Source organism: Paenibacillus cookii, from assembly GCF_018333375.1.
Lineage (GTDB): Bacteria > Bacillota > Bacilli > Paenibacillales > Paenibacillaceae > Paenibacillus_AQ > Paenibacillus_AQ cookii.
In genome coordinates this window covers 1-57671 of record NZ_BORW01000020.1, presented here as the reverse complement: position 1 = coordinate 57671, position 57671 = coordinate 1, and the positions used below count along the sequence as shown (strand labels likewise).

The following is a 57671-nucleotide window of genomic DNA, read 5'->3' as shown; positions in this document are numbered from 1 at the left end:
TTTTGGAGATGAAGCTGCTGATGGACGGCCGCAGGGTGCCGACGCTCATCCAGAAATCCTCCAAAACGGCCGACCCTGACAATCAGTCCAACCAATTTATCAAGTCGCTGTGGATTTACGTCGTCATCAGCGTCGTGCTGGTACCGTTTGTCGTCATGAAGACGAACTACATGTTTCAGATGAGCCTGGTGTTCGGCATCCTCATGTTTATGATTACGACCTCCATGATCTCCGACTTTTCCTCGGTGATGCTCGATGTGCGCGACAGGAACATTTTGTTTTCCAAACCGGTGCAGCGCCGAACGATCAGTATGGCCAAGCTGCTGCATGTGTTGATTTACCTGCTGCTGCTGACCGGATCGCTGACCGTGGTGCCGCTTGTGGTCGGTTTGTTCCGGCATGGCGTCCTGTTTTTCCTGCTCTTTCTCGTAGAAGTCATCCTGATGGATTTCTTTATCGTGGTCCTGACGGCCGTGCTCTATTGGCTTGTGCTGCGGTTTTTCGACGGGGAGAAGCTGAAAGACATCATCAATTACGTCCAGATCGGACTGACCATCGTGATGACGGTAGGTTATCAGTTTATTTCCAGATTATTCAACTTCGTGGATTTAAAGGTCGCATTCAGGCCGCAATGGTGGGAAATTTTCATTTTTCCCGCTTGGTTCGCTTCTCCGTTCGAATGGCTGCTTGGCGAAGGGAAATCGCCGCTGATCGTCATCTTTTCGGTGCTGTCCGTTGTCGGGCCGCTGGTAGCATGGTGGGTGTATTCCTTGCTGATGCCTTCCTTTGAACGCAATTTGCAAAAGCTCGCCAGCCATCACGGGCGGGGCAAGTCGGGAGGTTTCCGCCTGCAGGAAGGGCTGGGCAAGCTCTTTTGCCGGGGGAAGCTCGAAAGGCTCTTTTTCCGTTTTTCCTGGGACATGATGGGCCGGGAGAGGGACTTCAAGCTCAAGGTGTATCCGCAGCTTGGCTTTTCGATCATCTTTCCGTTCATTTTCATGTTCAACACGCTGCGTTCGGAAGGCGGTTTTGCCGCCATGAGGACGGGCAAAGGGTTCCTGTTCCTGTACTTCTGCGCGCTGATGATCCCGAGCATCATCATGATGCTCAAATATTCGGGCAACTATAAAGGGGCCTGGATCTACCAAACCGCGCCGCTGACGGATACCGCGCCCGTCTACAAAGGCGCGCTGAAAGCCATGGTCGTCCGGCTGTTTGCTCCGGTGTTTCTTTTGCAGGCCGTCATCTTTCTGATCATTTTCGGAGCAAGGATCGTGCCGGATCTGGTCGTCATTTTACTCGGGGTGCTATTGTACGTGGTCGTCAGCTTTATGGCGCTGGAGAAGGGACTGCCGTTTTCGCAGCCGTTTCAAGGCTCGCAATCCGGCAGCGGGTTCGTCATTTTTGGGCTTTTAGTGCTGCTCGGCGTCTTCGCGGGTGCGCATTTTGGCTTTACATTTTTACCTTACGGCGAGTATTTATATATGCTGCTTCTGCTCGTTCTGAATCTCCTGGCTTGGAAGCTGGCTTTCCGCGAGCTGCCTGCGTCTTAAGTACCTGAATAGGTAAAATTACCCGTTCTTGCACCGGCGAAAAAAATTTGCACTTTCCTGCCTATATTTCACACTTTGATTATGGTACAAAGAAGTAGTACATTAATAGATGAAATCATAAGGAGGTTTCTGAATTAATGTTCTATGAAGACAATGAGAACCTGACCATCATGACCTACACCTTGAATAGTGGCATTAAAGGAACTGTACCTTTATCGAATAAGCAAATTCAGGAATGGATCGAGTGCTATCGCACCGATGCGAAATTCATTACAGCTATTGGCAAGGAGTTTTTCGGCCTTAATCCAGAGCTGGTCGCGGATTTCAAAGTGCACAACCGTTTCTCCAACTACGCCGAAGTCATCAAGCCCGTAGGCAACCGCCCAACGGAATCGGATAATACCGATCAGCTGTCCAAAGCGTATGAAGAGAACCGCGTGTACTTCAAAGTCGACTGCAAATGCGGCACGACTTACACGACCTATTCCCAGTACTACACGACCAAATGGTATTGTTCCAAATGCAACGAGATCGTGTTTTTGGACAAGAAGAAGGGCAAAGTGGCTACGGACAAAGGCGATGCCTGGTACATGACGAACAAGTATTACGTAGCAAGAGACTAGCAGGAATTTGCGCGAAACGCCCCCGTCCGGGCGAGAAGATATAGAGGAAATCCGAACCATTAAGGGACTGCTTTCGGGCCGCGTGCGGCTTGGATCGGTCCCTTTTGTTTGGGGCGATGCCTAAAATTTTTAATATTTTGTGACATAATTCACATAAGTGGGCTTTTGGACCTAAGATTGTGACATTTATCACATTTAGAATCCCGATGCTCTGCCAGAATACAGGAAGAAGGGGATTTTGCAGCCCGGGAGCGCGAAAGCCGGGTTTTGCAAAATGCCGAGAAAAACAAAAGGATGGGGTATTCAAATCCATCGCCCAAGGGTTCTAACTTGAAAACTATGAGAAAGAGGGAAGAACAATGGACGTAATTATGCTGTCGCGGATTCAGTTTGCGGCGACGACGATTTTTCACTTTTTCTTCGTGCCCGTGTCCATCGGCCTGGCGTTTACGATCGCCATCATGGAGACGATGTACGTCGTCAAAGGCAAAGAAGAGTACAAACGGATGGCGAAGTTCTGGGGCAAGCTGTTCCTGATCAACTTCGCGATCGGCGTCGTGACGGGCATTCTGCAGGAATTCCAGTTCGGCATGAACTGGTCGGCGTATTCCCGGTTCGTCGGCGACGTATTTGGCGCTCCACTGGCGGTAGAGGCGCTGCTTGCCTTTTTTATGGAATCGACGTTTATCGGACTTTGGATTTTCGGCTGGGAACGGCTTTCGAAAAAAGTGCATGCGCTGTGCATCTGGCTGGTTGCCATCGGGACGATCCTGTCCGCGTTTTGGATTTTGGCGGCAAACTCTTTCATGCAGCGTCCCGTCGGTTTTACGATCAACAACGGCCGGGCCGAAATGAACGACTTTTTGGCGCTGATCACGAACGGCCAGCTGCTGCTGGAGTTCCCGCATACGATATTGGCCGCGTTCATGACGGGCGCATTCCTCATTGCCGGGGTCAGCGCGTATAAGCTGCTCAAGAAACAAGACGTGCCGTTCTTCAAAAAATCGTTTGTGATCGCCACCGTCATCGGGCTTGTTTCCTCGATCGGCGTGGCGCTTGTCGGTCACCAGCAGGCCCAATATCTGGTCAAAACCCAACCGATGAAAATGGCAGCAACCGAAGCGCTTTGGGAAAACAGCGGCGACCCGGCGTCTTGGACGGTAACGGCGTTCATCGATACGGAAAATCAGAGAAACACCGGGGAGTTTCAAATCCCTTATCTGCTCAGCTTCTTGTCGTACAGCAAATTTTCCGGCGAAGTGCAGGGCATGAAGGAACTGCAGGCTCAATATGAGCAGCAGTACGGCCCGGGCGATTACATTCCTCCGGTGCGCACGACCTTCTGGAGCTTCCGGATCATGGTGGCGAGCGGCACGCTGCTCATTCTGCTCAGCATGTACGGGGTATACTTGGCGGCCCGCAAAAAGCTGGAAAACGGCAACAAGTGGTTTATGCGCCTGATGGTTTTTGCGATTTCGCTGCCGATCATCGCCAATACGTCGGGCTGGATCATGACGGAAATCGGGCGCCAGCCATGGACGGTGTTCGGACTGATGACGACCGCCGACGGCGTGTCCCCGAGCGTTACCGCGGGCCAAGTGCTGTTTTCGTTGATCGCCTTCGTAGCCATTTATGCCATACTGGCCGTCGTGATGGCCTACCTGTTTATCCGCGTCATCCAAAAAGGACCGTATGCCGCCGAAACGCAGGCGGAAACGTCCAGCGATCCATTCGATAAGGAGGAATACCGCCATGCTATCTCTTAATGAGCTGTGGTTCGTGCTCGTCGCGGTGCTGTTTACGGGGTTCTTTTTCCTCGAAGGTTTTGATTTCGGCATCGGGATGTCGACGGGCATTTTGGCGAAAACCGATACCGAACGCCGGGTGCTGATCAACTCCATCGGCCCGTTCTGGGATGCCAACGAGGTATGGCTGCTGACGGCCGGAGGCGCGATGTTCGCGGCATTTCCGAACTGGTACGCCACGTTGTTCAGCGGGTTCTACACGCCGCTGGTACTGCTGTTGCTGGCGCTCATCGGGCGGGGGGTGGCCTTTGAATACCGGGGCAAGGTGGAAAAGGCGTCCTGGAAAAAAACATGGGATATCGTCATCCTGCTCGGCAGCTTGCTGCCGCCGCTTCTGCTGGGCGTCGTGTTCGCCGATTTGATTCAAGGCCTGCCGATCGACCGGGCGATGGAAATGAAAGCTTCGTTTTTCGGCGATATCGTCAACTTCTATTCCGTGGTCGGCGGATTGACGATGGTGGTGCTTTGCCTTGTGCACGGCCTGCTGTTCGCAACGCTGCGGGTGACGGGCGACCTTCAGGCCCGCGCGCGCCGCATGGCCCGCAGCCTGATGGTTCCGCTTGCGGTACTCGTTGTCGCGTTCTTTACGCTGACCTATTTCAACACCGGCATTTTTGAAGCCCATGGCGGTATCTTGGTGGGCGTGCTTGCGGCTTTGGCTATCGCGTTCGTGCTCGCGGTCGTGTTTTCCGGCAAGCAAAAAGACGGCTGGGCGTTTGGCATGACCGGCGCGGTGATCGCCATGACGATCGCGACGTTTTTCATCGGATTGTTCCCGAACGTCATGATCAGTTCGATCGACGCCGCCTTCAACCTGACGGTGGACAACGCGGCTTCCGGACATTATTCGCTGAAAGTGATGACGATCGTGGCTTTATCCCTGCTGCCGTTCGTGCTTGGTTACCAGATCTGGAGTTATTTTGTCTTCCATAAGCGGGTTCACGAGAAAGGGCATCTGGAATATTAATGGATCGGAATTTGCTCGGCTATAAAGGGATAAAGCCAATTCTTGCCGCCTCACTCGCATTAACGCTTGCGCAAAGCCTGTCGATCATCCTGCTGGCAAGATGGCTGGCGGAGGCGCTCTCCGCCCTTTTTGCCGGCGAACCGCTTCACAGCCAGTACCTGAAGTTGTCGATGTTTTTCGGAGCGTTTCTGGTCCGGCATCTCATAGGCTTCGTTCAGCAAAAAGTGAGCCATGCCTTCGCCGAACGGACCGGAGCCGGCCTGCGGCGGCAAGTGATGGAGAAGCTGTTTCAGCTCGGGCCAAGATTCGCGAAGCAGGAGGGCACGGGCAACCTGGTCACGCTCATACTGGAAGGAACGGCGAAATTCCGGAACTACCTGGAGCTGATCGTGCCGCGGATGGCCGGAATGGCGCTCATTCCATGGGTCGTCCTCGCGTATATTTTCATACGGGACATCACGTCGGGGATTATTCTGATCCTGTCGATGCCGATCTTGATCGCGTTTTTGATCCTGGTCGGGCTGGCTGCGCGCAAAACGACGGAAAAGCAGCTGGATACGTACCGCACGCTCTCCAACCACTTCGTCGATTCGCTCCGCGGACTGGAGACGCTGAAGCTGCTTGGGCAGAGCCGGGAGCATATCGGCAGCGTCGCCAGGGTCAGCGATCGATACCGGTCGGCGACGATGCGCACGCTGCGGGTGGCGTTTTTGTCTTCCTTTGCGCTTGACTTTTTTACGATGCTGTCGGTCGCCGTCGTTGCCGTCGGACTGGGCTTGCGGCTGATCAGCGGCGATCTGGCGCTGGTGACCGGATTGACGGTGCTCATTCTGGCGCCGGAGTATTTTTTGCCCGTGCGGATGGTGGGCGCCGATTTCCATGCCACGCTGGACGGCAAGGAAGCCGGGGCCGCCATGCGGAGCATCATCGAGGAGCCGCTTCCCGGGACCGCGGATGAGCCGAAGGACGGTCAGGAAAAAAGAGAACTGAACTGGACGGCCCAAAGCCGCCTGTCCTTGTCGGAAGTGGCCGTACGGCATGAGCAGGAAGGGCCTTATTCGCTGAGGGACCTTTCGCTGGAACTGCGGGGGACGGGCAAAATCGGTATCATCGGCGCCAGCGGCGCGGGCAAATCCACGTTCATCGACGTGCTTGGCGGATTTTTGCAGCCGTCCGAAGGGTTCATGGCAGTGGATGGACGGCGTTTGGATGCCCCGGCGCTGGGGGAATGGAGAAAGCTGATGGCGTATATTCCGCAGCATCCGTTTATTTTCAGCAGCACGCTTGCGGATAACATTCGTTTTTATGCGCCTGAAGCATCCAGCTCAGACGTGGAGCGCGCCGTCGCTGCGGCCGGGCTCACGGAACTCGTTCGGGGCCTGCCGCACGGCGTGGAGGAGCCGATCGGCGGTGGCGGCCGCCAGCTGAGCGGAGGCCAGGCGCAGCGCGTGGCGCTGGCCCGGGCTTTTCTCAGCGATCGGCCCGTTATTCTTTTGGATGAACCGACGGCGCATCTGGATATCGAGACGGAATATGAACTGAAGCAGACGATGCTGCCGCTGTTCGAAGGGAAGCTGGTATTGCTCGCGACGCACCGGCTGCACTGGATGCCGGACATGGACCTGATTGTCGTGCTGGAACACGGACGTGTCGCCGAAGTCGGCACGCACGAGGAGCTGATCTCCCGCAAGGGAGCTTATTATGACCTGATCCGGTCGCAAAGGGAGGGAATCGCATGAGGGAAGAAAGCTGGTTTCGGCCTTATGTACGGGCGTATCTCGGCCGTTTTCTCGTCATTATTGCCCTTGGCTGCCTGACGCTCCTGACCGCGGCGATGCTGATGTTTACCTCGGGTTTCCTTATTTCCAAGGCGGCGATGCGGCCGGAAAATATTTTGATGGTGTACGTGCCGATCGTGCTTGTGCGCACGTTCGGGATCGGGCGCGCGGTCGTCCATTACGTGGAGCGCCTGGTCAGCCATGACGCCGTGCTGCGGATCGTCTCCCGGATGCGGACCCGATTGTATCGCGTCCTGGAACCGCAAGCGTTGTTCATTTCATCCCGGTTCCGAACCGGAGACGTGCTGGGTGTGCTCGCGGACGATATCGAATATTTGCAGGACGTATACTTGCGGACGGTATTCCCGAGCGTAGCGGCGTTGGTGCTTTATATAGGATCGATCGCGGCATTGGGGCGGTTCGATCTTCGTTTTGCTTTGGTGATGGCGCTGTACATTTTGGTGCTGATCGTCGTCCTGCCGTGGGCATCGCTGCTCGTCACCAAGGCGAAAAGCCGTTTGGCGAAAAAACAGCGCAGCGGGTTGTACGCCATGCTGACCGACGCCGTGCTCGGCATGAGCGATTGGGTGATCAGCGGCAGGGAGGGGCAGTTTTTGGCAGTATACGATGCGGCGGCGAAAGAGGCTGCGCGGGTGGACGGCCAGCTCAAAAGCTGGGCGCGTTGGCGGCAGCTCGCCGGCCAAATCGTGGTGGGCTTTTGCGTGCTTTCGATGGCGGTATGGGCGGCCGGAGAATACGCCGCCGGGCACATCCCGGCCGTGCTGATCGCGGCTTTTACGCTCGTCGTCTTCCCGATGATGGATGCGTTTCTGCCGGTATCGGAGGCGATCGAAAAAATCCCGGGGTATCAAAGCTCTTTGCAGCGTTTAAACGAAATAAGCACGCATGCGGAGACGGCAGACAGCGAAGGCATGGCCGGGGCAACGGCGAAGGCCGGACCGCTTGGCGGGGAAAACCCGCGAGATGTCCATTTACAGGTGCAGAACCTGTGTTATCGTTATGACGACCGCTCCCCGTGGGCGCTGCAGGATATCTCCCTGGATCTGCCGCAGGGCAAACGGATCGCAATCATCGGGCGCAGCGGCGCAGGCAAATCGACCCTGCTGAAGCTGATCGAAGGAGCTTTGGCGCCGACGTCGGGCAGCGTCCGATTGAACGGAATCGAGGCTTATGCCATCGGCGACCGGATGCCGCAGGTCATTTCCGTGCTGAATCAAAACCCGCATCTGTTCGATACGACGGTGGCAAACAACATCCGCCTCGGCGATAGGGACGCAACCGATGGGGAAATCCGCGGCGCGGCTGCGCAGGTGAAGCTGGATCGGCTGATTGAATCGCTGCCGCTTGACTATCGGACGCCGATGCATGAAACCGGGCAGCGTTTCTCCGGCGGGGAGCGCCAGCGGATCGCGCTGGCCAGGGTGCTGCTGCAGAACAACCCGGTGGTCATTATGGATGAGCCGACGGTCGGGCTCGATCCGCGCACGGAACATGATCTCATGGCCACGATCCTGGAGACGATGAAGGGCAAATCGCTCATCTGGGTGACGCATCATTTGGCAGGCGCGGAGCAGATGGACGAAATCATTTTCATGGAGAACGGGCGCATCGAGATGAGGGGTTCCCATGCGGAGCTGATGGCGGCGTCGGAGCGGTATCGCCGGTTGTACCGGCTGGATCGGCCGGAGTTTGGATGGTAAAGGAAATGAATAAGATCGCCAAATCCGCGCATCCTATATATGGTTAAAATGGTGCGCGAAGGGGGTGCGATCGAATGGTTGACAACAACAATTCCCAAGAGCCAAGCAAATATGAAGTGCAAAGAACCGAACTGAACAAAATGCCGGTGCCTGACAAGCAAAGAGAGGAATTCGCGAAGGAAATGGTCGAAGACGCGAAAGAGGCGTTCGGCGAGCAGCAATCCGAGTAGTTGGCGGCGAACTTTATGGACAAAACATAGCTAGATTGCCGTTCTGAGGCTCATGTTTTACTTAAACATGTGGAATCACGGCTGCAAGGGGTGTCTTTCGGGTCTATGAAACCCGTCGGGACACCCCTGTTTGGCTTTGTAGTTGCTTTCTTCCGCTCTTATTGCAGCCCATTTATCAATCTTCCCTGTCCAATACTTGACTTATCGTTCAAGAAAAATTATAGTATAAGACACGAAAAGGAGGGCAAAGCCATGGGCAGACATAAAGAATTCGACCAGGAAAAAGCCGTCGACCAAGCGCTGGAGCTATTTTGGGAAAAAGGCTACGAAAGCACTTCCATCCAGGATTTATGCGATCATTTGGGCATTCACCGGGGCAGCCTTTACGATACGTTCGGGGATAAACACGAGCTGTTTTTGGCCTGCCTCGACCGGTTCAGCCAGCGGGCGGACGAAAATTACAATTATATTTTAAAAGAGGACAGCGATTCGCCGCGCGAACAGCTGGAGCGCTTTTTCTCCAAGGTCATCGACGTGTCGATGAACAACGCGGCGCGCGGGCGCGGCTGCCTGATGACGAATACGACGCTCGGGCCGGTGGCGAACGTGCCGAACGTGGCGCGCCGCCTGGAGGCGCATGCGATGAACACGGAATCGTTGTTTTTCAGCTTTCTGATGCGCGCTCAAAATAAAGGCTGCCTGAAAAGCAAGCATAGCCCGCGGGAGCTGGCGCGTTTCCTGTCCGGTATCAAGCAGGGGCTGCACGTGATGGCCCGGAACGCGGCGGAGCGCAGCGTGATGGAGGATTTTTGCAAAGTCGCGGTTTCGGCGGTCTTCTAATTTTTTTTGACTAATTTGTGAATCATCATTCAAGTATTTTTTTCGTCAACAACGCTTTTCTGAAATTTGCAAAAATACGTCTGTCAATCTTTGAAAGTGGGGGCGATAGACGATTTTTTGTCTCGTTTTCTTGAACGAACATTCCAAAAAAGGAGAGAATCTTATGAAACGCATGTTATGGGTTATTCTGATGATGTCCATCGGGACGACGTTTACTTCGCCTTTATTTCCGCTTTATCAGGAGCATTATCGGTTAAGCAGTTTGCAAATCACGGTCCTATTTGCGGTTTATGCGCTGTTTTTGCTCCCGTCCCTGCTCATTTCCGGGTCCAGAGGGAGCGGCTGGGGACTTAAAAGGGTTTTGCGCTTTAGCATGTGGTTATCCATCCTCGCCACGCTTGTCTTTATGGGGAGCCAGCAGGCGTGGCTGGTCTATGCCGCCAGAATTTTGGAAGGCATCGCGTACGGCATCTTTACGGGAACGTCCGTGGCCTTCCTGCTGCAGCAAACCCCCAAGGAGCAAACGGGCAAGGCGCTTATGTTATCGGGAATGACGGTGTCCGTCGGATTTGGTCTGGGACCGGCCATAACCGGACTAGTCATTCAATATCTCCATCTGATGCCGCTCAGGGTGCCGTTCTGGATCTTGACTTTGTTTTTGCTCAGCGGGCTGATCACGCTTGAAACGTTAAAAGACCGGGACTTCGAGGCTCGCAAGCAGCTTGCCAAAACGCCCCCGGCACCGGTTTCCCTCGGGGTTCCCGACGATATTCGCCGTCCGTTCTGGTCCTTCAGCGCACTGCCTATTTTTACGTTGTTTACGCTGAACGGCATCATCCTGTCCTTGATTCCTTCGTTTGTGAAAGGCGTCCTTCATTCGTCGAACTTGTCGGTATCCGGGCTACTGATTTTGCTGCTGCTTGGAGGCGGCGCTCTGCTGCAGCTGCTGCCGTTCGTCAAACACCCGGTCCACCGTCTGCGCGTAGGCATCGCCTTGCTGTCCCTTGGGGCCTGGCTCGTCGTCTTTTCGGGTTCGACCGGAAGCATCGGCTTGCTCTGGGCGGGCGTTTTGATTCAGGCGCTCGGCAGCGGATGGACGTTCCAGGTCAGTTTGCGCCTGGCCGGGGAACTGCCGAACCCGGAAGCCCGGTCGAAGGTCGTTTCGACCTTTTATTTCGCCGGATATTCGGGATTCATCGTTCCGGTCGTCGGCACCGGCGTGCTGACCTATTTCTTCGATATGAACGTGTCGCTGATCGTTCTGAATATTCTTGCTTCCTTGCTGGTCGTTTACATGCTGGCATATTCCGTGAAGTTCGCCCGATATTATGCCCAGCGCAGCGGGAAGCCGCTGACGGGAAAGCGCCGAAGCGTATCTGCGTAACCGTGTGTCGGGTGGGCTAGCCGAATCAAAGCGATTCGGAACGAATGGAGGCATGCCCTAGGAGCTTCAAACGCTTAAAGTTTAGCCCAACCACAAAAGCCCGTCCATTCCGGACGGGCTGATTTATTGCTAAATCAAGATTCCTTTATTCTTTCGGATGAATCATTTGTTCCGGACGCACGACGGCGTCGAACTGCTCTTCGGTAAGCAGGTTGCTCTTCAGGGCGGCTTCTTTCAGGGTCAGCCCTTCTTTATGCGCCAGTTTGGCAACCGCTGCGGCATTTTCGTAGCCGATATGCGGGTTCAGCGCCGTGACCAGCATCAGGGACTGGTTCAGGTTGCGCTCGATGACGGCACGGTTCGGTTCGATGCCGACCGCGCAGTGGTCGTTGAAGGACACCATCGCATCGGCGAGCAAACGCGCAGACTGCAGGAAGTTATAGATGATAACCGGCTTGAACACGTTCAGCTCGAAATTGCCTTGGCTGGCGGCAAAGCCGATCGCCGCATCGTTGCCCATCACCTGACAGACGACCATCGTCATCGCTTCGCTTTGGGTCGGATTCACTTTGCCAGGCATGATGGAGCTTCCCGGTTCGTTGGCCGGGATGGTGAGTTCCCCGATGCCGCAGCGCGGACCGCTGGCCAGCCAGCGCACGTCGTTGGCGATTTTCATGAGATCGGCGGCAAGCGCTTTCAGCGCGCCGTGAACATACACGAGCTCGTCATGGCTGGTGAGGGCATGAAATTTGTTTGCGGCGGAGGTGAAGGTTTTGCCCGTCAGCTTGCTGATGTTGGCCGCCGTCATGTCGCCGAATTTCGGATGCGCATTGATGCCCGTGCCGACCGCGGTTCCGCCGATGGCCAGCTCACGCAGCGATTCGATGCTTGTGCGGATCATGCCTTCGCTTTTTTCCAGCATCCGGTGCCAGCCGCTGATTTCTTGGCCGAGCGTAAGCGGAGTGGCGTCCTGCAGATGCGTTCTGCCGATTTTGATGATATCCATAAACTCTTCGCTTTTCGTGCGGAACGTTTCCTTCAGCTTGGCGATTGCGGGGAGGACTTGATCCTCGACGGCAATCAAGGCCGCGATATGCATCGCTGTCGGGAACGTGTCGTTCGAGCTTTGCGATTTGTTGACGTCGTCGTTCGGGTGCACGCGCTGCTCGCTGCCTTTTTCCTGCAGCATTTGGTTGGCGCGGTTCGCGATCACCTCGTTGACGTTCATGTTCGATTGGGTGCCGCTTCCGGTTTGCCATACGGCCAGCGGGAAGTGTTCGTTCAGCTTGCCTTCGATCACCTCGTCGGCCGCCGCCACGATCGCATCGGCTTTTTCGGCGTTCAGTTTGCCCAGCTCTTTATTCGCGAGCGCCGCGCTTTTTTTCAGGATCGCAAATTCGCGGATCAGCTCCAGCGGCATTTTCTCCGTACCGATTTTGAAATTTTCAAAGCTCCGCTGCGTTTGGGCTGCCCACAGCTTGTCCGCGGGAACTTTAATTTCGCCGATGGTGTCTTTTTCGATTCTGAATTCCACTTGCATTTCCTCCTTCACCACTCGTGAGTTCATATTCGATTCCAAGGCTCGTTACCGGGCCGAAACCGGCCGCAAGAAACGGACCTGTCTCCATATGAAATATATCATAATCTCCCGGCCAGTTGAAATTGAAAAAAAGAAAGCGCGCGAGCAAAAGGATGCAATTAAACATTGCGTTTACATTTCTCTTCATTTCTTTTCATAGTTGCCTTCTATACTAACCCTAGCAGGAACGATATGAAGGAGGAATTATGATGAGCAAAAAGAAACGCAGTATCGTGCAAGCCGCGCTGTGCCTGACGGCGGCAGCCAGCCTTATCGTATCCGGGGGAGCCGTTCAAGCGAAAGGGAACGCGGCGCCGCCCGCCAAAGCGAAAAACGTCATTTTGTTCGTCGGCGACGGCATGGGAACGTCCCAGCGCGATGCCATTCGTTTGAACACGGTGGGTCTGAACGGCAAGCTGCAGATGGACGACATGCCTTATTCCGCATTTTTGCGTACCCACTCCACGTCGGCGGTGACCGACTCCGCGGCAGCCGCCACGGCGATCGCCAGCGGCGTGAAGACGTATAACGGCGCGGTCGGCGTCGACGCCAACAAAAAACCGGCCAAAACGCTGCTTGAAGCGGCAAAAGGCCTCGGCAAATCGACGGGCCTCGTGACGACGAGCCAAATTACGGACGCCACGCCGGCCGCATTCGGCGCTCACGTCGAAGACCGTTCGCAGCAAAGCAAAATCGCCAAACAGTATCTGGATAACAGCAAAGTCGACGTGCTGCTCGGCGGCGGAGAAGACTTCTGGTACCCTGCGGGAAATCCGGGCAAATTCCCGGATCATCCGGCCGAAGATCCTAAAGAAGAAAGCAAAGGCACGGAAGGCAATCTTGTCGATCACGCGAAAAAACTCGGCTATCAATACGTAACGAGCAAAGAAGAGCTGCAAAAGGCGAAAAACGGAAAAATCCTCGGGCTGTTCGCCAACGAGGAGATGTTCCAGCAAAATCCGGAAGGCGAAGGGGACGTATACAACCCTGTCGTTTCGCTTAAAGACATGACGCAAAAGGCGCTGGACACGCTGTCCACCAACAAAAAAGGCTTTTTCCTGATGGTTGAAGAGGAAGGAACCGACGAAATGGCGCATGAAAACAACGCGAAGCTGACGATCAAAGCCGGGCAGGAGCTGGACAAAGCGGTAGGCGTCGCCAAAGAATTCGCGAAAAAGCACCCGGACACCCTCGTGCTGGTGCTGGCCGACCATGAAACCGGCGGCTTTTCGCTCGAGCCCGTCGACGAGAAAGACGAATCCGGCGACGGCATTTCGAAAGAGGACGGACCGTTCAGCATTTACGGCTCGAAAGAGCAGTTTTACGTCGATTGGACGACTTCCGGGCATACCGGGGCGGACATTCCGCTGACGGCCATGGGAAGCGGCGCGGAGCTCTTTACGGGCGTGCACGAAAACACGTACGTGCATGACGCGATCCTGAAAGCATGGGGCGTGAAAAAATAAAGAAAACCTGCCGTTCCTTCCCGGAATGCAGGTTCGTATGAGGGGCAAGCGCTACAAACTCGCTTCTTCGCGGGGGCGTTCGGCGCGGACGACGGTCCGGTATTGGATCGGAGTCGGCCCCTCGTTTTTTTTGAACTTGCGGATAAAATTCGTGGCGTCGATGGAGGCATGCCCGGCTTCGTCCCGCCGCTTTGGGCAACAAAAAAACGCTCCAGCACGCGGGGGGTATCCCCATATGCGGGAGCGTTTTCCGTCATCAAGCCTTCCTGGGCGTTCGGAATTTTATTTCGCCGGCTTGGCCCGTTTGCCTTTCCGCGCCCGGCGCAGGAAGAAGGACAACACCAATGCGATGACGGCGATCCAGGTCGCCACGATAAAGGCGTCGTTGATCCCTTCGATCGTTGCCTTTTCGGTCACGACGCCAATGACGCTTTGAAGCGCCAGGGCGTATCCGGTTTCGGCAGGCACACCGGCCGCGGCGGAGATGTTTTGGCTGACCGCGGCCAAGTTTTCGGTCAAAAACGGATTGTTTGGCGTATACAGCTCCGCCGACTGCTCAACGTGGATCGTCGTGCGCGTGGACATGACCGTCACGAGCAGCGCCGTCCCGATCGAACCGGCCACCTGCCGCATCGTATTGGACATCGCCGTGCCATGGGCCCCAAGCCGAGGGGGAAGCTGGTTGAGTCCTTCGGTCTGCACGGACATCATGATCAGCGACATGCCGAAGCTGCGCACCGTGTACAGCAGCATCAGGTGGGAGAAGGTGGTGTCCGAGGTCAGCTTGCTGAATTCGAACGTCGTCAGCGCCGTGATGATGAGACCGACGATCGCAAGCGGCCTGGCCCCGGTTTTATCGAAAATCGCGCCGGAGATCGGCGACATGACGCCCATCAGCAAAGCGCCGGGCAGCAATAGCAGCCCCGACTGGAGCGGCGTGAAGCCCCGGATGTTTTGCAGGTAAATCGGGAGCAGCAGCATCGCGCCGAACATCGCCATGTTGACCAGGCCGCCGATAATGGTGGAAAACGTAAAGATATCGTACTGGAACACCCGAAAATCGAGCATCGGAACCTTCATGTTCAGCTCGCGCACGACGAACAACGCGATAAAGACGAGGCCGACGAACAGCGAGCCAAGCACGATCCCGCTTGTCCAGCCTTTGTCTCCCGCCGAGCTGAAGCCGTACAGAAGCACGCCGAAACCAAGCGTGGAAAAGACGACTCCCCAAAAATCGAACTTCGGTTTGGTCAGCTTGTTGACGTTCGTCAGCCACCGGAAAGCGAACAAAATGTCCAACACGGCAAGCGGGATGACCATGATGAACAAAATGCGCCACGTGTAATGCTCCACGATCCAGCCGGAAAGCGTCGGGCCGACCGCGGGGGCGAACATCATGGCGATGCCCATCGTCCCCATCGCGGTTCCCCGTTTTTCCGGGGGAAACACCGTCAGAAACACGTTCATGACGACAGGCATAATGATGCCCGCGCCGCTCGCCTGAATGATCCGCCCGACGAGCATGATCACGAACGAGTTGCTGACGGCGCATATGACCGCCCCGGCGGTAAAAAGGCCCATGGCGGACATGAACAAGGCGCGCGTTCCGTACGATTCGATCAGAAACGCCGTCACCGGCACGAGCACGCCGTTCACGAGCATATACGCGGTGGAGAGCCACTGGACGGTCGTGGCCGACACGTTGAATTCATTCATCAAATGGGGGATGGCCACGTTCAGAAGCGTTTGGTTCAAAATGGAGACAAAGGCTCCCAGCAGCAAGACGGTGAGCGTTCGCCCCATATGAAATTCCTTTGCGTTTGCCATGGCAGGAAAGCCCCCTCGCTAAATGTGGATTCGGACGGTAGCGTTCATGCCGGGAACGAGCCCGAGACCTTTGTAGCCTTCGATCGTGATAATAATCGGAACGACTTGCGTCACTTTCGTGTAGTTGGCGTTGGAATTCGTCGTTGGAAACATCGAAAACGTCGAAGCGGTCGCCAGTCCGATTTGATCGATTTTGCCCGTCAGCGTCGTATCCGGAAAGGCATCGACATAGACGTCGACCGTTTGTCCGACTTTGATTTTGTCCAGCTTCGTTTCTTCAATGTTGGCGGTGATCCACAGATTGTTCAAATTATAAGCCCTTGCCAGCGTCGTGCCGGGCGCGACATACGTATGGGGAAGAGCGTTCTGCTGTACGATCGTGGAACTGAGCGGAAACGTAATGTCCGTGCGGGTTCCTTGCGCGACGATGCTTCCCACCACTTCGCCCGTTTGGTAATAATGCCCGACCTGCCCGTTCCAGCTCGCCAGCTTTCCGGCCGCCGGCGCGTTAATGGAAACGGCCTGTCCCGTTACCTGCGCATTGTCGGTTTTCACGTAATTCGACGTCTGGTTGTAATAGTAGATCGCCGCACCGCCCAACGCGAGCACGATGATGACGACAAGAACATTGACGAGAAGTGCGCGAGAGTTCATACGTGTTAGTCTCCTCCTAATCTTGGGTAGCTGGTTGCAGCCAGATAAAGTGAGCATCCCCTAAATGGGGAAAGCATATTCAGCATTGTCGATTTTTGCATCCGGCCGCCATGCCTATGGATAAATGAAAAGGGAATGGGGATAAATAAGGAATCAAAGCATGAGTAAGGGGGATCATCCGCATGAAAATATACGTGGTTTATGACAGCGAAAACGGACATACCGAAGCGCTTGCCCGTTCCGTGGCCGAAGGCGCCCGCGAAGTCGAAGGAGCGGAAACGGAGATTGCCCATGTCAATGAGGCGGATATTTACAAGCTGGAAGGCATGGACGCCATCATCTGGGGCTGCCCGGGGCATTTCGGGACGATCAGCGCCGGGCTGAAAACATGGATCGATCGTCTGGGGTATTTATGGGCCCAGGGCAAGCTGATCGGAAAAGTGGGCGGCGTATTTTGCACGACCGCTACCGTTCACGGCGGCCTGGAGTCGACGTTAATCAACCTGATTACGCCGATGCTTCATAACGGCATGATCATCGTCGGGCTCCCGAGCGACATTCCGGAAAATGCCCTGTACGGCTCTTATTACGGCGTTGGCGTCACCTGCCCCGTCGAGCTGTCCGATGACGATCCGAAAAACCTGCCAAGCGAAAACGACTTGATCCTTGGGCGCGCTTTGGGCAGACGGGTGGCTGAGGTAACCAAACGGCTGGTTGCTTCATCGGCCTCAAGGTAGGGTGAATGAACGATGGTCATTGCATTCGTGGCGCTCGCCATTGCAGCGCTTGTTTTTCTTTTCGTCTATAACTCCCGTGCCGGCAAACGGGCCGGCAAACGCAAGGAAATAAAGGAACCTGCAAAGCAAGAAGCGGCTGAAACGCCCGAAGCTCCGCCTGCGATGTCCATTCAGGATCTTCCTCCGGAGGTCGGGCCCCCGGCCGCGGCTCCGTCTGAACCTTCAAGGACGGTCGCGCCAAGAGCCGCGGACCGGACGGCGCTGGCGGAAGCCGAATCGGAGGCGCACCGGTCCGCAAGCGAAGGGGACCGGGCTTATCGCGAGGCTCTGCGCAAGTTTGCGGGGTATGCTCCGGAAGAAGTCCGGCAGGAGAAGGCCGAAGCCAAGCCGGACCCCAGCTCCGACGATGCTTACCGCGAAGCGCTGCGGGCCATGGCGCGCAAACAGCAAAATAAAGGAGACTCCTGAAGCGGAGCTCCGAGCCAAAAAGCAGCCGCAGCGGACATAAGCCGCGGGCTGTTTTTTTGATTGGGGCAATCATTGTGAAAGGCCGCGGCAAGTGGTATTTTTAAAAGGTACATATTTACAGTGGCTCGATCGCAATTTCGGTAAGGAGGAAAACATGACCGCGGCAATGATCGTCTTTTTATGCGTGATCGTCATCCTGCTGCTTCTTTTCGGAGCAAGCATATATTTCTATAATGTAGGCATCAAACGAAGCCGGAAAGATTTCCTGGAAACCGATCCGGCGCTGGTAAAAATGGATCATCCGTGGGAACACGCGGAGGAATGGCTGAGCAGCCAGCCTGTCGAGACCGTGCATATTCAAGGAGAGGACGGGCTGCCGCTGACGGGATATTACATCCCTGCGCCCCGGCCGTCGAACCGGACGGCGATCGTGGTACACGGATATAACAGCCAAGGACGGGAAATGGGCGCTTTCGCCAAGCTGTACAGCGACATGGGTTTCCATGTCCTGATGCCGGATAACCGCGGACACGGGCAAAGCGGCGGCGATTACATCGGTTTCGGCTGGCATGACCGCAGGGACGTCGTGCAGTGGATCCGTTATATTTTGGAGCGAAGCGGGCCCGACATGCAGATAACGCTGCACGGCGTCTCGATGGGCGGGGCAACGGTGCTGATGGCCAGCGGCGAGCAGCTCCCCGACCAGGTAAAATGCATCGTCTCCGACTGCGCCTACACTTCGATCAAGGACATTTTGACGTACCAGCTGAAGCAGATGTACAAGCTGCCCCCGTTTCCGCTTTTGCCTGTAACCAGTCTGGTGTGCAAGCTCCGGGCAGGTTATTTTTTCGGTGAAGGTTCGGCCTTGAAGCAGGTCGCCAAAACGCGCCTTCCCATTTTGTTCATCCATGGAGACAAGGACGCGTTTGTTCCTTTTCCAATGGTTCATCGCCTCGCAGCGGCGGCCGGAGGGGAAACCGATTTGTATGTCGTGCCTGCCGCGGTCCATGCGAATGCCTATTTTGTGGACAAGAAGGAATATGCGCATCGCATAAGGCGGTTTGTGGAGCGCTATTTGTCCCCTGTGCCGGAAAAAGCGGAAAACCAGCCGGTCGTGTAACCAAAACAGCAATCGGCGCCGGATCAAAAAAGAAGCCCCCGAACCGCAAGGACGTTGGACGTCCGGCGCGGTCCCGGGGGCTTTTATGGTTCAAAGGATTATTTGGTTTCGATAATCAGCGGGACAAGCTCCTGCTTGTTGACGTCCACCAAGCCAAGATCGGTAATTTTGGCTGCCGGAATGACCGGGAGCGTGACGACGATCATGCGGTGGATCGGGTTTTTGCCCGGCATGACTTCGGCCTGGATGATCTCGATGAATTCTTTGATTTTCGGCGCGAAGGTTTCGCCTTCCTCCAAGCTCATCAGCCCTGCAAGCGGGAGCGGAAGGAATGCGATCACCTTGCCGTTTTTGACGGCGATCATGCCGCCGTTGCGCTTGCGCAGCTCGTTGGCCGCCATGACCATATCGTCGGTGTTGACGCCAAGCACGGCCAGATGGTGGCTGTCATGGGCAACCGTCGTCGCTACCGCGCCTTCGATAATGCCGAAGCCTGCCGTCAGCCCGAGCGCCTTATTGTTGTTCAGCCCGTGGCGATGCCATACGGCAACGCGGTTCAGAGGCCCTTTATGTCCGTCATATGCTTCCGGGACAAGCTGTCCGTCTTTGACCGGCAGCACGGTTTCGATGAATCCGGTAGGAAGGCCGGGCGCAAAATCGTATTCGATGACGCGTACGCGCGCTTCGGTGGCGTTCGGGTCGTCGACGTCGAGGCGCAAATCGTCGGCGTGGATTTCCGGCAGGTGCACGGTTTGCAAATACGCCTGCGGCGGCTCCAGATGCTGCTGGCGTTTGATCAGCCTGCCTTCTTTGACGATCGCTTCGCCGCCGATGAAAACGTCGGAGACGTTCATCGTTTCAAGCGCGTCGACCAGCACGATGTCGGCAAGGCGTCCCGGAGCGATGGCTCCGACATCCTTGCGGTTCAGGCGGTTCGCGGCGTTCAGCGTCGCATAGCGGATGGCGTCCACGGCCGGAATGCCTTCTTCGATGGCACGGACCACGACGTGATTGATATGGCCCCGGTCGATCAGGTCGGATGCCAGCACGTCATCGGTGCAAAGCGTAACGTTCGGCAGGTACCCTTTGCCGGCGATCGCCTTGGCGACTTCGGCCATATTCAGCGAAAAGGAGCTTTCGCGAATGTCCACGATCATGCCGGCGCGAAGTTTGGCGATCGCCTCTTCCATGGTGCGGCATTCATGGTCGGAGTCCGGCCCGGCGACGAGGTAAGCCGACAGCTCGCGGCCGACGACCGTCGGCGCGTGTCCCTGCGGAATTTTGCCGGCGCGTTCATTGGCTTCGAGGATGCCCATCATGCGCGGGTCCTCGTGAATGACGCCGTGATAGTTCATCACTTCGGCCACGCCGTCGATGCCGTCCCAGGTCAACATGCGTTCGATGACCTCGGGCGTGAAATCGGCTCCGCCCGTTTCGACCGCGGGGGCGGACGGCACGCAGGACGGCGCCAGCGTCATGACGCGCAGGTCCAGCACCTTGCTGGCTTCGACCATGTAACGAACGCCTTCCTCGCCCAGGACGTTGCCGATTTCATGCGGATCGGTCACGATCAGCGTCGTGCCGTGAGGCAGCACGGCTTCCGCGTAATGGGCCGGCGTCAGCATGCTGCTTTCGATGTGCAAATGCGTATCGATCAGTCCGGGAACGGCGAACTTGCCTTGCCCGTCGATGGTTTCGTTGGCTTCAAGCTCCGTTTCGCCCGGCGCGGTGACGTGAACGATGGTGCCGTCCGCGATGCCGATGGCAGCCGGGTAAATTTCGCCGGTAAAAACGTTGACCAGCCGAATGTTGTTGATCGCTAAATCCAGTGGATGATCGCCGCGCGCGGCGGCAATAAGTTTGCGGTTCATGCTGAATCGATCTCCTTATCCCAGATTATTTGAGCCAGAGGTAGTAGATAAGCGGAATGCACAAAATCCATAACCCGATATGGATATCGCGGAATTTGCCCAGGAATACTTTGATGACGACGTAAGACAAAATGCCGAATACGATACCGTTCGCCAGGCTGAACGTAAGTCCCGCAGAGATGACGGTGAGCAAAGCGGGAAGGAATTCTTCCCATTCTTCCATATCGATGTTCTTCAGCGTGGCGAGCATGGACAAGCCGATGACGATCAGGGCCGGAGCCGTAGCCGCGCTAGGAATGAGCAGGATGAGCGGCGTAACGAACAAAGCGAGCAGGAACACAACCCCCGTCGTGACGGCAGTCAGGCCCGTGCGTCCGCCGGCTTCGACGCCGCTTGCGGATTCAATGTAAGTCGTGATGGTCGTTTGTCCGAGCAAGGATCCGCCCACCGTCGCGATCCCGTCGACGATAAACGGCTTTTTGATATCCGGAAGATTCCCTTCCTTGTCGAGCAGGTTCGCTTTCGCTCCTACGCCGAGCACGGTGCCCATGGTGGAGAAAAATTCACCGGTGAAAAAGGTGAACATCAGCGGGAAAAACGCAAGCTTCAAGGCACCGGGAATATCGACCTGAAAGATGATCGAAGACGGATCCGGCGGCAGGGAAAATAAATCCCCGAAGGAATGCGGAAGCTTCGTGATGCCCATCGGTATCCCGATGGCGGACGTGATGATGATCCCGATGAAAACGGCCGCCTTTAATTTGCGCGCCATCAGGCCGATGATGATGACCAGCCCGATCAGGGAAAGCAGCACGGTCGGCGAATGCAAGCTGCCGAGCGTGAGCGTTCCGGTTTTGTTTTGTACGATGATGCCTGCATTGGCAAAGCCGGTGCCGATGATGAACAAACCGACGGCCGCGCCAATGGCATGCTTGATATTTTTAGGAATGATGCGGGATATCGTTTCGCGCAGCCCCAAGAAGGTGAGCAGCAGGAATACCACGCCGGAGATGAACACCATCCCGAGTCCCTGCTGCCATGTCGCGAGGCCCGCGGCCACGATGCTGTAGGCAAAAAATACGTTTCCGCCCATGCCGGGCGCTACGCCAAACGGCCTTTTCGCGTAAAGTCCCATAATAATGCTGAACAGGCCGGATGCCAGCAGCACCGTTACCATGACGGCACCCTGATCCATGCCTGCGGCTTTCATCAAGTCCGGTTGGACGACAATGATGTATGCCATCGTGACGAACGTGGTGAGACCGGCGAGAATTTCGGTTTTCACGTTCGTCTTATAATGGCTGAGCTTAAAAAAGCGGTCTAACCAAGATAATCTCGTGCTGTTCATGATTGCTGGAGGACTCCTTTGTCTGGTTGTGTTTTCGTCTTCTGCCTTGTAACTATACCATGTACATTTTGAACGCGTCAAAGGAAAAAGCGAACTTTGTGCAATATCATAGTCATTAATGTTCGTATTTACAGAAAAAAAGGAGCCGGGCAAACCTGAAAACAGGGCTTTGCGGGTATACATAGAAATTTTGTTGCAGCAGTGATATGGTGTATAGAAGCGAAGAAGAGTATGCAGAAAATCCGGTATGAGCGGGGATATTTTGCATCAGCTTGAAAACCGAGACAGGATTGGAGCAGGAAGACATGCAGATGACCGAACAGCTTATCGAGTGGTTGGGCCGCTACGGGGCGGATGCGGACGGCGGAGTGACCCGTCTTTTATATACGCGTTCCTGGAAGGAAGCGCAGGAGGCATTGGCGGAAAAAATGAAATCGCTTGGGCTTGAACCCGCTTTCGACGATGCCGGCAATTTGTTCGGACGGCTGCAGGGCACGGATGCGGACAGCGAGTGCATTTTGACCGGTTCGCACGTGGACACCGTGCAGCGCGGGGGGAAATACGACGGAGCGTACGGGATCGTGGCCGGAATCGCGGCGCTGGCCCGCCTGCGCGAGAAATACGGAGCGCCGAAAAAAACGATCGAGGTCGTCGCTTTTTGCGAAGAGGAAGGCAGCCGGTTCCCTTATAACTATTGGGGATCGACGTTTCTGACCGGCGCTGCGGGTTACAAGGATGTGGAGCATGCGCGGGACCAGCAGGGGATTTCTTTCATGGAGGCGATGAAGGCGGCGGGCTTCGGGCCCGGAAGCCGGGGGCGCGGGGCGCGGACGGATATCGGCGCCTTTATCGAGCTGCATATCGAGCAAGGAGCGATTTTGGAGCAGGAAGGGCAAACGATCGGCATCGTCGAGCAAATCGTCGGTTTGCAGCGTTATACCGTCCGCGTGAAAGGAGAGGCGAACCATGCGGGGACGACGCCGATGCCGTACCGCAGGGATGCGATGCGGGCGGCCGGCGAGATGGTGGCGGCGGTCATGGACGGCGCGGATGAGATCGGCGCGCCGCTTGTGGCGACGGTCGGGCGCATGGAGCTGATTCCCGGCACGCCTAACGTCATCCCGGGGGAAGTCCTCTTCACCATGGACGTCCGCCATCCCGACGGGGCCAAGCTGGAAGAGGCTTGCGCCCATTTCGTCGGCCTGCTGCATGAGGTTGCCAGTCGGCGCAACGTCGATATCGAGACCGAACGTTGGATGAATACCGCGCCGATTGCCATGGATGCGGAGCTTACGGATGCCATCGAGCGGATCTGCCGATCGCGGGATTTGCCGTACCGGCGGATGCCGAGCGGCGCAGGCCATGACGCCCAAATCTTGGCGGCCTGCTGCCGGACGGCCATGGCTTTTGTCCCGAGCCGAAAAGGCATCAGCCATTCGCCGCTCGAATATACGGAACCCGAACATTTGGAAGCCGGCGTTCAGGTGCTGACCGATTTGCTGCACCAGCTTGCGTATTAGCCGTAATGATATGAAAAAGCCCCGCCCTGATTGACATCAGGAGCGGGGCTTATTTGCCGCGCGGGGGCTTACTTCAGCGGCTGCTGGTTCACGTAGCTGTCGGACAGCCTCAGCAGCTTGAGCGCGCGATTGAATTCATCTTTGGTCGTTCCTTTGCCGATCGAATCGTTTCCGCTCAGCGGGTATTGCGTGCCATCCTCATATCCGCTGCCGGACATGAACATCGCGTTGTCGTTCAAGAACGATCCGGAAGGCAGGTAATACCGCTGCGGGAGCAAATTATAGGTCTGGTTCAGCAGGTCCTGCCCGAAATGGACGTGATCCTTCAAGGAAACGCCAAGCAGGTTGGCCACCGTCGGCATAATGTCGGTTTGCCCGCCGACCTCCTCGCGGATTTGCTCGTGCGGAACGCCGCTGCCGGCAATGATCAGCGGAATGTTCAGCATGTCGGTGTACGAATATTCATGCCCGTAAATTTCTTTCATGAGCTCTTTATCGTCATGGTCCAGGGAATAAATCGGCAGTCCCATATGGTCTCCGTATATGACGATCAGGCTGTCGTCCCAGAGCCCTTTTTGCTTCAAATCCTCGATGAAAAGCCCCAAAGCGTAATCGGCATAATTTTGCGCCCGGATATAGTCTCCGACAAAAGTGCCTTGGTAACGTTCAGGCAGCTCCATTTTGTATTTTCGGGCCGGAATCGTAAACGGGTGATGCGCCGACATCGAGATGATTTGGGCGTAAAAAGGTTTGTCCTCCCGGTCGAGCTCCTGCAGCTTCTTGGCCGTCTTCGCGTACAGCACCTCGTCGGAAGCGCCGAAGAATACCAGATCGTCTTCCCCGAAATAAGACTGGTCGTAATAATGCTGGAAGCCAAGCGAGGAATACAGCTCCTCCCGGTTCCAGAAATGCACCTTGTTGGTGTGCAGCGTAAGCGTATTGTAGCCGTTTTGCTCCAACAGACGCGGCAGGCTTGGCAGCTTTTTGTCCACGTAACGTTGGGTGGCGGCTCCGTCCGGCGGAATGTAGAAGGAGGTGTTGACCACGAATTCCGCATCCGACGTATTTCCTTGTCCGACTTGCTGGTTAAAGTTCGAGAAGTAGAGCTGCTCCTTGGCAAGCTTGTTCATGTTCGGCGTAATTTCTTTGCCGTCGATTTTCAGGCCGATCAGGAAATTCTGGAACGATTCCAGCTGAATGATGATCAGGTTTTTCCCCTTGGCATTCCCGAAATATTTGGGATGGTCGGGCACGGTAATGCCCTTCAGTTTGTCGATGTCGGCCTGATGGATGTTTTCCAGCGGAATGAGCGGCTCTTTCTTCTGCGAAAAAATCGTATAAGCCTCATAGTTGAGAATGCCCATTTGCTGGGCTTTTTTGATTTCGTTCATGCTGGCCCGGTTCGGCAAAATGTTAAACAGGCAGACGACCAGGCACAAGATGAAGACAACGGATACGACGCTTTTTTTCGGCTTGCGCTTGATGCTGATTCTCCATTCCTTGACCTTGCGGCTTTTCAGCAAAAGCACGAGCAGCACGATAATATCGGCAAACACAAGCAGATAATACGGGTCCATCAGCGAGAACACGCTGCTTTTGACCTCGGTTACCTGGTTGACCTGCGCCAAGGCATGGTAGTTGACGATGACGCCGTAGTACTTGAAATACATGATGACTGCGAAAAAAACGCCGGTGAGTATGATGTTTACGATCGTATAGGCCATGAGCTTGCGCTTGGAGGCGCACCATTCGATCAGGCAAAACAGCAGCCATATGAAAGGGATTTCCGTGATCAGCACCCTCCAGGGCAGCCAATCTCCAAACGTTACGGCCCAGGCAAGGTACCCCTTCAACAGCAGAATGATCGTAAAGATCGCAAACGGCTTTTTTAAAATTTGGGCAATGGATTCACGTGACACGATACGACTTCCCTCCGTTGAGAAAAACAACTAGCCGCCCAGCGGGCAGCGAAGCAGGTGATGGATGCGGATTTTCGGAGCTTCGTGAGTCAAAAAAACTTGCAAAATTCCGGATCGTAATAAAAATATTATGCCCCTCGCCAGATCAGAAGTCAAAACCGGGGACAAAACATTTCAAGGCAAATTCGGGGTAAAAAGCCGTTTCGCGGCCAACAACAAAAAACATCCGGCCTTCCGGAAGAAAATAGGTTTGCCGCAAGGGGCAAATTTCTTCCGGGAAACCGGATGCTTGTAAAAAATGAATGAGACCGGATTAGATGACGCCTTGGGCGATCATCGCGTCAGCCACTTTGACGAAGCCGGCAATGTTGGCGCCGACCACGAGGTTGCCCGGGTAGCCGTATTGCTCGGCCGCTTGGGCGCTGTTGTTGTAAATGTTGATCATGATTTGATGCAGCTTTTCGTCGACTTCTTCGAACGTCCAGGACGTACGGATGCTGTTTTGGGACATTTCGAGCGCGGACACGGCTACGCCGCCGGCATTGGCCGCTTTGGCCGGTCCGAACAGAACGCCGTTTTCAAGGAATACATCGATGGCGGCCAGCGTCGAAGGCATGTTGGCGCCTTCCGCCACGGCTTTGACGCCGTTGGCTACGAGCAGCTTCGCCGCGTTTTCGTCGATTTCGTTTTGGGTCGCGCACGGCAGGGCGATGTCGCAAGGGATCGTCCAGATGTCCGAGCAGCCTTCGAAATATTTTGCGCCCGGATGCAGCTTCACGTATTCGCTGATCCGTTTTCTTTCGACTTCCTTCAGCTGTTTCACCGTTTCGAAATCGATGCCTTCCGGATCGTACACGTAACCGGCGGAATCGCTGCATGCCACGACTTTCGCGCCGAATTGGTTCGCTTTCTGGATGGCGTAAATGGCCACGTTGCCGGAGCCGGAAACGACGACCGTTTTGCCTTCGAGGCTGTCGCCCTTCGCTTTCAGCATTTCGTTGACGAAATATACCGTGCCGTAGCCCGTCGCTTCAGGACGAGCCAAGCTTCCGCCGTAAGTGATGCCTTTTCCCGTCAGGACGCCGGCTTCGTTGCCGCTGCGAATGCGCTTGTACTGGCCGAACATAAATCCGATCTCGCGGGCGCCTACCCCGATATCGCCGGCAGGAACGTCAACGTCCGATCCGATGTATTTGTACAGCTCGGTCATGAAGCTTTGGGTAAAGCGCATGACTTCGGCGTCCGATTTGCCTTTCGGGTCAAAATCCGAACCGCCTTTACCGCCGCCGATCGGCTGGCCTGTCAGGGAGTTTTTCAAAATTTGCTCAAAACCGAGAAATTTGATGATGCTGGAGTTTACAGAGGGGTGAAAGCGAAGTCCGCCCTTGTAAGGGCCAATAGCGCTGTTGAATTGGACGCGGTAGCCGCGGTTGACGCGCACGATTCCTTGATCGTCTACCCAAGGAACCCGGAAGGTAATCAGTCTTTCAGGCTCAACCAGTCTTTCCAGAATGCCGTTCTCCATGTATTTGGGCTCTTTGGCCAGCACGGGAACGAGCGAGTCGAGGATTTCCTTGACGGCCTGATGGAATTCGCTTTCGTTCGGGTTCCTTTTACACACCGTTTCGAAGACTTCATTGACATACGATTTGGCTTTCTTTTCCGCAGGCAGTTCTACATGCAAAAATGTCATTGGCTTCTCTCCTTATCCCTGGATTCAAAATTACAGAATGCTGAAGCATTAAGAAAATCTAACTTAAGGCTTACGCATTCTGTAAGCATGAATCTGTATTTAAACAAGAATTATACACGAGAGTGCCGGAAATCTTCAACCCTTTAATACTTTAAACAGGCAATATTTTTTTGGCTTCCGGAAACATTTTGGACAACTTTTTGGAAGGAACACCCTTTTTCTGGGAAGGAGAGGTAGGCTGCGGGAAGAACGATGTGGTATGATATTGAAAAACAACAGGGGAACGGGTGATCCCATTGACTGGCGAAGAAACGAAAAGCAACATCGTACATATTTCGGTTAGGCCGCTCGTGGAATATGTATTCAGCAGCGGGAGCATCGATTCCGGTTTCCGGACCCCGGCCGCGATGCATGAGGGCACCCGGATTCATCAGCAGGTGCAGCGGGCGTACCGGGAAGGGGATCATAAAGAAGTATATCTTAAAACGGAAATCCCGTTTGACGGCATTATATATCAAATCGAAGGAAGATGCGACGGTTTGATCGTCACGGACGAAGGGCTGACCGTCGACGAAATCAAATCGACCTCGGCCGGACTGGACATGCTTGAGGACGGGCGAGCCGTCCATTGGGCCCAGGCGGAGGTATACGCTTATATTGTAGCAAAGGATCAGGGGTTGGAGCGCGTAGGCGTTCAGCTCACTTACGTAGACGCCAAAACGGGGGAGGAAAGGCGGTTCAAACGCACCCGCACCTTCGGCGAGCTGACGGATTTCGTGACGGACGTCGTCAGGCGGTACGCCCCCTACGCCGCCCTGCGGCTCGAAAATGTACGTCTCAGGGATGAGAGCATCCGGGCGCTGCCGTTTCCCTTTCCCGCATACCGCGAAGGGCAGAGAAAGCTGGCCGGGTCGGTGTACGGGGCGATCATGGAAAAGAAAAAGCTGCTGGCCAAAGCGCCGACCGGGATCGGCAAAACGATGTCCACCCTGTTTCCGTCCGTCAAAGCGATCGGCGAAGGGCTGCTCGGGCAAATTTTTTACCTGACGGCAAGAACCATTACCCGGACCGCCGCGGAGCAGGCGTTAGGCCTGATGCAGGAGAAGGGGCTGCGCCTGCAGTCCGTCACGATCACCGCCAAGGAGAAGGTCTGCTTTCAAGAGGAGACCGTATGCACGAAGGAAGCCTGTCCGTATGCGGACGGTTATTACGACCGGATTAACGGCGCGGTGCTCGACATTCTCGCCAACGAAACGATCATGACGCGGGAGGTGCTTGAGCGGTACGCCCGGAAGCATAGGGTCTGTCCCTTCGAGTTTTCGCTTGATGCGGCATATGCGGCGGATGCGGTCATTTGCGATTACAATTACGTTTTTGATCCGCGCGTGTCGTTCAAAAGGCTGATGGAAGAGCAAAAACGACGTACGGCGCTGCTGGTGGACGAAGCGCATAACCTGGTCGATCGGGGGCGGGAGATGTTCTCGGCCGACATCGGCAAAGCCGGCTTTCTCCAGCTGAAACGGGATTACAAGCAGCGCAACCGGGCCGTTGCCCAGGCCGCGGACGCCGTGAACAAATACTTCATCGAATTTCGGAAGGCTTGCGGGGACGAACGGACGCATGTGTCCGAAGAAGCTCCCGAAGAGCTGGTTCGTCTCCTGGAGGCCTTTGCAGGCGAGGCCGAACGGGAACTGGCCGCAGGCCCGGGAGAACAGCAGCTTCTGCTGGAAACGTATTTTGCCGCCCAAAACTTCATCCGCACGTCCAAGCTGTACGACGAACGGTACGTGACCTATGCGGAGATTATGCGCAGCGACGTCACGATCCGGATGTTTTGCCTGGACCCTTCCTATTTGCTGGCGCAGGCGGAGAAAGGGTATCGTTCGACGGTGTTTTTCTCGGCGACGTTGACGCCGCTTTCCTATTATCGGGATATGCTGGGGGCGGATGCGGACGATTATGCCGTCTCGATCCCAACGCCTTTCAAGAAGGAGCAGCTTGACGTGCAGATTCACCCGCTGTCCACCAGGTACCGCGACCGGGAGCGGACGCGCGAAGCGCTGGCCGATTTGCTCTACCGGCTGGTTACCGGAAAACGGGGCAATTACATGCTCTTTTTCCCTTCCTACCAATATTTGCAGAGCGTGTATGAAGTTTTCGCCATGAAATATCCGGACGTCGGGACGATCGTGCAGGGACCCGGCATGGCCGAAGAGGAGCGGGAGCGTTTCCTGTCCGCTTTCCGGGCGGATAATCGCGATACGTTGGCCGGGTTTGCCGTGCTCGGAGGCATTTTCTCGGAAGGCATCGACCTGCAGGGAGACCGCCTGATCGGCGTGGCCGTCGTCGGCGTCGGGCTGCCCCAGCTCGGGCTGGAGCGGAACCTGATCCGCGACCATTTTAACCGCGAAGGCAAAAGCGGCTACGATTACGCTTACGTTCTGCCCGGCATGAACAAAGTGCTGCAGGCCGGCGGCAGGCTGATCCGCTCGGAGCGGGATACCGGGGTTTTGATGCTGATCGACGACCGGTTTACGCAGCCGCATTACCGGGCGCTGCTTCCGGAGGAATGGAAGAGCTAGGCGGAACGGATGAAATCCGTAGCCAACCCTTCCGAACGTCCTGTATGATAGGGGATAAATACGGAAGAAGGTGGGATCTGCCATGGCGCTTCAGATCGGAATCATCGGGACAGGCTGGTTCAGCAAGGTACACGCGGATTTGCTGGCCGCAGCCGAGGGCGTAAAGGTTCGGGCTTTTTTGGGGACCAGCAAGGAGAAGGCGGAGCATGCGGCGCAGCCGTACGGGGCCGCCGGATATGGGGACCTGACGGAAATGCTGGAAACGGAGCGGCTGGACGCGGCATACGTTTGCGTGCCCCCGATGTCGCACGGAGCGATCGAACGGGAGCTGATCCTGCGCCGCATCCCGTTTTTGGCGGAGAAACCGCTCGGACTGGATACGGACGTTCCGCGGAGCATCCTGGCAGGGGTTGAGGAAGCCGGTTTGCTCACTTCGGTCGGGTATCATTTCCGCTACCAGTCCAACATGGATAAAATGAAGGAACTTTTGCGTCAGCAGAAGGCGGGCATGGTTCTCGGCCGCTGGATGGACGGCATGCCCGGCGTTTCTTGGTGGAGGAAGCAGAACGGTTCCGGAGGGCAGTTCATCGAACAAACCACGCATCTGGCGGATTTGCTTCGTTACTTGGCCGGCGAGGTGGAGGAAGTGTATGCGCTGTACGGCAGCCGCGTCAAACATGAGCAGGAGGAAGGCGTGGAAGTCTCGGATGTCGGCACGGTCACGCTCAAGCTGAAAAGCGGCCTGGTCGCCAATATTTCCAATACGTGCGTGCTGCCGGCGGGAACCGAAGCGGACGGCGTGGGACTGGCCGTTTATACCGATCAGGGAGTGCTGGATTGGAACCCGCGGCGCTTATCCTGGATCAGGCCGGGCGAGCGGACGGAATACCGGGAGCCTTCGAATCTATACCAAAAAGAAACGGAAGCGTTCCTCCATGCGCTGCGCACGGGTGACCGCTCCCGGATTCGTTCCGATTATGCCGACGCGTACAAGACGCAGGCCGTCACCTGCGCCGCGCTGGAATCGGCGGGTACCGGAAAGCCGGTACGCGTCAATTACGAGTGAAATCGTTCCATCAGATGTCCATCTTACGTGATGGCCGTCATGAAGGTTGCCACGCCGAGCGTAAACAAGGCGGCCAGAATCATCGAAATGCTCGAAATCGTTCCGGACAAGGCGCTCATCTCGAAGGCTTTCGAGGTGCCTGCGCCGTGCGAGCTGGTGCCGTACAAGATGCCTCGGGCGACTTCGCTTTCGATCTTGAACAGGCGAAGCACGAACGGCCCGATCACGGGGCCAAGAAGCCCGGAAATAATGACGAACACGGCGGTGATGTTCGGCACGCCGCCGAGGACCTGCGAAACGTTCATCGCGATCGGCGTCGTGATGGAGCGGGGAATCATGCTCGTGACGAGCGATCCGCTGAGATGAAGCCATTTGGCGAGAAACGCCGATGAGACCATAGCCATGCACGAACCCGCAAGCACGCTGACGATAATTTCGACGGCGTGCTTTTTGAGTACCTTGAAGTTTTTGTACAAAGGCACCGCAAACGCGACCGTCGCCGGCTGCAGCATGGTGCTCAGCCATTTGCCGCCAGAATTGTAGGATTCATAAGGAATATTCGCCCAGATCAAAATAAGGACAAGGATGATGGGCGTAACCAGGAGCGGCGATAAATAAATTTTGCGGTATTTGCCGTAAACTCGCTTGGACGCGAAATAAATGCCGAGCGTAACGAGCAGGCAGACAAAGCCGATCATCGCGAAGCCCTCCGTTCTTTTTGTTTGGCGATTCGGGATGCAAGCAGCCCCGAACTGGCCATGACGATGAATGTGCTGAAAATGACTACGATCAAGATGCGGACGCCGTCGTTTTCCATCATCGGGATATATTTCATGATGCCGACAGCCGCGGGAATGAAGAACAAAAGCAGCTCCGCAAGCAGCCAATTGGCGCCGAGCTCGATCCATTCCAGGCGGAGGATGCCGGTTTCCAGCAAAACAAACACCACGACAATCCCCAGAATGCTGCCTGGAATCGGCAAATGCAAAAGTCCGGCCAGCTTGTTCATCAGCAGCGAGAATGCCATGAGCGCCGCAACCTGCACCGTTCCTTTGATCATGTTGTTCACAGGGATTCTCTCCTTTCATTTACGTGAAAATTTTACACCCCTTATTTTCATGAGTAAAATGAATTAAAAGAATGATGACCATTCCCTTTTTCTATACATAACAAGATCGCGTCCGAACGCCGGCAATTGGGACATACCGCTGCAGATCAGGCGTTTTGAAAGGAGTTTGAGGCTTGAGATGGACATCAGGCAATTGCAGTACTTTATGGAGGTAGCCCGGCTGCAGAGCTTTACGAAAGCGGCGGAAACGCTGTACATCACGCAGCCGACCATCAGCAAAACGATCCGCAACATCGAGGAGGAACTTGGCGTGACCCTGTTTGACCGCTCCGGCAAAAAGGTGGTTCTAACCGATGCCGGCCGGATTATTTACGAGCAGGCGCAGCCGATCGTGAAGTCGTTTCAAAGCTTGTCCTCCGAGCTCGGAGATTTGAAAAACCTGAAGAAGGGGCATATCCGCCTCGGCCTTCCGCCCATGGTCGGATCGAGCTTTTTCCCGGAGGTGATCGGGCAGTTCCATCAGAAATATCCGCAGGTGACGATGCAGATCTTTGAAGACGGGGCCAAAAAGGTAGAGGTCGACGTGGAGAGCGGTTTGCTCGACATCGGCGTCGTGGTGCTGCCGACCGACGACGCGCTGTTCCACTCGTTTTCGTTCGTCAGGGAAAACCTGATGCTGCTGGTGCATCCCTCCCACCGCCTTGCCGATCGGGAGTGCGCCCGCCTTATCGATCTGGCGGAAGAGAACTTCGTGCTGTTCCGGGAGGATTTTGCGCTGCACGACCGGATCATCACCGAATGCGTCAAGGTCGGCTTCCAGCCGCATATCGTTTACGAAAGCTCCCAATGGGACCTGATCAGCGGCATGGTAGCTGCGAATTTGGGCATCGCCTTGCTGCCGGAAACGATCTGCCGGGAAATCAACCGGGAGCGGATCCGGATTATGCCGCTGGTGGAACCGGTCATTCCGTGGCAGCTTGGGATGATCTGGCGCAAGGACCGTTACCTGTCCTATGCCGCGCGGGAATGGATCGCATTTACGCAGGGGATATTGATGGAAGACAAGGGGTAGCGGCTCATCGTATTTTACATATGTTTTAATTGACATAAAAATCGGAACGGATATATAATTAGGTCGCCTATTTAATTGGTAACCTAATTATTTTTTTGTGCGGGCAAACATTCTTCATAGCACACCTGAGGAAAGGAGGATGATATACGTCATGAACGGCGATAACAACAACCGGCAGGGACCTTGCTGCGAGGATCCCGAGCTGCAGGAGCATGATCGGCATCACGAAACCGTCGTCCAGCTGCTTCAGGCGGTCATGCGGTTTAACAGGGGCGAATTTCGCCACCGGGTGGTCGAAGGATTGAAGCTCAGCGAGATGGGGCTGATGGTTCTGCTCATGCGGCATGTCGAGCCGGGCGCACCGGGACTTAAAGTGTCCGAGATCAGCTCGATGCTGCGGGTCACCTCTCCGACCGTCACCCAGTTTGTCAAAGCGCTGGAGAAGAAAAAATGGATTGAGCGGACTCCGGATGAGGCCGATCGCAGGGTCGTGCGGATCAGGCTCAGCGAGGAGGGGCGGGACGTGATTCTGCAAGCCCGCAAGGCGACGATCCATTCCTTCCGGGGGCTGGTCGATTACCTGGGCATCGAGGAGAGCGAGAAGCTGTCCGAGCTGCTGAACAAGGCCTATAAGTATTATGAAAGCAAAAAGAAGGATGATTCATCGGATGGAGGTGAAGTGCCGACATGCTGAAGCTGTTTCGGAATTTGAAGCCTTACAGAGGGCCGATTCTGTTCGTTTTTTTGCTCGTGTTCATCCAATCGATGTCGGACCTGTATTTGCCTACGCTGATGTCCGACATCGTGGACAAAGGCATCACGCACGGAGATATCCCTTATATTTGGAAAATCGGCGGCTTTATGCTGCTGGTGGCCTTGGGCGGGGCTTTTTGCTCCATCGGAGCCAGTTACCTGTCGGCCAAGGTGGCGGGCGGTTTCGCCAAAAATTTGCGCAGCCGCGTCTTTCGGCATGTCCAGCATTTTTCGCTGCAGGAATTCGATAAGCTGGGCACCGCCTCGCTGATCACGCGCACGACCAACGACATTACGCAAATGCAGCAGGTGCTGACGATGATTCTGCGGATGATGATCAGCGCCCCGATGATGTGCATCGGCGGGATCATTATGGCCGTTTCGAAGGATGCGACGCTGTCGCTCGTGATCGTCGTGATCGTGCCGGTGCTGGCCGGGGCCATTTTCATCATTGCGGGCAAAGGGTTGCCGCTCTTTAAAGCGATGCAGGTCAAGCTGGATAAGCTGAACCGCGTTTTGCGCGAGAACTTGACCGGCATACGCGTCATCCGTTCCTTTAACCGCATCGAACATGAACAGAAGCGTTTTAATGAAGCCAACTACGATTTGACGCAAACGGCGGTCAAAGTCAACAAAATCATGGCGGCCATGATGCCGATCATGATGCTCGTCATGAACTTCTCGACGATCGCCATCGTCTGGTTCGGCGGCATCCGGATCAGCGAGGGCCATATGCAGGTCGGCGCATTAATGGCGTTTATCCAGTACGCGATGCAGATCATGTTTTCGCTGATCATGGTATCGGTCATTTTCGTGATGGTGCCCCGCGCATCCGCGTCGGCGACCCGGATCAACGAAGTGCTGGACATGGAGCCGCAAATCGTCGATCCCGCCGCACCGGCCGCCGAAAGCAAAGAAACGGAGAAACGCGGTTATCTCGAGTTCCGGGATGTGACGTTCAGTTACCCGGGCGCCGAGCAGCCGGCGATTCGCCAAATTTCCTTTAGCGCCGCACCGGGCGAAACGACCGCGATCATTGGGGGCACCGGTTCCGGCAAATCGACGCTGCTCAGCTTGATCCCGCGTTTTTACGATGCGGAAAGCGGCAGCGTGCTGGTGGACGGCCGGGACGTCAAGGAGATGACCCAAGAGGAGCTTCGCGCCAAAATCGGTTATGTCCCGCAAAAGGCGGTCCTGTTTACGGGCACGATCGCGGACAACCTCCGCTACGGCAAAGCCGACGCAACCGACGAGGAGCTGCGCCGGGCCGCGGACATCGCGCAGGCGACCGAGTTTATTTCCAAGATGAAGGACGGTTTCGAGTCCGAGATTTCCCAAGGCGGAACCAACGTGTCCGGCGGGCAGAAGCAGCGTTTGTCCATCGCCCGGGCGCTCGTCCGAAAACCCGAGATTTATTTGTTCGACGACAGCTTCTCCGCGCTTGACTTCAAGACGGACGCCAAGCTGCGCGCAGCGCTGAAGGAAGTGACGGGGGACGCAACCGTTCTGATCGTGGCCCAGCGGGCCAGCACAGTCATGGATGCCGACCGGATCATCGTGCTGGACGAAGGGCGCGTGGCCGGCATCGGCAAACACCGCGAGCTGATGGAAACCTGCGACGTATACCGTGAAATCGTATCCTCGCAGCTGTCGGAGGAGGAGATCGCATGAGCGAACACAGAAAACATCCCGGAAGCCGGCCTCCGGGCCCGCGCCATCCCGGCGGCCACCCCGGACAGATGATGCCGGCCGAAAAGGCCAAAGATTTTAAAGGCACGCTGCGCAGGCTCCTGGGCTATCTGCGGCCGCGCCGCGTGACGCTGGCGGTCATCTTCCTGATGGCGATCCTCAGCACCGTGTTCAGCATCGTCAGCCCGAAAATTTTGGGAGAGGCGACCACCACGCTGTTTGAAGGCATCCTGGCCAAAACGCAACACGTGCCGGGCGCTTCCATCGATTTCGGCTACATTACGGAAATCTTGCTCTGGCTGATCGGGCTGTATCTGTTCAGCGCCGTGTTCAGTTATGCGCAGCAGTATTTGATGGCCGGCGTGGCGCAAAAGGTCGTGTACGACATGCGCGAGCAGATCAACCGCAAGCTGTCGCGGCTGCCGCTCAAATATTTCGATTCGAAAACGCATGGCGAAATTCTCAGCCGCGCGACCAACGACGTGGACAACATCAGCACGACGCTGCAGCAGAGCTTGACGCAGCTGATGACGTCGATCGTCACCCTGGTCGGGGTCATCGTGATGATGCTGACGATCAGCCCTTGGCTGACGCTCATTCTGATCGTGACGCTGCCGCTGAGCTTTATCGTGATCCGGATGATCGCATCGCGGTCCCAGAAGCATTTTATGGGCCAGCAACGTTCCCTCGGCCAGCTGAACGGGCATGTCGAGGAAATGTACACCGGCCATAAAATCATCAAGGCGTTCGGCCGCGAGGACGAGTCCGTGGCGACGTTCAACGAAATCAACGACAAGCTGTACCATTCAGGCTGGAAAGCCCAGTTCATCTCCGGCATGATCATGCCGATGATGTCCTTTATCGGCAACATCGGTTACGTGCTGGTCTGCGTCGTCGGCGGCATTTTCGTCACGCATAAAACGATCACCATCGGGGACGTGCAGGCCTTCATTCAATACGCGAGACAGTTCACGCAGCCGATCATGCAGACGGCGAATATCGCCAACATCATTCAGTCAACGATCGCTTCCGCGGAACGCGTCTTCGAGCTCCTCGACGAGCAGGAGGAGGTGCCGGAAGCGGCCGATGCGGTCGAACTGAACAAACCGACAGGCGCGGTCGCCTTCGAGCACGTAAAATTCGGCTACAAAGAAGGCGAAACGCTGATCGAGGACATGAACATCGACGTCAAGCCGGGGCAGACGATTGCGATCGTCGGGCCGACCGGCGCCGGCAAAACGACGCTCATCAACCTGCTGATGCGTTTCTATGAAATCAATGACGGCGCGATTACGATCGACGGCGTCAATATCACGAAGCTGAAGCGCGGCAACCTGCGGAGCATTTTCGGGATGGTGCTGCAGGATACATGGCTGTTTAACGGCACGATCCGCGAAAATATCGCTTACGGCCGCAGCGGCGCGACCGAGGAGGAAGTGGTGGAGGCGGCGAAAGCGGCCCATGCCGACCATTTTATCCGGACGCTGCCGGACGGCTACGATACGGTCCTCAACGAGGAAGCTTCGAACATTTCGCAGGGGCAGAAGCAGCTGCTGACGATCGCCCGCGCCATTTTGGCCGACCCGTCGATCCTGATTCTCGACGAAGCGACAAGCAGCGTCGATACCCGGACCGAGGTTTATATCCAAAAAGCGATGAACGAGCTGATGAAGGGCCGCACCAGCTTTGTCATCGCGCACCGCCTGTCCACGATCCGCGACGCCGATTTGATTTTGGTCATGAACGGCGGCAGCGTCATCGAAAAGGGCACGCACGAGGAACTGCTGGCGAAAGGCGGCTTCTACGCCGATCTGTACAACAGCCAGTTTACGGGCGGAAAAGCGCAGCATGCAGGCTGATGCGGGAGAAAGAGATTTCTAGATTTACGCATCATCTATAAATGATGAACGCTCCGAATATACGGGGCGTTCTTTTTTTTGGGGAATTACAAGGGATTCCCATTTTGGGAACCCTGTAAAATAACGGAGTCACCGCCGCAGAATTCAAGGCATGCGGGAGGAGTTTTTTTGCGCCTAAAGGTTTACGGATGGTTTTTTTTAGATTAAAATGAGCCTTTGGAAAACTTTTGATAGCGCTACCATTTTTCCAAAAAAAGAATAAAGAGAAAAGGGGACTCCAACATGCTTAACATGAAAAACCGCTTCAAAAGGCTGACGGGGCTGGCCCTGGCCGCCACGCTTGCGTTGTCCGGCGCAGCGGGTTTCCAGCCGGCAAAAGCGAAGGCCGCCGAAGACCAGGAGACGCACATCACGCTGCTGGCGACCTCCGACGTCCATGGACGGTTCATGCCGTGGGACTACGCGATGGACACGGCCAACACGAACGGCAGCTTTACCCAGCTGTACACCTTGATCAAAAAGGTTCGCGCCGAAAACCCGAACACGATCCTGCTCGATGCGGGCGACGTCATTCAGGACAACTCCGCGGAGCTGTTCAATGACCAGCCGAAATCGCCGATGATGGTCGCGATGAACGAGATGGGATACGATGCCTGGGCCATGGGCAATCATGAGTTCAACTTCGGCCTCGATACCTTCGACAAAGTCGCGGGGCAATTCAAAGCGGCGAAGCTGGCAGGGAACGTATACAAAGAAAACGGGGAGCGGTTCCTTCCGGCCACGACGATCGTCGAAAGAGGCGGCATCAAGGTCGGCATCATCGGGATGACGACGCCGCTCATCACCGACTTCGAGAAAGACACCGATCACCTGAACGGGCTGGTCGTCAAAAATCCGATCGACGAAACGAAAAAGGCCGTCAAAGAGCTGGAAGGCAAAGTCGACGTCATGATCGGCTTGATGCACATGGGATTGGAAAACGAAAATGCACTTCCGGGAACGGGCGTCACCGATATCGCCAATGAAGTGCCGGAGCTGACCGCCATTTTTGCGGGCCATATGCACAAGCTGGTGAAAAGCGCGACGGTCAACGGCGTCCTGATCGGCGAACCCGACAAATATGGAACGCATGTGTCCCGAATCGATCTCACCTTCGTCAATCAAGGCGGCAAAATGGTGCTGAAAGACAAAACGGCCACGGCCATTCCGGTCAAAGGCGAAGACGGCACCCCGGCGGTTTCCGACCCGGATCTGGAAAAAGAGCTGCTGCCTTACCATGAATTCGCCCGCAAGGACGCCAATATCGTGGTCGGCGAACTGGTCGGAAAGCGCAATATGGTCCCGGAAAACGAGATCAAGGGCATTCCGGCCGTACAGGTTCAGGAGACGCCGCTGTCCGACTTTTTCAGCGAAGTCATGCTGCATTACAGCAAAGCGGACGTCGTTGCGCATCAGATCGACAATGACAAAGCAAGGCTGGACGTCGGTCCGATCCGCAAAAAGGACATCGCCTACAACTATCAGTTCGCGCTCGGCGAGGTCACCAACTATAAAGTCACCGGCAAGGACTTAAAAGACTACATGGAATGGGCCGCAGGCTATTTCAACAGCACCCGTCCGGGCGACGTGACGGTCAGCTTCGATGAAAAACGCCGATCCTCCAAATACAGCACCAACGATTTCTTCGGAGGCGTCAAATACGTCATCGATTTGTCCAAACCTTACGGCAGCCGGATCACCAACCTGAGACATCTGGACGGCACGCCGATCCAAATGGACGAAACGCTCACGCTCGGCATGAACGCTTACCGCATGGACGCCTTGGTGGCCAAAGGCGGGGCGCTGGAAGGGCGCAAGTTCGAAAAGCTGTGGACGTCGAAAGCGGAAAGCGCCTACGGGGAAACCGGCGGTACGATCCGCAATCTTTCCATCCGCTATCTGAAAGAGGTCGCGAACGGCAAATATGAAGCAAAATTGCAAAACAATTGGAACATCATCGGCGTCGACACGACCGCAAAGGAACGCGCGGATGTGGTGGAGCTGATGAACGCAGGCATTTTGAGCGTGCCGACCACGCCGGACGGCAAATATACCAACATCGCTTCCATCAATATCCTTGATCCGGTCAAGGCGGAAGACGCAGCCTCATTGGCTGCAAAAGCGGGCGTCGATCCGGCGCTGCTGGCCGGCGTCAAAACGACCGGCGAGCTGTACCATAAGCTGAACGAGGCGCGCAAAGCGGCTGCGAAGCCGGAGCAACCTGCCGAAAAACCGGGCAAGCCGGCCAAACCGGAGGCGGAAAAGCCATCGACCAAACCGGCGCCTGCTAAACCTGCTAAACCTGTAAAACCGGCAAAGCCTGCTGCGAAGCCATCCTCCGGCAAGCAGGCGAAAATTACGGCCGAATTTCTGAACATTCGGGCGGGGGCTTCCGCCAAAGCGAAAATTTTGGGTGCGGCTCCGAAAGGAACCGTGCTTGAAGTGACGGGAACGGCGCCGTACGGCTGGGTGAAAGTCGTTTACCAAGGAAAAACGGCCTTTGTTTACGGAAAATACGTCACGATCTTTTAAAGCGGCATTCTAAGCATCATGTGAATTTTTATCGCCAAAAAGAAGAGAGGGCACTCCCTGCCGGGAGGCCCTCTTTTTTTCTGAAATATTTCAGTTCATATTCAGTTCATATAGCTCTTTTATAATCGTGGTACCAAAGGAAAGGAGCTAAACAAAATGGAAAATGTGTTAAAGGGCGGTCAGGGGACCCTGGAGAAGAAAAATCACAAAGTCCTTGTCATGATCGGCCTACTCATAGGAATTATATTCTCCGAATTGGACGAAACGGTCGTCAGTACCGCGATGCCGACGATCATTCGCGAGCTTGGCGGACTGTCCCTCTATGGATGGGTAGCCGGGATATACATGCTGGCGATGTCGGCGTTCATGCCGATTCTAGGGAAATTGGCGGACCTGTATGGCCGAAAAAAGATATATTTAATATGTATGGCCTTATTTATCGGCGGCTCCATCGTGTGCGGTTTATCGCATTCGATGACCTTGTTATTGGTTGGACGCGGCATACAGGGGATCGGCGCCGGCGGTTTGATGCCGCTCGCGATGACGATATCAAGCGATCTCTTTCCGGTGGAGCAGCGTGCTAAAGTGCAAGGCTTGATGGGGCCGGTCATGTTTATTCCCATGCTGCTCGGACCGTTGATGGGCGGATTTTTCGTCGACCAAGTGAGCTGGCATTGGATTTTCTTCGTGAACATTCCGGTCGGAGTGATTGCGGCGATCTTTTTGGCAAGCGGACTTCGCGAGTCGAAGCAGGCGAAGAAAGTGGCTATCGACTGGGGCGGGGCCGTTCTATTGGTCGCTTCGATCGTATCGCTGCTAATCACGCCGGTGCTCGTTCAAAACAACGGATACGCTTGGGACTCACCGCTTATTGTAAGCATACTCGTATTAGGAGCTGCGTTGTTTGGAATCTTTTTATGGGTTGAGTCCAAGGTAAAAGAACCGATCGTTCCGCTGCATTTATTCAAGAACCGCAATATTGTGGTTTTATCCATGATTGTATTTATCGTGGGTCTTGGGCTCATGGGTGCCTTCTCGTCGTTTCCGTATTTCGGGCAAAATGTGTTAGGGCTCACGCCGACGGAATCCGGCTATTTGCAGCTGCCCATGATGGTTGGCGCCGTCGCTTCGTCCATGGTTTGCGGATTTTTGCTGACGAAGGTTCGCTACCGCGAAATTTTCGGCATCGGATTTATCCTGCCGGTTATCGGCTTCTATTTCTTTTCGCATATCAATATGGATACGACCATCGTGCAGATTATCATGTTCTTCGTGATCTCGGGCCTTGGCATGGGCGTCCTGTTCGGCAGCGATAACTTGATTGTACAGGAGTCTGTTGAAAAAGAGCACACAGGGGTTGCCTTGGCAACCGTTCCTTTATTTCAAACGATTGGCGCCACCATCGGGGTAAGTTTGTTCGGCAATCTTTTATCGTCGACGCTCATTTCGAAAATAGGAAGCCTAGGCTCGCAGCTGCCTGAGAGCGTCAAAGGACATATGCACGATTTGGCTGCAGGCGGGATCCCTAAAGATCTTCCGGCAAATCTGGTCACGACGGTAAAAACGATGTTCGTAGAGTCGTTCCAGTATATCTACATGTACTCTTTTGCCGCGATGATCATTGTGTTCATATTGTGCTGGTTTTTGAAGAAAGAGGTCTTGTCCTCCAAACCTAAGGAAGCCGAAGAATTGCAAACCGGGGCATAAAGTGCTTGCTAACTTGTTGCATTCTTGCCGATTCCTCTTATAATGGCTATTGTGTATTTCGATGAAAAAGGGGACAAAGATAGGGAATTGGAGATCTTACGCTTAAATCAGATCGCTAGGCGGCTGCTGGAGCGGTCGAAGGTTGATGTTGACGTTCGGCTTGAATCCCGTTTTGATGGCGGGCGTCTGGTCGGCGGGAAGTTCGGCATGCATTCCAGAAGCGTTACGATGTATACCGGAGTAATCGAGGAGCAGTGCATGCAGATGTTCGGCTCCCTTGACCGGGTGGAGGAATACTTTGCGATTGTGCTGGCCCATGAGCTTGGACATGCGGCAGATCCGGATCTGTCCTCATTGAGCGAACAGACGGAGGATATGCGCCTCAGCGAAGGAACGCGAATGCGGGCGGCCCTCCAAATTGAAGAGAATGCGTGGAATTACGCGCTGACCCTGATTCCCGAGGCGGATAGGGCCATGGTTAGCAGCATCATCGACGAATCCCTCGAAGCTTACCGCAGCCGGGTCCGGCAGGCCGAGATGGAGGCCGACATCGCCTAGTGAATGTTGAATGAAAGAAGGCTTTCCTCCGGGAAAGCCTCTTTTTCGGTTCCGTCCTAACCCTGATTCAGCAGGTACAGGAACCAGACCGCGTGATTTTGTTCATCCATGGCGATGCGGCGAAGCGTGTCCTTCAGGGCAGGATCCTGTGCGCGGTCGGACATTTTCAAATAAAGATCGACCGTTTCCTGCTCATCGATATACGAGGAGTTTACCCCTTCCCTGTACTCCCTCGGGCAGACCTCCGTTTGAACGGGGGTATGGGTTTGGCCGGTCAGGTGCCGGTATGCTTGCTGGAAAAATCGCAGATGCCTCACTTCGTCGTCGCGAATTTCCAAAATGCGTTTTTTGGCCCCTTCCGACGGCGCAAGCCGGGCCAATTGTTCGTAACAGGTAACCGCGCTGAACTCGCCATTGATGGCTTTGATCAGATCGCCGGCCAGCGCGGCGTCCGGATTCGTCGAAGGCCGATAGTAGGTTCCGTATCGATTCAAGGGACGTTCTCCTCTCCAGTTTGATGGGCTGATATACCCTATGCAAGCGAAGGGGAGGAGGTTCAGTCGAGCAGGTGCCTTTTATTTAGGCTCGCCGGTGCGGGGTTTGGGCTCCATGCCGACGCCGTTCCAGAACATTTCGATGATGTCGCGGGCAAGCTCCCGGGGCGACGGTTGAATGTCATTGGCCGCCTCGCGGTTGCCGAGCATCAGCATCGAGGCCAGCGTATGGGCCATCAGCAGCGGATGCAGCGGGCGGACCTCTTCTTTCCGGATCGCTTCGGTGAAGCTGACCGAGGGGTCGGGGAGACCGGTTCGGTCATCACCTCCGCCGGGCTCATTTTGGCGGGAACGTTTGCGGTGCTGGCGTCGCTGCCGATCCAGGTTCTCGTCCAATTCGGCATCATTACGGCGGTGGGCGTGCTCCTGGATACGTTTATCGTCCGTCCGTTCCTGGTGCCGGCGATTACGGCCCTGCTGGGACGATTTGCGTTTTGGACGTCCAGACCGGCCGCAGCGAAGGAGCGTTCCGTGCGCACGGAAGCTTAAAACGGGGATGCAAGTTCACGAAGATATCAAGTTTGCCGTGGTCCTGCAGCCTTCTTCAAGGCTATAATAGGTACGAACACATAGTAGACGGAGCATAAGGATGATGGAAAATGACGGATCGTAACGTTCTGCTGCAGGAAGCGGAGGATTTTATACGGGTTTGTTATGCCGAACTTGGAAAAACGGAGCAGGAAGCGGACGGCAGGCTGAAGGAAATCAAAAAGGAAATCGGTTTGACCGGTACCTACGGGCATACGTTCGAGGAGCTGGAGCATGGGGCCAAAATGGCTTGGCGCAACAGCAACCGCTGCATCGGCCGACTGTTCTGGGATTCGATGGTGGTGCGGGACCGGCGGCATTTGGCCCATGCGGACGACATCCATTCGGCGCTGCTGGAGCATATCGAGACCGCGACCAACGGCGGCAAAATCGTGCCGACGATATCGGTGTTCAAACCTGCGGGGCCGACCGGGAGCGGCGTGCGCATCTGGAATCACCAGCTGATCCGGTATGCGGGGTACCGGACGGAAGGCGGGATCGTCGGCGACCCCGCTTCGGTGCCGTTTACGGACGTATGCCTGAAGATGGGATGGCAGGGCAAAGGCACGCGGTTTGACGTCCTTCCTCTCGTTATCCAGGCGGAGGGCCGGAAGCCGGCACTGTATTCGATCCCGGATGAGCTGGTGCTGGAGGTTCCGCTGACGCATCCGGATTATCCCGCCTTCGGGGAGTTGGGACTGCGCTGGTATGCCGTGCCGCTCATCTCCGATATGGAGCTGGTCATCGGCGGCATTCATTATACGGCGGCGCCTTTTAACGGCTGGTACATGGCGACGGAGATCGGGGCCCGCAATTTTGCGGATACGAACCGCTACGACGTTTTGCCGCAGGTGGCAGAGGTGATGGGACTAAAAACCGCAAGCGAAACCTCGCTTTGGCGCGACCGCGCCCTGGTCGAAATGAATGTGGCCGTGCTGCATTCGTACAAACGGGCAGGCGTCAGCATGGTGGATCACCATACCGCGGCGGCCCAGTTCCAATTGTTCGAGCAGCGGGAGGCCCAATGCGGCCGGAAGCTGACGGGGTACTGGAATTGGCTCATCCCGCCGGTGTCCCCGGCGACGACCCATATTTTTCACCAATCTTACGACAATACGATCGTATATCCCAATTTCTTTTATCAGGAGCGGCCGTACTAGATCGACACGGGGATGAAACCGTGGCAGATGTATGGGCCGGGAATTTCTTTAATAAGGATCTTTGACGGCCTCGAGCAAGCTTTGAACGATTTGCTGTTCGGCCGAAGTCAGTTCGGCGCCGGCTTGCCATGCCTCGATTTCTTTTTGAACCTGTGTGGCATCCTTATAACTTAAGCCATAGGCGATCAAGCCGATGACCGATTGCCGCCGTTTCGGATCGTCCATGCCGGACAAAGCTTGGATCGCGGCTTTTTTGTCCGTCCAAAACAGTTCGCTCGCAAGGGCGGCGTAACTTTCGCTCCCTGCGCCGTCCAGATTGCGGGTGGCCGAGAACACCGCCTTGTAATGTTCCGGCTTGATCATGCTGCGGTTTCTATATAGATAGCCCAGCGTTTCGTCCATAAGGGGAACGTCTTTCCGGAGCTCCCGATACGTTTTCCAATCCAAACCGGTGATGCGGCTCATCATGTTTTCGATTTTGTCCCGATCGGACGAGCTTTCCTTATACGCGGCGTAGAAGGCTTCTTCCGGCGTTTCCTGCTTTTTGGCAGCGGTGCCGGCCTCGGCATGGCTGTTTTGCACGGCGACGGGCCGTTCCGAAGATTTGGCGGCGGGCGGTTCGCTTGCGCCTTGTCCGGAGCAGGCGGTTAAAGACAGCGCGGCTGCGGTTGCGATGATGCCGAATGCCGTCCGCAACATGAATGGGGTGCTTTTCATCCTATTTCTCCTTTTTGGCAGCATGGAAGGAAACGCTGCTTTTTCTTCTCCTAATCATAAACGAATTTTCCCTAAAAAGGTTGCCTGTGGAAATTAACGCATGCCCGCAGACAGCCCGTCCAATATAAAAAAGCGTTCCCGACCGCCGCGTTTGGCAAGGGAGAACGCTTTTTCTTTGCATTGACCGAAATGGCCGCTTATATTCGTTTTTCCAGCTTGTCCAAAGGCTTCGTTGCCGGCCCTTCAATGACTTCGCCCTCATACGTATACCGCGAGCCGTGGCACGGGCAGTCCCAGCTGCGCTCGCCATCGTTCCACTCCACTTCGCAGCCCATATGGGAGCATGTCGTGTCCACGATATACAGATTGCCTTCGTCGTCCCGGTAGCCGCCGGCCCGCCGGCCGTCATAGGAAATGACGCCGCCTTCGCCGGGTTGGAGATCGTCCGCTTTCCGCTGAATCAGGCCGACCTTGCCCGCGATGAAATGTTTGGCCACGTCCGCGTTTTGCACGACCACGTTTTTGACCGACGGATCCGCTTTGAAGCGCGAAGGGTTATAGAGCAGCGCATAAGGATTGGGCTTTCCTACAATGAGATCGGAAAGAATCATGCCCGACAGCGTGCCTTGGGTCATGCCCCATTTATAGAAGCCCGTTGCGACATAAATCCCGTCGTCGCCTTCGGTAAGCTGCCCGATGTACGGCACTTTGTCGAGCGTCTCCAAATCCTGCGCCGACCAGCGGAACGGAATTTCCTTGATGCCGAACAGCTCCGAGCCGAACTTTTCGAGCTGCTCATAGCGCTCATACGTGCGAATGCTTTGACCCGTCTTATGGTTTTCCCCGCCGGCAATGATCAGATCCTCGCCGTTATAGCTTGCGGTACGCAAAGAGCGTTTGGGCGTCGCGTTTCCTACGCTCAGGTACGTGCCGCCGGGAAACGGCCGTTCCGGCCTGAATGCCACGGCATACGAACGGACGGCATGCAGCCGGGCGAAATAGAGCCCTTTTTTGTCCAGAAACGGGAAATGGGAAGCCGACACGATCCGGCGGCAGCGCACCTTGGCTTTGCCGTGATAAGCGCTGAGCGTATACGGAGGCCCGTCGTCTTCAAGCCGGGTAATCGTCGTATGCTCATAAATCTTCGCGCCGTTTTTCACGCTTTCCTCGACCAGCGGCTTTAAGTAATGCAGCGGATGGAATTGGCCCTGGTCAGGCATTTCGATCGCGCCTTTGACCTTCAGCGGAATCGGGAGCTCGTCCCTCCATTGTCCGGGAATGCCGAGTTTGATGTAGGCGTCGAACTCTTTTTGCAACCCTTGGAGGTCATCGGTTTTTTCGACGTAGATATAGGCGCTTTCCGGCCTGAGATCGCATTCGATGCCGAGCTCGTTCGCCGTGTTCAAAATAAACGCTTTGGCATCCATATTGGCTTTGTAATACATTTGCGCATTTTCTTTGCCGAAATGGTTTAGCAGTTCGTCATAAATTTTTCCGTGCTGGGCGGAAATTTTGGCCGTGGTATGTCCGGTCGTGCCGTTTAAAATGACGCCTGCCTCCAGCACGGCCACCTTCACCCCCTGCTTCGACAGCAGGTAGGCGGTCGTTATGCCGACGATCCCCGCGCCGACGATCGCGACATCGACCTCGATATCCTCGTCCAAACGCGGGAAGGAAGGCAATTCGGTCGTTGCTCTCCACAGGGATTCAGGAAACTGCGGCAAATGCCGGGAAAAGGAATCTGATTGACGCATGGCGTATCCTCCTCATCATATTCAACACCATATTTATTTCCATATTTTTCAGAAATGAAACCGACACGCTTTCCATCGAAACCGCGGTTGTTTACAATATGGGAGGAAGAATAATCCGACGGGGAGGTTTTGCTTGTGACGATGAAGTATCGGAGACTGGGGAAAAGCGGGCTTAAGGTAAGCGAAATCAGCTTGGGCAGCTGGCTGACGTACGGGGGGTACGTGGAGCAGGAGAACGCGGTCAAGGCGATTCAGACGGCTTACGATCTGGGCATCAATTTTTTTGACACGGCCAACGTATACGAACGCGGCGCGGCCGAGGAGCTGCTAGGCAACACGTTGAAAGCGTATCCGCGCGAATCCTATGTCCTTGCGACGAAGGTATTCGGCAAAATGGGCGATGGCCCGAACGACATGGGGCTGTCCAGAAAACATATCATGGAGCAATGCCATGCGAGCCTGAAGCGCCTCGGCCATGATTACGTCGACCTGTATTACTGCCACCGTTATCATGAGGAAACGCCGATCGAAGAAACGCTGCGGGCCATGGACGACCTGGTGCGCCAAGGCAAGGTGCTGTATATCGGCGTCAGCATGTGGACGGCGGCTCAAATGGAAGCGGCGCTCGGCACGGCCGATCGTTACCTGCTGGACCGGATCGTCGTGAACCAGCCGGTGTACAATATGTTCAACCGGGACATCGAAAAGGAAGTCATTCCGCTCGGCGAAGCCAAAGGGATCGGCCAAGTCGTGTATTCGCCGCTTGCGCAGGGCCTGCTGACGGGAAAATACAAAACGGCGGGACAAGCGCCGGAAGGCAGCCGCGCCGCCAAGCTCAACTGGAAGGAAGAGCAGATCAGCGAAGCGAAAATCGCGAAGGTGCAGGAACTCGGCGCCATAGCGGACGAGCTTGGCCTCAAGATGAGCCAGCTTGCGCTCGCCTGGGTGCTGCGCCAGCCGAACGTGGCCAGCGCGCTGATCGGCGCGAGCCGCCCGGAACAGGTCGCCGAAAACGTGAAGGCATCGGGCGTTGAAATCCCCGCTGAAGCGCTGGAGCGAATCGAGCAAATCCTTTCCAAATAAATCCATTATATAGACGGCTTCACGCGGCTCGGCCGTAAGCGTGGATGCAGCGAAAAGGATGGCCTGCGGCGGCCATTCTTTTTTTGTTTTTCGTACCGTTGAGCAGTTGAAAAATTGGCTTTCGCCTCCACGGAACGATATACTTGAAGTATACCTTTACCTAGGGGGAGAACGGCTTGGAATGGCTTAAAATCGACGATGTCGCCAAGGAAACGGGATTAACCAAACGGTCCATCCGCTATTACGAGGAAATCGGCCTCATCAAATCGCCGGAGCGGTCGGATGGAGGAATCCGATTATATACGGAAGAAGATGTCCAGCAGCTTAAAAATATCGTTCTTGCCAAAAAAGTTCTCGGTTTCTCGCTTCAGGAAATCCAAGAGTTTCTGCAGATCCACGACCAGGTGATGAAGCACCGGAGCAACGCCTCCTCGTCCCTGGACGAGGCGCAGCGGCAAGCCGAGCTGGAGCAGATGTCCCAGGCGGTAAGCAAGCAGCTCGAACTTGTCGATTACAAAATCGCGGAGATGACCAAGGTCAGGCAGGAGCTTGCGGATCTCAGCGGACGGATCACGAAGGCGAAACGCAGCTGAAAAAAGGACAGCCCAACGACGAGGGTTGTCCTTTTTTACGTTTAGGGAAAGCCAATGGGGGCACAGGTCATGTTATTTTGCGAAAATTTTTTTGGGCTTCACATTTTGAAACTGGGCCTCTTTGCCTATGAAGCGGAAGATGATAGAATATTCTCAATGAATTGGATAATGGTTGAAAAAAATTTGTGTACTTTTCCGATATATTATGAAGAAGTGCCCAAATAACTATGTCCTTGGTATGTCGTTGTTTACATGCCTTAAGTCCTAATGATGCAGAAAGGAAAATGCCATTGTGAAACGATTTTCAATTTCCATTAAGAGAAAGCTATTCATGACGTATCTTATCGTTTTGCTCGTCCCCAGCTTCATGATCGGCATTCTATCCTACCAATCCGCCAAAAACGCAAATGCGAAGGAATTGATGAACAGCGCGCTCGAAAGCACGAAATCGGCCGACAATATCATCTCCCAGAACATCCAGGCGAAAATGAACGATATCGAATATCTGCTGAAGCAGCCCCATTTGGAACGGGCCATCGGCGATCCGCTCGGAAAGGGAGGGGAACTGAAGCTGCAGCTGCGTGAATACATGGATATGCATTCCGACGTGAAGGACGTCGTTCTGGGCATCGAGGGCGGTTATTTCGTCCGCGCTTCCGAAGATCCTCTGCCGCAGCAATATGACGTCACGAAGCAGAACTGGTATATCCAGTCTTTAACGCAAGGGGACAAGCCGGTCGTATCGCCGGTATTCCAGGCAGCCAACGGAAAGATGGCCGTGTCGATCTCGCAGGCGGCTCCGTCCGGGAAAGGCGTTCTCTCGATCGAGCTGAATCTCGACAATATCCGGACGCTCACCAATATGAAGCTTGGCAACAAAGGATACATATTCATTACCGACCAGGACCAAAACTACGTCGTCCATCCGAAATATACCGGCAAAAAGGCGGAGGGCGAATTTCTCAAACCGCTTTACGGCAAGTCTGAGGGCAACTTCTCATATACCTTTGAAAATGAGGAACGCCGCCTCGCTTTTACGACGAACAGGCTGACCGGGTGGAAGGTGGCCGGATCGATGTTCGAGGCCGACATTGAAGCGTCCGCGCACGGAATCCGCAATTCGGTGATCATCGTGATGACGGCGTCCATCTTGGCGGCGCTGGCGATCATCTTCTTGAACGTCCGGTCGATCATCCGTCCGATCAGCAAGCTGACGCAGGCGACGGAGCGGATCAGCCAAGGGGATCTGACGGCACGGATCGATACCTCCAGCAGGGACGAGATCGGCCACCTCAGCCGGCATTTCCAAGCGATGGTGGACAACCTTCGGAGCATGATCGTCAACGTCCAGGAAATTACCGGACAGGTAAGCTTGTCCGCCAAAGGATTGTCGACGAGCGCCGACCAGACGACCCAAGCGATCGAAACCGTGACGGAAGCGATACAGGAAGTGGCCGCGGGAAGCGAACAGCAGCTTCGCAGCGTGGAGCAAAGCATGGGCAGCATGGACATCATGTCCACGCAGTCGGAGCGAATCCGCACCCACATGGATGATGCTTCGTCCAAAATGGAGCGGACCACACGGTCGGCCGAGGAAGGCAACGCCGCGGTCGAAGACGTCACGGGCAAAATGGGCGAAATCCATGCCACCGTTCACGAGCTGGACGAAGTCGTCATGCATATGAGCGAACGTACCGGCCGAATCGGGGAAATCGTCACGCTCATGGCGGAAATCGCCAAGCAGACCAATTTGCTTGCGCTGAACGCCTCCATCGAGGCGGCGCGTGCAGGTGAGCACGGGAAAGGCTTTGCGGTCGTGGCCGTCGAGGTCCGCAAGCTGGCGGAACAGTCCGGCCATTCGGCGAAGCGCATCGAAGAATTGGTGGCGGGCATGCGTTCGGAAATGCAGCGGGTGCTTGCGGCGATGGGAGATGCCAAGGGCCGGGTGGCCGAAGGCATGGAAGCCGCAGACATTACGGGCAGATCGTTCACCCGGATCCTCAAAGCGGTTCAAGGCGCGGCGGAAGGCATCCACTCCGCGGCGGAAGCTTCGAGAGAGCTTGCGCGGAACGGTGAAAGCGCCGTGGAGGCGATCCGCCATATCCGGAGCCTGTCGGAGGTGGCTGCCGATAATACGCAGTCGGTATCGGCTTCCGCCCAGGAACAGCTTGCGTCCATCGAAGAAATCGCTTCTTCCGCCGAGCATTTGAGCAGCCTGGCCGAGAAGCTGCAGCATTTGGTGGCCAAATTTAAAATCGAATAAAGGCTCCCGGCAGGGAAAGGTCGTGCCCATGACAGGCACGGCCTTTTTTGCGCAATTGTCCGAATAATTTCCCGCGACTTCTTCCCGAAAAGCAACTCAACCGGCCGAGCGGTCGAGGTCTGCTTTTGCGGGCATGTTCATTTTTTTGGGGTGCCGGCGCCGGCAACACATAATTTATCCAATTTTGGCACAACCTATGGCTCATACGTCCATATTATAGCCGGCATACGAGGGGGTTAGAACATGAGTAAACGCGGAAAGAACCCCGGAAGCAGCGCCCAAGGGCTTGCCTCCGGCACTCCGCTCGGGCTCCCCTCTCCCCCTTGGGAGAAGCTGGAGATCCAGAAAAGCCTCGATCAGAACATCCAGACCTTAAAAACGATTTTTAGAGACTGCTCGGATATGGTATTCCGCTCCATCGAAATCGCTCCGGGCATCAATGCATTCATTGCTTACGTGGAGGGCATCGTGCTCTCGCTGGAGCTTGAAGGGCATATACTTGAGCCGATCGTCGAAGCGTACATGCGGATGAAAAACGAACATCCTCCGGAGCAGATCAAGGCTGCCGATCTCGAACCGCTGGAAAATACCCGCGTTTCCCTGCCGCAGGTGATGAGCGCCACGAAATGGATCGACGCGGTGGAGGGCATCCTCAATTCCAGCGTGGCGGTGTTTGTGGACGGCCTGAGCGAAGCGCATCTGTTCAACATCAAGGGCGGCATCCGGCGCCCGGTCCAAGAGCCGGAGACGGAATCGGTCATCCGGGGCCCGCGCGAAGGATTTACCGAAATGATCCGCATCAATACGGCGCTCGTCCGGTTCAAGGTGAAGACGCCGAATCTCAAGATGTACCGCATGGTGCTGGGGACGGATACCAAGACGGACATCGTCGTTTCTTATATCGAAGGCCTTGCGGATCCAAAGATGGTGAACGACGTCAAAAACAGGCTCAAGGACATTAAAATCGACGGGGTGCTCGAATCGGGCTACATCGAAGAAATGATCGAGGACCACCCGTATTCGCCGTTTCCGCAAATGCTCTATACGGAGCGGCCGGACAGCGTCGCGGCGCAGCTGCTTGAAGGCCGGTGCGCCATTTTCGTGGACGGGACGCCGCTCGTGCTGATCGCGCCCGTGACGTTTTTCCAGTTGATGCAGGCGAACGAGGATTATTACGAACGTTTTTTCATCACGAATTTCATCCGGTGGATCCGGTATATCTTTCTGTTTATCGCATTGTTTCTGCCATCCCTCTACATTGCGGTCACGACGTTCCATCAGGACATGCTGCCGACGACGCTTGTCCTGAGCATCGCCGCGGCGCGGGAGGCCATTCCTTTTCCGGCGCTGGTCGAAGCGTTAATGATGGAAATATCCTTTGAAGCGCTGCGCGAAGCCGGGATCCGATTGCCGAAGACGGTCGGCCAGGCGGTCAGCATCCTCGGTGCGCTGGTCATCGGGCAGGCGGCCGTCCAGGCAGGGATCGTTTCGGCGCCGATGGTTATCATCGTCTCGATGACGGGGATTGCGTCCTTTACGATCCCCCATTTCAATCTGGCGATTACGATTCGCCTGCTGCGTTTTCCGCTGATGCTGCTGGCAGGCGTGCTGGGGCTTTTCGGCATTATCCTCGGCATTACCTGGATTCTCGTTCACGTGACGCAGTTGTCTTCGCTTGGCGTTCCGTACATGTCGGGCGTCAGCCCGTTCCATGGGCAGGACCACAAAGATATTTTCGTTCGCGTCCCATGGTGGAAAATGCGTACGCGGCCGTCCTGGCTGTCGAAGAAAAATTCGGAGCGGGAAAAGCCGGATATCAACGGCAACCCCGTTTCCGACAAGGTATGGTGATGTTGGATGAAAAAAATACGTGCCGCAGGGCTGCTGCTGAGCGTGTCCGTCGCTCTTACCGGCTGCTGGGACCGCACCGAGATTAACGACGTTGCGTTCGTGATCGGCTCCTGCGTGGACAAAGAAGGCGATCAGGTCCGGAGCACGCTGCAAATCGCGCTTCCCGGCAGTTTGGGCGGGAGCGGGAGCGAAGGCGGCGGAGGCGGAACGGCCGGGAACAAAAAGTACTATCTGGAATCGAAGAAGGGAATCACGCTCCGCAACTCCAACCTGCAAATCCAAGCGGGTAACTCGCGGAGACTCTCTTTCGCCCACCGCAGAACGCTGCTGGTCGGAGAGGAATTCGCCAAAGGGGGCATCAGCGAAATGCTCGACCAATTCGCGCGCATTCCGCAAAACCGGCTTTCGTCCCTGGTCGCGATCACGCAAGGGCCCGCCTATAAAATCATGGACGCGGCCGCGCCGATGGAACAGTTCCCGAGCGAAATGATCCGCGAGTTGATGAATGAATTCACGAAAACGCCAGTCACGCTTAAAGTCCTCGCCAACGATCTGCTGACAACCGGCGTTGACGTAGTTTTGCCTTACATTTCGCTGCAGCAGGCCGTTCCCGATAATATCGGGGACCAGAACGAAAAAAAGAACATTCAAATTACCGGTCTCGCCCTGTTCAAAGATGACCGTCTCGTAGGGGTCATGAAGGGACCGGAAATAAAAATGATCAATTTGGCCATGAATCAGTCTACGACATACGACGTGGCGGTGCCGAGCCCCAGCGGGAAAGGATACATCACGATCACGTTCATCGAAAACCTGGTGACGTTAAGACCCGTAATCCACGGCGACAACATTACGATGCACATAGACATTTTGGCCAAGGGAGGGGTCATCGAGAACAACTCCAACTACATTCTAGGCGATGAAAAACATATGAACCGGCTGGAGCAGGAGGCAAGCAAGGAGATCATCGCCCAGATCAAGACCGGGCTTCATAAACTTCAAGACCAGTACCATACCGATATCCTCGGATTCGGCCGGACGATACACCAAAAAAATCCGAAAGCCTGGGACCGCTTTAAGGACCGCTGGGATGAGCTTTACCCGAACGTCAAGGTCGTGGTCAACACCAATCTGCATATCGAAAACATCGGGGCGGTAAACAAACCGTTCGGCAGAAAGGACGTAAAACTGAAACATGATTAAAATTCTGATTATTTACGTGATTGCCTCCGCGATCATTTTGATTACGGACTTCAAGGTGATTCGCGATCTTCCCAAAATCAACCGCTGGTTCACCTATATTTTCCTGCTGGCGGGGATGGGCATTTTCGCTTATACGCTGCAGATCAGCCGCGTCGTGTATGCTTCCGTATGGTTGCAGAAATGGCTTGGCCCGCTAGTGCCTTTTTAGGATCGGGATTTGCGAAAATCCCCGGACATTAAGTCAGGTGAAGGAGGAACGTTTGACGTGCAAAAAATCACCGCCCGCCAAATCGTGCTGCTCGGCATGATCTACGTGATTAATACAACGGCGCTGAACGTGCCGAACCAGTTGGTTTCCAGGGCCCACCAGCATGCTTTTATCAGTTTTCTGGTATCCGGCGCCCTAATTCTGGTGCTGTTGTATATGCTGACCCGCAGCTCCCTGCGGTTTCCCGGCCAAAATCTGTTCGAGTCGCTCATCAGCCGGTTCCCGGCACTCGGCCGGGTGCTGGTGGTGCTGTACATGTTGTTTTTCTTTATGATTCTCGTACGGGACATCCGGATCGTTTCGGATTTTACGAACGTCGTGCTCCTGCCGATTACTCCGCTCCTCATTACGGCGCTCTGCGTTACCGCGACCGTTATTTACATTGCCCGGGGCGGAGCCAGGACGGTCCTGGGGATCACGGAGCTATACGGCCCGATCATCATTATCGTGTTCGCCTTGATGCCGGTCATCGCCTTGCGGGACTTCAACTTTGGGCTGATGCGGCCCCTGCTGCATGTCGATTGGGGGAGAGTGACCGAGGGGAGCTGGATATCCGTCGCGTACATCGGGCAGATGCTGATTCTTCCGTTCATTTTTTCCGGCAAGGATTTCAGATTCAAGTACGGTTTCTATGCCACGCTGCTCGTCGTCGGGATGTTGGCTGCCGCGGTGATCATGGACATTCTTTTGCTTGGGGTGGAGATTACCGAGCGAATGATGTACCCCACGTACGAACTGGTTCGGCAGCTGCGTATTACAGACTTTCTGGACCGTTTCGACCTGATCGTGGTGGCGTTGTGGTACCCGGGGATGCTGCTGAACCTGGCCATCAGCTTGTATATCATTTGCTACGGCCTGAAACTCGTCATTCCGCCGGTATCGGGAAAAATGATGGCGGCGCCGATCGGCCTGCTTGCCTACAGCTGCGCCTTTTGGTTTTATTCCAACTCGATCGAGCTGTTTAACTTCAACGAGGTATGGACGCTGATTGCCCTTTTCTTCATCCTTGTCCTGCCGATCCTGATTTTTCTCGTTCACCATCCTGCAAAAAACGTGAAGAGAAGGGAACACGGCGGCGACGTATCGTTAGAAAAAGGGGCCCGGAAATGATACAATGGGCATAAGGGCAGGCCATGACGGTACGGCTCTCCATGCGGCTTGACGCCGCCACGGGTTATGAAGGGTGATCGCATGATAAAAAAACAAAAGAAATACAACCTGTTCCATAAATTTTCGCGGAAGCTGCGCTTCAATATGATCAAGCTGTTCCGTTCCCCGGGCGGAGCCAGGAAGGTTTCGCTCGGATTCGCGATCGGGTTCGGGCTCGAAATGATCGTCATTTCGACCGGATCGCTCGTGTATCTTATTTTTTATCCCACCGTCAGACTTGCCGGAGGATCGCTCCCCGCCGCCATTATCGGCAACGTCATCGGCAAGCTGACCTTCCTGCCTATCGTATTGCTTCCTTTTGCCAAAAAAATCGGGGAATGGCTGTTTCCGAAAAAAATGATCGACGTGCCCATGCAGGAGCATGCCTGGCGCAATTTGCTGCAAGGGGATTTTACGATCTTCAAGCATCTGCTGCAGGGAGGCCTGCACGTATTGATCGGCATGTCCGTCTTCGGGCTTGTCCTCGGAGTCGCCTCCTATTTTGTCGTTCGGTATTTGTACAACCAGCGGCTCAAGCACCGCTTGTCCAAGAGGGCGGGCGCGCCGATGTAGGACCGTATTACGACGTGTGCGGCCGAAAGCCATAAAACTCGGAAAACTCCTTTCCCTCGTTCTTCCCGTCAAGTATACTGTTCAAAACAGATTCGCTTCCGGGAGAGGAGAATACGTCAATGGGAAACCGATTGGCTGGTAAAACAATTGCCCTAACGGGTCCGCGCAAAGCGGAGGACATGGTCAAAATCGTTGAAAAAATGGGCGGTGCGGCCCTCGTTCGGCCTGCCCAAGGCACGGTGTTTCTGGATGACGAAAAGGTGCGGGGCGACCTGGCGGATTGGATCGGGTCTCCTCCGGACTGGACGATCCTGACGACCGGCATGGGGCTGGATGCGTTGTTCGCCGTTTCGGCCGAGATGGGCGCGGAAGAGGATTTTCTCGATGCGCTGCGGCGATCGTCGCTGGCCGCGAGAGGGTACAAAACCGTAAACGCCCTGCGCAAAAGAGGGCTCGAAGCTCTCGTCCGCGACGATGACGGCAGCACGTCGGGCCTCATCCGCGGGCTTGCCGAATATCCGCTTCGGGACGCGGAGGTCGTGCTGCAGCTTCACGGCGATCCGGCGCCGAAGCTGGAAGCGTGGCTCGCGGAGCAGGGCGCGAAGGTCCGGAAGGTACTGCCTTATCGGCATACCCCGCCTGAGCCGGAGCAGCTGGAGCGGCTGCTCGGGGACATTTTGACCGGCGCGGTCGACGCCGCCGCCTTCACGAGCGCCCCGCAAATCCGCAATTTGGCGGAATACGCTAGGCGCCAGGGCAAACTTGAGGCGCTGATAGCCGCCTTCGAAGGGCCCGTCGTCGCCGCGGCCGTCGGCAAGCTGACGGCGCAGGCGCTGCGGGAGGAAGGCATCGCGCGGGTCGTGTATCCGTCCGGGGACGAGCGGATGGGCAGCATGCTTGTCGAGCTTGCGCGTTATTTTCAGACGCAGGATGCGTAAAAATCATATTCGGTGTATTGGTTCAGGCATGAAAGCCATAGAGGGATGCAGACGAAAGCGGCATCCCTTTTTAATTAGGCTCCCTGCGAAAGGGCGTCGATCCGCCCGCACGTGATTCATGCATTCAAAATTGTGGAATATGACAATATAAGAATAGCCAAGAATGCGTTTTACCGAAGGAGGAACAGCTTTGTACAATAAAAAAAGCATTTTGCTCGGCGACTATACCCATCCGAAATTCCATCCGCTGCAGGGCGTGGACGCGCAGATCAGCTACATACTGAACGAGGTCATTTCGGTCCAATGCAGCGAAAACAAAAATTTGCTGCTTCTCGAGCATCTGAAACCGTTTGACCTGTGCATCTGCTATTTCGACCTGTGGGACGATCAGGTTTCAAAGCAGCAAACGTCGGGTCTTCTTTCTTATGTCAGCCAGGGGGGAGGTTTGCTGGTGCTGCATAACGGCCTGTCGCTGGGGAACCGCCGTTATGAGCTGGCTCAGCTGATGGGCGGCCGTTTTGACGGGCATCCGCCGATTCAGCCGATCTCCTTCCGCGTGAGCGGGGAACATCCCGTGACGGAAGGCGTCGAACCGTTCGAACTCGAGGAGGAGCCTTACCAAATCCAGTTCGATCCGCTGACGGAAAAAGAGGTGCTGCTTGAATACAAGCTTGGGGAAGATTGGTACCCGGCTGCCTGGACCCATGAATACGGCCTTGGCAGAGTCGTTTATTTCATGCCGGGCCATCATGAGCCGACGTTCCAGCACCCGCAAATCCGCAAGCTCATCCTGCAGGCGGCCCGTTGGGCGGCCCATCTTCCCGGCTAAGTTTCGGAAGGAAACGGATTTTTTGGCGGCGTCAGAATAAAGGTCTTTTAAATGAGCGTTTTGCAGTAATCTGAGGCCTTGAGCCGTAAGGATTTTCGGACATAAAAAAGGGACTTCACCCCAACTTGGAGAAGTTTTCAAGTGACCAAACCCAAAAACCTCAAGGATGGAGGAAGTCA

Annotated in this window: 47 protein-coding genes and 1 pseudogene (1 of these 48 running past the window's edge); 35 read left to right on the top strand and 13 right to left on the bottom strand. The window is 55.5% G+C overall.

Translation table 11 applies throughout. From position 1 onward, the window contains the following. The 9 genes from KI367_RS17250 to KI367_RS17210 form a co-directional block, all read left to right on the top strand. Positions 1-1553 carry the 3' portion of a hypothetical protein gene (locus tag KI367_RS17250; RefSeq protein ID WP_212951143.1) on the top strand. 88 nt of this gene lie to the left of the window's left edge, so the window shows 1553 of its 1641 coding nt (coding positions 89-1641); its start codon lies off the left edge, out of view; its stop codon occupies positions 1551-1553. Between the two features lie 137 nt (positions 1554-1690). After that, a complete protein-coding gene (locus KI367_RS17245; RefSeq protein ID WP_036706234.1) occupies positions 1691-2176 on the top strand; it encodes a hypothetical protein in 486 nt (161 codons plus the stop codon). A gap of 359 nt (positions 2177-2535) precedes the next feature. Further along, positions 2536-3942 carry a cytochrome ubiquinol oxidase subunit I gene (locus tag KI367_RS17240; protein ID WP_212951141.1) on the top strand — a complete coding sequence of 469 codons (1407 nt, stop codon included), beginning with the start codon at positions 2536-2538 and terminating at the stop codon, positions 3940-3942. Further along, positions 3929-4948, top strand: a complete 1020-nt coding sequence (gene cydB, locus KI367_RS17235; protein ID WP_212951140.1) for a cytochrome d ubiquinol oxidase subunit II — start codon at positions 3929-3931, stop codon at positions 4946-4948. Before KI367_RS17240 ends, cydB begins: the two co-directional genes overlap by 14 nt. Further along, positions 4948-6687, top strand: a complete 1740-nt coding sequence (cydD, locus tag KI367_RS17230; protein WP_212951138.1) for a thiol reductant ABC exporter subunit CydD — start codon at positions 4948-4950, stop codon at positions 6685-6687. The genes cydB and cydD overlap by 1 nt, the downstream gene beginning before the upstream one ends. Next, complete coding sequence (cydC, locus tag KI367_RS17225; RefSeq protein ID WP_212951136.1) at positions 6684-8447, top strand: thiol reductant ABC exporter subunit CydC; 1764 nt, start codon at positions 6684-6686, stop codon at positions 8445-8447. The genes cydD and cydC overlap by 4 nt, the downstream gene beginning before the upstream one ends. A gap of 74 nt (positions 8448-8521) precedes the next feature. Next, positions 8522-8677 (top strand): hypothetical protein, encoded by a 156-nt coding sequence (locus tag KI367_RS17220; protein WP_197069894.1) that lies wholly within the window; start codon positions 8522-8524, stop codon positions 8675-8677. A 252-nt stretch (positions 8678-8929) separates the two neighbouring features. Continuing rightward, positions 8930-9517 (top strand): TetR/AcrR family transcriptional regulator, encoded by a 588-nt coding sequence (locus tag KI367_RS17215; protein WP_212951134.1) that lies wholly within the window; start codon positions 8930-8932, stop codon positions 9515-9517. A gap of 163 nt (positions 9518-9680) precedes the next feature. Next, a complete protein-coding gene (locus KI367_RS17210) occupies positions 9681-10901 on the top strand; it encodes an MFS transporter (protein ID WP_212951132.1) in 1221 nt (406 codons plus the stop codon). A gap of 145 nt (positions 10902-11046) precedes the next feature. Here KI367_RS17210 and fumC read toward each other — a convergent pair whose 3' ends face one another. Further along, a complete protein-coding gene (fumC, locus tag KI367_RS17205) occupies positions 11047-12435 on the bottom strand; it encodes a class II fumarate hydratase (protein WP_036706241.1) in 1389 nt (462 codons plus the stop codon). A 254-nt stretch (positions 12436-12689) separates the two neighbouring features. On the opposite strand from fumC, the gene KI367_RS17200 reads away from it, so the two are divergent. Then, positions 12690-13946 (top strand): alkaline phosphatase, encoded by a 1257-nt coding sequence (locus KI367_RS17200; protein WP_212951130.1) that lies wholly within the window; start codon positions 12690-12692, stop codon positions 13944-13946. Positions 13947-14228: 282 nt separating this feature from the next. Here the strand turns inward: KI367_RS17200 and KI367_RS17195 are convergent, their stop codons facing one another. Together KI367_RS17195 and KI367_RS17190 are read right to left on the bottom strand one after the other, a co-directional pair. Beyond that, complete coding sequence (locus KI367_RS17195) at positions 14229-15773, bottom strand: DHA2 family efflux MFS transporter permease subunit (protein ID WP_212951128.1); 1545 nt, start codon at positions 15771-15773, stop codon at positions 14229-14231. 18 nt (positions 15774-15791) lie between these two features. Further along, on the bottom strand, positions 15792-16427 hold the full coding sequence (locus KI367_RS17190) for an HlyD family secretion protein (protein ID WP_036706245.1): 636 nt from the start codon (positions 16425-16427) through the stop codon (positions 15792-15794). Between the two features lie 182 nt (positions 16428-16609). Between KI367_RS17190 and KI367_RS17185 the strand changes: the two genes are divergently transcribed. The 3 genes from KI367_RS17185 to KI367_RS17175 all read left to right on the top strand — a co-directional run bounded on the left by KI367_RS17185 (position 16610) and on the right by KI367_RS17175 (position 18752). Continuing rightward, complete coding sequence (locus KI367_RS17185; protein WP_212951126.1) at positions 16610-17164, top strand: NAD(P)H-dependent oxidoreductase; 555 nt, start codon at positions 16610-16612, stop codon at positions 17162-17164. 12 nt (positions 17165-17176) lie between these two features. Beyond that, positions 17177-17632, top strand: a complete 456-nt coding sequence (locus KI367_RS17180; protein ID WP_212951124.1) for a hypothetical protein — start codon at positions 17177-17179, stop codon at positions 17630-17632. A 154-nt stretch (positions 17633-17786) separates the two neighbouring features. After that, entirely contained in the window at positions 17787-18752 is a 966-nt protein-coding gene (locus KI367_RS17175) for an alpha/beta hydrolase (protein WP_246537040.1), read from the top strand. 98 nt (positions 18753-18850) lie between these two features. Here the strand turns inward: KI367_RS17175 and KI367_RS17170 are convergent, their stop codons facing one another. Next, positions 18851-20623 carry an adenine deaminase gene (locus KI367_RS17170; protein WP_212951122.1) on the bottom strand — a complete coding sequence of 591 codons (1773 nt, stop codon included), beginning with the start codon at positions 20621-20623 and terminating at the stop codon, positions 18851-18853. A 25-nt stretch (positions 20624-20648) separates the two neighbouring features. Next, complete coding sequence (locus KI367_RS17165) at positions 20649-21971, bottom strand: NCS2 family permease (protein WP_212951120.1); 1323 nt, start codon at positions 21969-21971, stop codon at positions 20649-20651. 272 nt (positions 21972-22243) lie between these two features. Here KI367_RS17165 and allC point away from each other — a divergent pair, with 272 nt between their 5' ends. Then, positions 22244-23491 (top strand): allantoate deiminase, encoded by a 1248-nt coding sequence (gene allC / locus KI367_RS17160; RefSeq protein WP_246537039.1) that lies wholly within the window; start codon positions 22244-22246, stop codon positions 23489-23491. 68 nt (positions 23492-23559) lie between these two features. Here the strand turns inward: allC and KI367_RS17155 are convergent, their stop codons facing one another. Together KI367_RS17155 and gdhA are read right to left on the bottom strand one after the other, a co-directional pair. Next, entirely contained in the window at positions 23560-25413 is a 1854-nt protein-coding gene (locus KI367_RS17155) for an LTA synthase family protein (protein ID WP_373316242.1), read from the bottom strand. 310 nt (positions 25414-25723) lie between these two features. Beyond that, a complete protein-coding gene (gene gdhA, locus KI367_RS17150; RefSeq protein ID WP_052146730.1) occupies positions 25724-27103 on the bottom strand; it encodes an NADP-specific glutamate dehydrogenase in 1380 nt (459 codons plus the stop codon). 287 nt (positions 27104-27390) lie between these two features. Here gdhA and KI367_RS17145 point away from each other — a divergent pair, with 287 nt between their 5' ends. Both KI367_RS17145 and KI367_RS17140 read left to right on the top strand, forming a co-directional pair. Beyond that, complete coding sequence (locus tag KI367_RS17145; protein ID WP_246537038.1) at positions 27391-29685, top strand: helicase C-terminal domain-containing protein; 2295 nt, start codon at positions 27391-27393, stop codon at positions 29683-29685. 82 nt (positions 29686-29767) lie between these two features. Continuing rightward, a complete protein-coding gene (locus tag KI367_RS17140; RefSeq protein WP_212951116.1) occupies positions 29768-30751 on the top strand; it encodes a Gfo/Idh/MocA family protein in 984 nt (327 codons plus the stop codon). A gap of 23 nt (positions 30752-30774) precedes the next feature. On the opposite strand, the gene KI367_RS17135 is transcribed toward KI367_RS17140, so the two are convergent. Further along, on the bottom strand, positions 30775-31449 hold the full coding sequence (locus tag KI367_RS17135) for a CidB/LrgB family autolysis modulator (protein WP_036706257.1): 675 nt from the start codon (positions 31447-31449) through the stop codon (positions 30775-30777). After that, positions 31446-31820 carry a CidA/LrgA family holin-like protein gene (locus KI367_RS17130; protein WP_036706259.1) on the bottom strand — a complete coding sequence of 125 codons (375 nt, stop codon included), beginning with the start codon at positions 31818-31820 and terminating at the stop codon, positions 31446-31448. Before KI367_RS17130 ends, KI367_RS17135 begins: the two co-directional genes overlap by 4 nt. A 178-nt stretch (positions 31821-31998) precedes the next feature. Here KI367_RS17130 and cidR point away from each other — a divergent pair, with 178 nt between their 5' ends. The 7 genes from cidR to KI367_RS17095 all read left to right on the top strand — a co-directional run bounded on the left by cidR (position 31999) and on the right by KI367_RS17095 (position 42029). Further along, positions 31999-32892: a cidABC operon transcriptional activator CidR gene (gene cidR / locus KI367_RS17125; RefSeq protein ID WP_036706261.1), complete on the top strand. Its 894-nt coding sequence runs from the start codon at positions 31999-32001 to the stop codon at positions 32890-32892. 151 nt (positions 32893-33043) lie between these two features. Next, a complete protein-coding gene (locus KI367_RS17120) occupies positions 33044-33586 on the top strand; it encodes a MarR family winged helix-turn-helix transcriptional regulator (RefSeq protein ID WP_052146731.1) in 543 nt (180 codons plus the stop codon). Next, positions 33580-35316 carry an ABC transporter ATP-binding protein gene (locus KI367_RS17115; RefSeq protein ID WP_212951114.1) on the top strand — a complete coding sequence of 579 codons (1737 nt, stop codon included), beginning with the start codon at positions 33580-33582 and terminating at the stop codon, positions 35314-35316. The genes KI367_RS17120 and KI367_RS17115 overlap by 7 nt, the downstream gene beginning before the upstream one ends. Continuing rightward, the gene (locus KI367_RS17110; RefSeq protein WP_036706264.1) at positions 35313-37193 is read left to right on the top strand and encodes an ABC transporter ATP-binding protein; all 1881 of its coding nucleotides are present in this window, start codon (positions 35313-35315) and stop codon (positions 37191-37193) included. The genes KI367_RS17115 and KI367_RS17110 overlap by 4 nt, the downstream gene beginning before the upstream one ends. Before the next feature lie 282 nt (positions 37194-37475). Then, complete coding sequence (locus KI367_RS17105; RefSeq protein ID WP_212951112.1) at positions 37476-39764, top strand: 5'-nucleotidase C-terminal domain-containing protein; 2289 nt, start codon at positions 37476-37478, stop codon at positions 39762-39764. A gap of 156 nt (positions 39765-39920) precedes the next feature. Then, positions 39921-41471 carry an MDR family MFS transporter gene (locus tag KI367_RS17100; RefSeq protein WP_212951111.1) on the top strand — a complete coding sequence of 517 codons (1551 nt, stop codon included), beginning with the start codon at positions 39921-39923 and terminating at the stop codon, positions 41469-41471. Between the two features lie 87 nt (positions 41472-41558). After that, complete coding sequence (locus KI367_RS17095; RefSeq protein WP_036706271.1) at positions 41559-42029, top strand: hypothetical protein; 471 nt, start codon at positions 41559-41561, stop codon at positions 42027-42029. 56 nt (positions 42030-42085) lie between these two features. Here KI367_RS17095 and KI367_RS17090 read toward each other — a convergent pair whose 3' ends face one another. Continuing rightward, on the bottom strand, positions 42086-42523 hold the full coding sequence (locus tag KI367_RS17090) for a ferritin-like domain-containing protein (protein WP_246537036.1): 438 nt from the start codon (positions 42521-42523) through the stop codon (positions 42086-42088). 81 nt (positions 42524-42604) lie between these two features. Then, positions 42605-42760: a hypothetical protein gene (locus KI367_RS17085; protein ID WP_212951109.1), complete on the bottom strand. Its 156-nt coding sequence runs from the start codon at positions 42758-42760 to the stop codon at positions 42605-42607. 60 nt (positions 42761-42820) lie between these two features. Here KI367_RS17085 and KI367_RS17080 point away from each other — a divergent pair. Together KI367_RS17080 and KI367_RS17075 are read left to right on the top strand one after the other, a co-directional pair. Beyond that, positions 42821-43072, top strand: a pseudogene (locus KI367_RS17080) (MMPL family transporter); the annotation flags it as partial. A 110-nt stretch (positions 43073-43182) separates the two neighbouring features. After that, positions 43183-44271: a nitric oxide synthase oxygenase gene (locus KI367_RS17075; RefSeq protein WP_212951107.1), complete on the top strand. Its 1089-nt coding sequence runs from the start codon at positions 43183-43185 to the stop codon at positions 44269-44271. 48 nt (positions 44272-44319) lie between these two features. Here the strand turns inward: KI367_RS17075 and KI367_RS17070 are convergent, their stop codons facing one another. Together KI367_RS17070 and KI367_RS17065 are read right to left on the bottom strand one after the other, a co-directional pair. Further along, positions 44320-44988, bottom strand: coding sequence for a hypothetical protein (locus KI367_RS17070; RefSeq protein WP_212951105.1), 669 nt, complete (start codon positions 44986-44988; stop codon positions 44320-44322). A gap of 197 nt (positions 44989-45185) precedes the next feature. After that, positions 45186-46742, bottom strand: coding sequence for an FAD-dependent oxidoreductase (locus tag KI367_RS17065; RefSeq protein WP_212951103.1), 1557 nt, complete (start codon positions 46740-46742; stop codon positions 45186-45188). 141 nt (positions 46743-46883) lie between these two features. Here KI367_RS17065 and KI367_RS17060 point away from each other — a divergent pair, with 141 nt between their 5' ends. From KI367_RS17060 to KI367_RS17015, 10 genes are all read left to right on the top strand, one after another. Continuing rightward, on the top strand, positions 46884-47825 hold the full coding sequence (locus KI367_RS17060; protein ID WP_036706450.1) for an aldo/keto reductase family protein: 942 nt from the start codon (positions 46884-46886) through the stop codon (positions 47823-47825). Positions 47826-48001: 176 nt separating this feature from the next. Continuing rightward, positions 48002-48418: a MerR family transcriptional regulator gene (locus KI367_RS17055; protein ID WP_036706279.1), complete on the top strand. Its 417-nt coding sequence runs from the start codon at positions 48002-48004 to the stop codon at positions 48416-48418. Between the two features lie 331 nt (positions 48419-48749). Then, a complete protein-coding gene (locus KI367_RS17050; protein ID WP_212951101.1) occupies positions 48750-50681 on the top strand; it encodes a methyl-accepting chemotaxis protein in 1932 nt (643 codons plus the stop codon). Positions 50682-50924: 243 nt separating this feature from the next. Beyond that, positions 50925-52532 (top strand): spore germination protein, encoded by a 1608-nt coding sequence (locus tag KI367_RS17045; protein ID WP_212951100.1) that lies wholly within the window; start codon positions 50925-50927, stop codon positions 52530-52532. Positions 52533-52538: 6 nt separating this feature from the next. Further along, positions 52539-53735 (top strand): Ger(x)C family spore germination protein, encoded by a 1197-nt coding sequence (locus KI367_RS17040; protein WP_212951098.1) that lies wholly within the window; start codon positions 52539-52541, stop codon positions 53733-53735. Then, complete coding sequence (locus tag KI367_RS17035) at positions 53728-53943, top strand: hypothetical protein (RefSeq protein ID WP_036706286.1); 216 nt, start codon at positions 53728-53730, stop codon at positions 53941-53943. Before KI367_RS17040 ends, KI367_RS17035 begins: the two co-directional genes overlap by 8 nt. Before the next feature lie 57 nt (positions 53944-54000). Continuing rightward, positions 54001-55113, top strand: coding sequence for a GerAB/ArcD/ProY family transporter (locus tag KI367_RS17030; RefSeq protein WP_212951096.1), 1113 nt, complete (start codon positions 54001-54003; stop codon positions 55111-55113). Positions 55114-55194: 81 nt separating this feature from the next. Beyond that, positions 55195-55725 (top strand): DUF2062 domain-containing protein, encoded by a 531-nt coding sequence (locus tag KI367_RS17025; RefSeq protein WP_036706290.1) that lies wholly within the window; start codon positions 55195-55197, stop codon positions 55723-55725. A gap of 119 nt (positions 55726-55844) precedes the next feature. Then, positions 55845-56663 carry a uroporphyrinogen-III synthase gene (locus KI367_RS17020; RefSeq protein WP_212951095.1) on the top strand — a complete coding sequence of 273 codons (819 nt, stop codon included), beginning with the start codon at positions 55845-55847 and terminating at the stop codon, positions 56661-56663. A 190-nt stretch (positions 56664-56853) separates the two neighbouring features. Beyond that, positions 56854-57492 carry a ThuA domain-containing protein gene (locus KI367_RS17015; protein WP_036706297.1) on the top strand — a complete coding sequence of 213 codons (639 nt, stop codon included), beginning with the start codon at positions 56854-56856 and terminating at the stop codon, positions 57490-57492. Positions 57493-57671: the final 179 nt, after the last annotated feature.

Bases quoted from the DNA above. Each gene is read 5' to 3' on its own strand.
- KI367_RS17245 (WP_036706234.1), top strand. From the start codon at position 1,691: ATGTTCTATGAAGACAATGAGAACCTGACCATCATGACCTACACCTTG.
- KI367_RS17240 (WP_212951141.1), top strand. From the start codon at position 2,536: ATGGACGTAATTATGCTGTCGCGGATTCAGTTTGCGGCGACGACGATT.
- cydB (WP_212951140.1), top strand. From the start codon at position 3,929: ATGCTATCTCTTAATGAGCTGTGGTTCGTGCTCGTCGCGGTGCTGTTT.
- cydD (WP_212951138.1), top strand. From the start codon at position 4,948: ATGGATCGGAATTTGCTCGGCTATAAAGGGATAAAGCCAATTCTTGCC.
- cydC (WP_212951136.1), top strand. From the start codon at position 6,684: ATGAGGGAAGAAAGCTGGTTTCGGCCTTATGTACGGGCGTATCTCGGC.
- KI367_RS17220 (WP_197069894.1), top strand. From the start codon at position 8,522: ATGGTTGACAACAACAATTCCCAAGAGCCAAGCAAATATGAAGTGCAA.
- KI367_RS17215 (WP_212951134.1), top strand. From the start codon at position 8,930: ATGGGCAGACATAAAGAATTCGACCAGGAAAAAGCCGTCGACCAAGCG.
- KI367_RS17210 (WP_212951132.1), top strand. From the start codon at position 9,681: ATGAAACGCATGTTATGGGTTATTCTGATGATGTCCATCGGGACGACG.
- KI367_RS17200 (WP_212951130.1), top strand. From the start codon at position 12,690: ATGAGCAAAAAGAAACGCAGTATCGTGCAAGCCGCGCTGTGCCTGACG.
- KI367_RS17195 (WP_212951128.1), bottom strand. From the start codon at position 15,773: ATGGCAAACGCAAAGGAATTTCATATGGGGCGAACGCTCACCGTCTTG.
- KI367_RS17190 (WP_036706245.1), bottom strand. From the start codon at position 16,427: ATGAACTCTCGCGCACTTCTCGTCAATGTTCTTGTCGTCATCATCGTG.
- KI367_RS17185 (WP_212951126.1), top strand. From the start codon at position 16,610: ATGAAAATATACGTGGTTTATGACAGCGAAAACGGACATACCGAAGCG.
- KI367_RS17180 (WP_212951124.1), top strand. From the start codon at position 17,177: ATGGTCATTGCATTCGTGGCGCTCGCCATTGCAGCGCTTGTTTTTCTT.
- KI367_RS17175 (WP_246537040.1), top strand. From the start codon at position 17,787: ATGACCGCGGCAATGATCGTCTTTTTATGCGTGATCGTCATCCTGCTG.
- KI367_RS17170 (WP_212951122.1), bottom strand. From the start codon at position 20,623: ATGAACCGCAAACTTATTGCCGCCGCGCGCGGCGATCATCCACTGGAT.
- KI367_RS17165 (WP_212951120.1), bottom strand. From the start codon at position 21,971: ATGAACAGCACGAGATTATCTTGGTTAGACCGCTTTTTTAAGCTCAGC.
- gdhA (WP_052146730.1), bottom strand. From the start codon at position 27,103: ATGACATTTTTGCATGTAGAACTGCCTGCGGAAAAGAAAGCCAAATCG.
- KI367_RS17140 (WP_212951116.1), top strand. From the start codon at position 29,768: ATGGCGCTTCAGATCGGAATCATCGGGACAGGCTGGTTCAGCAAGGTA.
- KI367_RS17135 (WP_036706257.1), bottom strand. From the start codon at position 31,449: ATGATCGGCTTTGTCTGCCTGCTCGTTACGCTCGGCATTTATTTCGCG.
- cidR (WP_036706261.1), top strand. From the start codon at position 31,999: ATGGACATCAGGCAATTGCAGTACTTTATGGAGGTAGCCCGGCTGCAG.
- KI367_RS17120 (WP_052146731.1), top strand. From the start codon at position 33,044: ATGAACGGCGATAACAACAACCGGCAGGGACCTTGCTGCGAGGATCCC.
- KI367_RS17115 (WP_212951114.1), top strand. From the start codon at position 33,580: ATGCTGAAGCTGTTTCGGAATTTGAAGCCTTACAGAGGGCCGATTCTG.
- KI367_RS17110 (WP_036706264.1), top strand. From the start codon at position 35,313: ATGAGCGAACACAGAAAACATCCCGGAAGCCGGCCTCCGGGCCCGCGC.
- KI367_RS17105 (WP_212951112.1), top strand. From the start codon at position 37,476: ATGCTTAACATGAAAAACCGCTTCAAAAGGCTGACGGGGCTGGCCCTG.
- KI367_RS17100 (WP_212951111.1), top strand. From the start codon at position 39,921: ATGGAAAATGTGTTAAAGGGCGGTCAGGGGACCCTGGAGAAGAAAAAT.
- KI367_RS17085 (WP_212951109.1), bottom strand. From the start codon at position 42,760: ATGGCCCATACGCTGGCCTCGATGCTGATGCTCGGCAACCGCGAGGCG.
- KI367_RS17075 (WP_212951107.1), top strand. From the start codon at position 43,183: ATGACGGATCGTAACGTTCTGCTGCAGGAAGCGGAGGATTTTATACGG.
- KI367_RS17070 (WP_212951105.1), bottom strand. From the start codon at position 44,988: ATGAAAAGCACCCCATTCATGTTGCGGACGGCATTCGGCATCATCGCA.
- KI367_RS17065 (WP_212951103.1), bottom strand. From the start codon at position 46,742: ATGCGTCAATCAGATTCCTTTTCCCGGCATTTGCCGCAGTTTCCTGAA.
- KI367_RS17060 (WP_036706450.1), top strand. From the start codon at position 46,884: ATGAAGTATCGGAGACTGGGGAAAAGCGGGCTTAAGGTAAGCGAAATC.
- KI367_RS17050 (WP_212951101.1), top strand. From the start codon at position 48,750: ATGACGTATCTTATCGTTTTGCTCGTCCCCAGCTTCATGATCGGCATT.
- KI367_RS17045 (WP_212951100.1), top strand. From the start codon at position 50,925: ATGAGTAAACGCGGAAAGAACCCCGGAAGCAGCGCCCAAGGGCTTGCC.
- KI367_RS17040 (WP_212951098.1), top strand. From the start codon at position 52,539: ATGAAAAAAATACGTGCCGCAGGGCTGCTGCTGAGCGTGTCCGTCGCT.
- KI367_RS17035 (WP_036706286.1), top strand. From the start codon at position 53,728: ATGATTAAAATTCTGATTATTTACGTGATTGCCTCCGCGATCATTTTG.
- KI367_RS17025 (WP_036706290.1), top strand. From the start codon at position 55,195: ATGATAAAAAAACAAAAGAAATACAACCTGTTCCATAAATTTTCGCGG.
- KI367_RS17020 (WP_212951095.1), top strand. From the start codon at position 55,845: ATGGGAAACCGATTGGCTGGTAAAACAATTGCCCTAACGGGTCCGCGC.